Here is a 54,791-nt window from a genome sequence, read left to right on the forward strand (position 1 = left end):
TTCGCAATAGGCCTCGGGCACAATCGCCGGACGGGCCGCCTGCCCGCCGCGGTTCTGAACGCTGATGCCGACCGTGGTCAGGAGTCCGAGATTGCGGAAGCGCCGGCCGAGCGTGATCGCGTCGTTGACGGAGCCGCCGCTGGAATCGAGCACCACGGTGGCGCCGCCAAGCTGGCGGCCGCGCGAGAACTCCTCGAAATCCCTGGGTGTGTCAGCGGTGATGATGCCGACTGCGCTGACCCAGCCGCGGCAGTTCGGCTCGCAGGCAACCCAGTTGAACTTCATCGGCAGCTTGCGCTCTTCGAGGGCAGCACCGGCCCGGGCCGACGACCCGAATGTCGCGACGGCGCCAGCCAGCACGACTCCACATGCGGCGGTCCCCACCAACAACCAGCCGCGAAGATTGAGCGACTTCAGAAGTTTCAAACTGGTCCCTTCCCCAAGCCCCATTTGCGCGATTATCCCCGCTTCGCGCTCGATGAGTCGATCATACGGACGTATGTTTCCACGAGTGTCACAAAAATGGTATCCGGAGGAATACAGCTCGTCCACGTACTTGCTGCACTGCTCCCTAAAAACATGCAAAATATGGCGCGCGCGCAACAAGGTCTTGTTCCCTGCGCAGGAACCGCGCAAGTGACGTCAAGGTTTGAAGCAGAGCGCACATGAAGCATCCAGACTCCGGTGTCGGTTCCACAATCGCTGCGTCACTGCGGCGGCAGCCTCGTAATCTCGGCCGCGGACTGATCTGGCTGTATCGTCACACGCTCTCGCCGCTGGTCGGCTACAACTGCCGGCACTTGCCGACCTGCTCCGTATACGGCGACGAGGCGATCGAACGGTTCGGGCTCTGGGCCGGCGGCTGGATGACACTGGCGCGCCTGCTCCGCTGCAACCCGTTCGGCACTTCGGGAATCGACAACGTGCCCCTCACCGCACCGCAGGGCGCGCGCTGGTACTTTCCCTGGCGTTACGCCCGCTGGCGCGGCGTCAACGCTTCCTGAGCATGCTGACCAGAAGCGCCGCGGTGCTTCCCGCATCGCTGCCTTGGATGGAACCGGAACTTTCCCGTCGCGTTGTTTTGATGCTCCCGCGGGAGGAAAGAACAATGCGCTGGAAAATCAGCCCTCATTTTCACTTCAAGCTTGGTCCTCATCCTGGTTCCAAAGGGCATCACGACCCCAGAACCATCGACATGCTCGCCATCATCGCACTGCTGGCGCTCGCGGCCGGCTCCGGCTGGTATCTGGCGACGAGCCTTGCCACGCCGCCGAGCTCGACGGCGTTCATCGTGCCTAGTCAGAGCGTGCACTGGTAGCTAGCGAAACCAGAAAAAGCGTCCGGGCGGCGGCGGGATCGGCTCGGGCGGACGCAGCCGCTTCGGACGCGCCGGCTTTGGCGGCGGTTCGGCGGATGACGTGGTCTCCGCCGCCGGCGCCATCTCGCTTCCCGGCACCTTCACCGCCAGCAGCAAGTTCGACTCGTGCATGCGCCAGCGGTAACCGACACCAAAATCGATCGGCTGCGCGCGCGTGAACAGTTCGGCGTAACGCTCCTGATAACGGCCGGGGAATTCGTCGATCGGGCCGAGATAGCGCCCGAACGGGAAGAACCGCCATTGCCGCGCATTGTAGTTTCCAAGCGGAATTCCGGAATCGTCCTGGACGATGGTCGCGCTGTTGGCGAGCAGCCAGTCGCGCGCGACGGTGAAGTTGCCGGAATGCATCAAATAGGACGCGCTCTTGATCAGGCTGTTGCCGGGGCCGAGCATCCCGCAGAACTTCAGGAAGCCGGCTGCGCGTGCACCGGAATTGGAAAGATCGGTCGAGAAATAATACAGCGTGCGGACCTCGCCGTCGCTGCCAACGAAGGTGATGCGAGCGCCGCGCGTGGCGTTCCGTCCCGGATTGTCGTTGCCGACGTGCATCCCGCCCTTGTCATCGAGCGCGACCATCTCGACGTTGCGGATGGTCTTGCCGGAGCGCGCGAGGAAGACATAGAGGATCGGCAACGTGCCGTTGACCTGGTTGGCGTGCAGGTCGACCTTCATGTGCTTGGTGATGAAGAAGGAGAAGCTCAGGATCGAGCTGAGCGAACGCTCGACATTGTAGAGCGCGGCACCGACCGAGCCGCGCGGCAGCCGCGTCAGGTCAGGCACCGCGCCGACCGGCTCCAGCGCGCCGAGCACGTAGGTGCTGGCCTTGGAATAGAACGCATCGGCGTAGAGGAAATCCGGGCCGCTGAACAAGTAGAACATGGTCGGCCGGGGCGCGGCCAGGTTGACCTCGGCCCAATTGCGGATCTTCGAGAGCTGCCGCTGCTCGAGCTGGGCGAAGGCGCCGTCGAAGAATTTTGCGTGGCGCTGCCAGCCCGGGTCCCTGGTGAGCGGCACCAGCGGCGAGTCCGCCGAAGGCTGCATGCCCGCGAGGAAGCGCGCGGTATCATCGAAGGTGACCTCGGTGGCACGCGCAGACGAGACGGCCGCAGCCAGAAGGGCAAGCGCGACAGCCGCAATTCTCATGGGTCGGAACATGTCTATTCGCGATTGTGTGACGTGCCAGCGGCGACCGGCCGCCTGCGGAAAACAGCATAGATCAACAGGCCCGAGAGCATGAGCAGCATTCCCGACAACGACTGCACCGGCCGCTCGGTCAACAGGTAGTACATCATGAACCCGGTCACGAGCAGGAAAACGAGCGGCGTGAACGGGTATCCCCAGGCGCGATAGGGTCGCGGCAGGCCCGGATCGGTGATGCGCAGCTTGATGACGCCGGCGACCGTGAAGAACGAGCAGAACAGCAGCGCGAACTGGATGAAGTCGAGCACCGCCTCGAAGCTGCGCGTGAACAGCAGCAGATTGGCGACGGCAAGCTGAAACAGGATGGCATAGGCCGGCGCTCCGCTCGCCGATCGCTTCGAGAACACGCGCAGGGCCGGAATGTCCTCGCCCATCGTCATCATCACGCGCGGGCCGATCCACATCATCGCGCTGATCGAGGAGATCAGGCCGACGCAGATCATCGCGCCGACGATCCGGCCGCCGAGACTGCCGAAGATCGCGCTGCCGGCAACGCTGGCAACATCGATCTGGCCGGCCAGCGCGCCGACCGGCGTCGCGTAGAGAAACACCGCATTCAGCGCGACGTACAGGACGAGCACGATCAGCGTGCCCGCGAGCAGCGCGCGCGGCAGGCTCTGCTGCGGCGTGTTCATCTCGCCGATGATGTAGGTCGCAGCATTCCAGCCCGAGAACGAGTACATCACGAAGACCAGTCCGATCGCGAAGGGCGCACTGACGATGTGCGCCAAGTCGCCCGGCTGCGGCGTGAAGGCGATCGGCTGCGGCACACCGATGACGAAGCCGGCGACCAGGAAGGCGACGATCAGCACGACCTTCAAGATGGTCGAGATCAATTGGAAGGTCGAGGAGTGCCTGACGCCGGTCAGTTGCACGATCGAGACCAGCCACACCACGGCGATGGCGAGCGGGATCGGCGGCAGCCCGGGATGGACCGATTTCGCGTATTCGCCGAACGCCATCGCCGCAAGCGCGACGGGCGCGGCGAAGCCGACTGTCGCCGAGACCCAGCCGGCGAGAAAGCCGAAGGCGGGATGGTAGGCGCGACCGAGGAAATTGTACTCCCCGCTCGAGCGCGGAAACATCGCGCCGAGCTCGCTGTAGGAGAACACCCCGCACAGCGCGACGATGCCGCCGATGGTCCAGAGCGAGAGGATCGAGAAGCCGGACGGGATGTCCTTGACCTGGAAGCCGAGGCTGGTGAAGACGCCGACCCCGATCATGTCGGCCACGACGATGGCGGTTGCGACCAGAACGGAGACCCCCGACCCGCTTCCGGTCAGCCGGCCAGTCCAGGGCGCAGATCCCGCATCTGATGCCGTCATCGGGGTCCTCAAACCTGAGGCGTCACCGCCTCGTGGGAAGCATCGTGCCGTTCGGTCCAGTCAATTCAAGCAGGGTTAACAAGGGTTAAATGAGGCATGCGAAATCGGTACTGCCGCACCTTTTGCGCATGGTCCTGGGCAATAAACCACCGCAGACACCGGAGAATCCCGTTTCGCGCCCCCACAATCAGGACACGATTGCATGGTCCCTTCGAGCGTTCCGGATGTGGGGAAGTTTCTCCGGACACTTAACGTCGCCTAAACGCCAGTCGGCTCAATTGTCTTAAATGCTTGCCGATGGACGTGTGACTTGGGTCGTGACTTGGGGTCATGGGTGGATGGTCGGGGCCGTTCCGAAACTGAGAGCTGACACTCGTGCCGATCGGACGCTGTCCGTTGCGCACGGTCGCGCGCTCCGGATCGCGCTGATCTCGGCCTTGGTGCCGCTGTCGCTGGCGCTGGTTCAATGCGGCCGGGCGCCCAACCCGGCGGCGCTCGCGGCGAACTCGCAGGCCAACGTCCAGGTGGTCGCCAAGACCAATCCGCGAGCCGCCAATCCGCAAGTTGCAAGCGCCGACACGTTCGAGGATCGCTTCCCGGCCCCGCAATTCGGGGAGCGCTTCCCGTCGGCGAGCGAGAGTTTTCTGCAACGGCAGATGTCGGACTTCTCGCCCAAACGCGCCGTGCAGCAGCAGCCTCAGTCGGAGCAGGCGCCCTACAAGTTGGCCTCGCTCGCGCCGCAGGTCCCCTACCAGCGTCCGCCGCGCGAGGACCTGACGACGCTCGTCAGCATGAAATCGTCGGCCTTCCCCTATTTCGGCAACAACCCTGCCTCGGACGCGCCGTTCCTCAACATCTCCAAGGGCGACCGCCGCGGCCACCGCAGCTATTCCGGTCGCGTCTACTGGCAGGACGAGACCTACAGTGACAGCCGTGTGCTGATGCACGTGCCCGAGCATTTCGACGTACGCAAGCCGGGCGTGATCGTGGTGTTCTTCCACGGCAATGGCGCAACGCTGGAGCGCGACGTACGCGATCGCCAACTCGTGCCGCGGCAGGTCACCGATTCCGGCGCCAATGCCATCCTGCTGGCGCCGCAGATGGCGGTCGATGCCGCCGATTCAAGCGCCGGCAAATTCTGGCAGCCCGGCGGCTTCAAGCGCTTCATGGAAGAGTCCGCCAACCATCTGGCTCAGGTCACCGGCGATCCCAACAACGCACGCGCCTTCGCCAACATGCCGATCGTGATCGTCGGCTACAGCGGCGGCTTCCTGCCGACGGCCTGGAGCCTCGAGGTCGGCGGCATCAGTGACCGCGTCCGCGGCGTCGTGCTGCTCGATGCCGTGTATGGCGAGATGGACAAGTTCGCCTCCTGGATCGAGAGCCACCGCTCCGGGTTCTTCGTCAGCTCCTACACCCGCTACACCGCGCGGCGCGACCGCGAGCTGATGAGCATGCTGCGGCAAAAGGGCATCAGCGTCTCCGAGGACATGGACGGGCCCTTGCGTCCCGGCAGCGTGGTGTTCGTCGAAACCGGCGACGGCATCACACATCGTGATTATGTGACGCGCGCCTGGACGCGGGACCCGCTCAAGGACGTGCTGGTGAAGATGTCGGCGACGCCGTCGCTTGCGCTGACGCGCGTGGCATCCACCAATCCACCTGCATCAAGCCGCTAACCGATATTGCGCGCGCCGGCATTTGGCCGCGCTGCCTGCAATTGTCTCAGGCTTTGATCAAAATGTGATGTTGATTGGCCGATATCCCCGGGGCCGACCGGATTGCTTCCGCCGGCAAGGATCATAATTTGCCGGCGAAGTTGGTGTTGAAATTCCGCAGGGACAAGCAGTGCGTCAGGGATTGTACAAGGTCGACTTCCACACGGTTCACGGAACCGGTTGCGGCGTCGTCTATGTGACTGAGGGCAAGATGCGCGGCGGCAATTCCGCCTTTGCCTTCATCGGCACCTATGCGGGCGAAGGCGACAGCATCAAGGTCAAGATCTCGACCGAGCGCTACAATGATGATCCGTCCTTCAAGCCGCTGTTCGGGAACGACCGGATCACCCTGACGCTCGCCGGCCGTGAGGACGGCGACACGGCGGAGTTCGAAGGCACCGCGCTGCAAGTGCCCGGCGTTGCCTTCAGGGCCGTGCTGAGCCGGATCAGCGACTAGCCGTCCGGCTTCCAGACCTCAGCTCTTGATCTTCAGGTTTTGGGCAGCTTCGGAATGCTCTCGGCAAAGCCGTTGAAGCAGGCCAGCCGCTCGTCCTCTTCCTTGAAGAAACGGCAATCGGCGTAGCCCTTGGCCTTCGCCGGCTTCGGCTTCGGCGTCGGCGGGATAATGGCGTCGTAGCAGTTGAGGCGGTCCTTGGTGCCGTCATCGAGATCGAGGCAGGCCTGGAGCCGCGCCGCGATCGATTGCGGCTTGCCCTTCGGCGCTGCGGCCGGCTTGGCCGCCGCCTCTTTGGTCCCCTTGGGCTTAACCTGCACCAGCGGCTTGTCCCCCACCATCGGTGGCTTGTCGGCTTGCGCAAACGCGGAGGCTGAATAGAGCACCGCGGCAACCGCCAGAATCATCCTCATCTCAGTCAACTCTCTTTGGTCCCCATGCCTCGCCTTCTAGCGCTCCCGCGCGCGGTTTGCCAAGCACCTTGCGCACACGAAAACACGGGATTCAGGCTGTGGCGGCCACAGCCGGCCGCGGCCGGGTCAGGACCACCAGGACCAAAGCCAGCACGACAAAGCCGACCGCGACGAAGCCGAGCGGATGCAGGAGCTCGCGGGCGAACAGCAGTCCGCCGATGGCGGAGCCGACAGCCTGGCCGATATAGAGGACAGAGGTGTTGAGCGCGACGGTTGCCGATGCAAGCTGCGGCGCCGCCGCGACCAGCCGCACCTGCTGCATCGAATTGGTCGAGGCAAAGCCGAGGCCCCAGATCGCGACCGCGATCGCCATCAACACCAGGCTCCCCGCACCGAATGCCCAGGTGGTGATGCCCGCAAGCAGCAGGCAGGTGAACAGCAGCGAGGTCCGAAAAGGTCCCCAGGTGTCGACGATGCGGGTCGCGATGACAACGCCGAGGAAACCGCAAACACCGTAGATGCCGAACACCATGCCGATCGCATCGGGGCTGGCGTCGGTGAGCTTCTTGAGCAGCGGGCCCATGAAGGTGAACACCACGAACTGCCCGGACATCTGCAGCATCGTGATCGCAAGCAGCAGCAGAATCGCCCTGCTTCGCCCGACCGCGCTCCAGGTCTTCAGGTCAACAGGCGCGCCCGTCAGGCCCGCCGGCAGCCGCAGCAGCAACAACAGGAAGCTGATGCAGCCGAGCGCGCCGATCCCGCCATAGGCGGCGCGCCAGCCATAGCGGCTGGCGATGAAGGTGATCAGCGGGAGGCCGACGGCGGCAGCTAACGACCAGCCGAGAAAGATATAGGCGATCGTGCTGCCCCGCCGCTCCACCGGCACGATCAGCGCCGCCGTGCCGGCGGCCTGCGGCGTGTAGAGCGCGCCGACCGCGAGCATCACCAGTCGGATGACGAGCAGGCTCGTGTAGTCAGGGGCAAATGCCGAGGCGAGATTGCCAAGGGCGAGCACCGCGAGCGTCGTCGTCAGCAGCGTCCGCCGCTCGATGCGGCTGGTCAACCACGCGGTCAGCGGCGAGCCGATGCACAGCGTGATCGCGCCGAAGGTGATCAGCAGCCCGGCTGCATGGATACTGATGCCGAGCCCCGTCGACAATTCCGGCAGCATGCCCGCCGGCGCCAGCACCGAGCAGCCGGTGACGAGATTGCCGAGCATCAGGGCAGTTGGCGTGAAACGAAAGGCGGCGGGGGACAGGGATTTCATGCACGTGCATGTAGTGGATGTGCACGCCGATTGAAAGCGCCGCACAACTCCAAATCCGGCCCGCGGGACACGAAGCCACTTGTCTTCCAGAGGTTTGTTGGGGATATTATTGCTATTTTTAATTGCACATTTGAGGAAACATCGATGCCGAGCAAACCCGAAGGCGTCCGCCGTTACATCGTCATGAGCAAGGATGGATATCTTGCGGCGCCGCTCGATACCGCGAACCTGCAACCGAGTGCCGGCACGGTAATGCTTGCCACGCGGGCGCGCGCCGTCGCGCCGGCCCCGCAAATGCGGGTGCTGGATTCGCTTCACGAGAACGGCCCCAAGCTGGTCGAAATGGCTCCCGAGGGAGAGCTCAGCCTTCGTCTCAGCTCACCGGACCTGAAGATCATCCCGGAAGTCTTTTATCACCGGCAGTGGGAGCGCTTCCGCGTTCATCAGCGTCCTCCCCGGCCCGCGGCCAAGAAGGCAGCCGCGAAGAAAACCACCGCCAAAAAGGCGGCCGGCAAGAAAAACGCGAAAAAGGCCGCCGCGGGCCGGGTCAGATTGGCCACCGTGGCAGGCGTCTCGGCAACCAGCTTCACCGTCTCGGTCGTGGCTCGGTCAGGCGGCGCTCCGGTCGAAGGCGCTCACATCGTCGCTTTCACGGACTTCGCAGCGCGTCAGGGGGCCGAGGCGACAACGGGCGCCAACGGCAGCGCCACGCTGAACCTGCTCCCGCCGAGCCAGCCTCTCGAACGCGTCTATGTCTATGCGCCGGCCGGCTACTGGGGATTTTTTGCCATCAACACAACCGGCGCGAACCTTGCGCAGATCAAGTTGACGTCCATCGACGTGCGCGATCAAACGTTGCTGCTCACCCAGCTCTATGCCGGGCTCCCCGTGAATGCCGGCGCTGACGTCACCGTCGGAATCATCGACAGCGGCGTCGACGGCACGCACCCCGACCTGACCAACGTGACGGGCGGCCTGAATTGCGTGAGCGACGAGGTTCGTGCCAATCCCGCGGCCGCGCAGAATTGGCGACCGGCGTTGACCGAGGGCGAGCACGGCACGCACGTCGCGGGCATCGTCGGCGGTCGTGGACCGGCGAGCGGATTCCGCGGCGTTGCTCCGGGGGTCAAGCTTCGGAGCTACCGCGTATTCCCGGATCACCCGCGACCGCCGCCGAACAACGGCGCCAGCAACTTCGACATCGCCAAGGCGATCGACACGGCCGTCGCAGACAAGTGCGATATCATCAACATGAGCCTTGGTGGCGGTCCCAAGGATGACCTTACGCGCGCGGCAATCGACCGTGCGATCGCGGCCGGCGTCGTGGTGGTCGCAGCCGCTGGCAATGACGATCGAAGCCCGGTCTCGTTTCCCGCCGCGTACGTCGAGTGCGTCGCAGTGTCGGCCATGGGGCGGGTCGGCACCTTTCCGAAGACCTCGATCGGGAGCAGCAATGTCGCCGCTCCGAAAGGCAGTCCGCACACAGGGGATTTCGTCGCTGATTTCAGCAATTTCGGCCCCGAGATCGATACCACCGGAGCCGGCGTCGAGATCGTCTCCACGCTGCCTGGAACCGGCCACGGCTCGATGAGCGGAACGTCGATGGCGTGCCCGGCCGTCGCGGGGTTTGCGGCCTATCTCCTTGCCAAGGATCCGGCATTGAAGCAAAAAAGCGGTTCCAACCGTTCTCGCGCCCTCAAGGACGCCCTATATGCTGCTTGCAAGCCGGAGAATTTCGGCCGCGACTATGAAGGGTTCGGACTACCCCTTCCATAGGGCAGCGCTCGGAAGGCCCGGCTCATTGACGGATGGCAGACGATGAGCGAACGCACCGTGGTCTTTCGTGCCGATCCCAAATCCGAGGCGTGCGAGAGCGTGGTGAAGCGCTTGCGCGCCGAGGGCTTGGAGATCGTAGAACAACAACCGAACATGTTACTGGTCGCCGGCGCGCCGCGGGCGATCAGCAAGGCTCTTGGCGACGCCGAGGGCTGGAAGCTGACGGAGGAGACGTCAACGCCTCCGCCGAAGACGCGCGAAAAGGTCCTGAAGCCGCCATCCCGATAGATCCGCCCCGCCTGTTCCGGGGCCAGGCCTGATCGAACAGGCCGGATCGAGCGGTGCGGCATATTTCAGCGCAACCGGGGCTCCAGCGTCCCGGATGATGGGCCACGCTGCCTTTTCTTGGAAAAGCCGGATTGCGCAGGCCGAATCGCCTGATATATCGCTCGTTCCCGCTTACCTGCGCTCGTTCGCAGGAGTGAGCTTCAGGAGAAATGCAATGTCCGAACAGCCCAAATCCGAATCCGGTTTCCAATACAGCCTCAGCAATCTCAAGCCCGTGTCCCCCGCCGCCAAAGTCACCCTCACCTTCCCCGACGGCGCCCAGCGCCAATATGACAAGAGCATCACCGGCCTCGATATCGCCAAGGGCATTTCGCCGTCGCTGGCCAAGCGCACGGTTGCAATGGCGCTCGACGGCGTGGTCGCCGACCTCGACGATCCCATCGAAGCCGATGCCAAGATCGAGCTGATCAACCGCGACGATCCGCGCGCGCTCGAGCTGATCCGCCATGACTGCGCGCACGTGCTCGCCGAAGCCGTGCAGACGCTGTGGCCGGGCACGCAAGTCACCATCGGCCCCGTGATCGAGAACGGCTTCTACTACGACTTCTTCCGCAACGAGCCGTTCACGCCGGAAGACTTTGCCGCGATCGAGAAGAAGATGCGCGAGATCATCGCGCGCGACAAACCCTTCACCAAGGAAGTCTGGGATCGCGAAAAGACCAAGCAGGTGTTTCGCGACAAGGGCGAGGCCTTCAAGGTCGAACTCGTGGATGCCATTCCCGGCAACGAGCCGATCAAGATCTACTACCAGGGCGACTGGTTCGATCTCTGCCGCGGCCCGCACATGACCTCGACCGGCAAGGTCGGCAACGCCTTCAAATTGATGAAGGTGGCTGGCGCCTATTGGCGCGGCGACAGCAACAACCCGATGCTGACCCGCATCTACGGCACGGCCTTCGCCAAGCAGGAGGACCTCGACGCTTACCTCAAGCAAATCGAGGAAGCCGAGAAGCGCGACCATCGCAAGCTCGGGCGCGAGCTCGACCTCTTCCATTTCCAGGAGGAAGGTCCGGGCGTCGTGTTCTGGCACCCGAAGGGCTGGACCATCTTCCAGCAGCTGATCGCCTATATGCGCCGGCGCCTCGCCGCCGACTACAGCGAGGTCAACGCGCCGCAAATCCTCGACAAGGTGCTGTGGGAGACCTCGGGCCATTGGGGCTGGTACCGCGAGAACATGTTCGCGGCGCAGTCGGCCGGCGACGAGGCCGAGGACAAGCGCTGGTTTGCGCTGAAGCCGATGAACTGCCCCGGCCACGTGCAGATCTTCAAGCATGGCCTGAAGAGCTATCGCGACCTGCCGCTGCGCCTTGCCGAGTTCGGCGTGGTGCATCGCTACGAGCCATCAGGCGCCATGCACGGGCTGATGCGCGTGCGCGGCTTTACCCAGGATGACGCGCATGTCTTCTGCATGGAGGATCAGCTCGCCGACGAGTGCCTGAAGATCAACGATCTGATCCTGTCGACCTACGCCGATTTCGGCTTCACCGGCGACCTCACGGTGAAGCTCTCGACGCGGCCGGAGAAGCGCGTCGGCACCGATGCGATGTGGGATCACGCCGAACGCGTGATGGCCACCGTGCTGCGCGAGATCCAGACGCAGAACAATCACATCAAGACCGAGATCAATCCCGGCGAAGGCGCCTTCTACGGGCCGAAGTTCGAATATGTTCTGCGCGACGCCATCGGCCGCGACTGGCAGTGCGGCACCACGCAGGTCGACTTCAACCTGCCGGAGCGGTTCGGCGCGTTCTACATCGACCATGACAGCGGCAAGAAGCCGCCGGTCATGGTGCACCGCGCCATCTGCGGCTCGATGGAGCGCTTCATCGGCATCCTGATCGAGCACTATGCCGGCAACTTCCCGCTCTGGCTGTCGCCGGTGCAGGTGGTGGTCACCACCATCACCTCGGAGGCCGACGAGTATGCCAAGCAGGTGCTGGAGCAGGTCCGCCGCGCCGGGCTTCGGGCCGAGATCGATCTGCGCAACGAGAAGATCAACTACAAGGTCCGCGAGCATTCGCTGGCCAAGATCCCGGCGCTGCTCGTGGTCGGCAAGAAGGAGGCCGAGACGCAGTCGGTCTCCGTCCGCCGGCTCGGCAGCGACGGCCAGAAGGTGATGACGACGGTGGAGGCGCTCGCCGCCCTCGTCGACGAGGCCACCCCGCCGGACGTCCGGCGGGCGCGCGAGGCGGCCTGAGTCCTGAAATCGATCTAAACTCGCTTTCGGTTGCGGGCGTGCATGCTTATCTCGGCATGGCACGCCCGACGACCAGCCGAAGAGGACATCGCAGTGCCCGACGCCATCGAACTCCTGAAGACCCGCCGCTCGGTCAAGCCGCGCGAGATGACGGGGCCCGGCCCCTCCCCGGCCGAGCTCGAAACCATCCTCACCATCGGTGCACGCGTGCCCGACCACGGCAAGCTCGCGCCCTGGCGCTTCATCATTTTCGAGGGTGACGCTCGAGAGCGTGCCGGCGAGGTCATCGCGAAGGTCTTCGCCCGCAAGAATCCGGACGCGCCGGCGGCGAACGTCGAGATTGAGCGCAGACGCCTCACCGACGCCCCGCTGGTGATCGGCATCGTCAGCTTCACCAAGCCGCATCCGAAGGTGCCGGCGTTCGAGCAGGAATTGTCGGCCGGTGCCAGCGTCATGAACATCGTCACGGCCGCGACCGCCCTCGGCTACGGCGCCTGCTGGCTGACCGGCTGGTTCTCGTTCGATCGCGACGTGCTGGACGGCCTCGGCCTCAAGCCGGACGAAAAGCTCGCCGGCCTCGTCCATATCGGCACGCCGACCAAGCCGAGCGAAGACCGTCCGCGGCCGTTCCTTTCGGAAATCGTGACGCGATTTTAATCGAAGGCTTGTTGACGCCTCCGACGTCTTGCGGCTTTGTTCCCGGTGAGGGAGGAAGCCTGGATGAAACGCCGCGAATTTCTGGTCGGGGCCGCGCTCTTGGCCGGCACCATGGCGCGAGGCCGCGCCGCCGACATCCCTGCTCCGTCGGCCGACGGCCTCGACCGCATCACCGCATTCTTCGACAACGAGGTGACGCTCGGCCGGCTGCCGGGTGCGGTGATCCTGGTCCAGCAGCACGGCAAGCCGGTCTATCTGAAGACCTTTGGCGTGCGCGACACGAGGACGGGCCTTGCGATGACGCCCGACACGATCTTCGCCATCCACTCGATGACGAAGCCGATCACGTGCCTCGGCGCGATGATGCTGATCGACGAGGGCAAACTCGCGCTCACCGACCCCGTGTCGAAATACATCCCGCTCTTTGCCAGCACCAAGGTGGGCATCGAGCCAGAAGGCACATCGACTGTCGAACTCGAGCCGCCGATCCGTCCTGTCAACATTGAGGATTTGCTGCGGCAAACTTCGGGCATCAGCTACGAATACATCGGCGCCCCATGGGTTATGCAGGTCTACAAGGCCGCCAATATCTTCGAAGGCCCCTTCAACAACAGGCAATTCGCCGACCGCATCGCCAGGCTGCCGCTGACACGCCAGCCCGGGACGCTGTGGCGCTACGGCCATTCCACCGACGTGCTCGGCAGTGTCATCGAGATCATCTCTGGCCAGACGCTGTATCAATTCCTCAAGCAACGCATCCTCGATCCGCTCGGCATGAGCAGCACCAAATTCGTGCTGAAGACTCCGGAGGAGCACGCACGGATGGCACGGCCGTTGCCGAACGACCCGGTCCTGCTCGCCGGCGAGCAGGACCGCCTCGCCCATCCCGAATGGGAATCCGGCGGCGGCGGCCTGCTCTCGACCATCACCGACTATCAGCGCTTCTCGCAGATGCTGCTCAACGGCGGTGAGTTCGAGGGCAGGCGCTACCTGAGCCCCGCCGCCTTCAAGGCCATGACGACGGATCACGTCGGACCAGGCTCCGGCGTCGGACGCGACTACTTCTACTTTCCGGGCGACGGCTTCGGCTATGGCTACGGCATTGGCGTGCGTACCGATCCCGGCAACGCAAAGCCGCCCCCGGCCGGCTCGATCGGCGAGTTGAAATGGGACAGCGGCAGCGGCACCTATTTCGGTGTCGATCCCAAGCTCGATATGGTCTACCTCCTGATGCAGCAGACCCAGAACGAGCGCAGCCGCATCACGCCCGCCTTCAAGGAGCTGGTCTACGGCTGCTATCCGGAGGGGCTACGCCGCCCGTGAGGCGCGCTGGCCGAAATCGGCCAGCAGCTTTGCGATCTCGGCGGCGGGCCGCGCTGCACTGAACAAGAAGCCTTGCACCTCGTTGCAGCCTTCGGCGCGCAGCCAGTCGAGCTGATCCTCGGTCTCGACGCCCTCCGCGGTCGTCGTGATGTTGAGACTGCGGCCGAGGCCGGAGATCGCTCGGACGATCGCGCCGCAATCGGGCCGCCGCGCCAGGTCCTTGACGAAGGAACGGTCGATCTTGATCTTGTCGAACGGAAAGCTGCGGAGATAGCTGAGGCTGGAATATCCGGTGCCGAAATCATCCATGGAGATGCTGACGCCGAGCTCGCGCAGCTGATGCAGGATGGCGAGATTGGCATCGGTCTCGGCCAGGAAAATCGACTCGGTGATCTCGAGCTCGAGCCGCTTCGGCGACAGGCCGGACTGCGCAAGCGCGGAAATCACGACCTGCACCAGGTTGCGGCTGCGGAATTGCGCCGGCGACAGATTGACCGCGACCTTGACGTCGACGGGCCATTTCACCGCTTCGGCGCAGGCCTCGCGCAGCACCCACTCGCCGAGCTGCGTGATCAGGCCGATGTCTTCGGCGACCGGAATGAACTCTGCCGGCGAGATCATGCCCTTGTCGGGATGACGCCAGCGCAGCAGCGACTCGAAGCCGGCGATGCGGTCGGAAGCGATCGACACCAACGGCTGGTAGTGCAGCTCGAACTCGCCATTGGCAAACGCGCGGCGCAGGTCGAGCTCCATGTCGCGGCGCTTCTGCGCCTGCAGATCCATCTCGCGCTCGAAGAAATGATGCACGCCGCCGCCGTCCGACTTGGCCCGGTACAGCGCCATGTCGGCATTGCGCATCAGCTCTTCCGACGTCGTGCCATCGCCGGGCGACAGCGCGATGCCGATGCTGGCACCGATCACCATCTCCTGGCCGTCGAGGTCGTAGGGCGCCTTCAGCATGTCGATCAGCAGGGCCGCGCAGGCGCTGGCCTCGTTCGGCGAGACCTCGGCCGCCAGGATCACCGCGAACTCGTCGCCGCCAAGCCGGGCCGCGAGATTGGCGCCGCGGACCGCGGTATTGAGGCGTTCGGCTACTTGCTTCAGCAGGCGGTCACCCACCGGATGCCCGAAGGAATCATTGATGTTCTTGAACAGGTCGAGGTCGATATAGAGTACGCCGACCCGTTTTCCCCCGGCCTGGTCGAGCGCCTGCTTCAAGCGCTGCTGGAAATGTTCGCGGTTCGGCAGGTCGGTGAGCCCGTCATGGTGCGCCATGTGAGCGATCCGCGCCTCGGCCTTGCGCCGCTCGGTGATGTCGACGACCGCGACCAGATAGCCGTCGCGATCGTCGAAGACGACGCGGCGACCGAAGGTGAGCACCTCGATCTCGCTGCCGTCGGCGCGCAGATGGCGCCAGTTGCGCGAGGAGTGATAGGTGTCGCCGATGCGTTCGAGCGCCTCGGCGTGGCTGTCCCACTCGTCCTCGGGCCAGATCTCGTGCAGCTTCATGCGCAGGAAGGTGGCGCGGCTGTAGCCGTAATGCTGGACCGCGGCATCGTTGACGCTGAGGAATTCCTTGGTCTGTGCCTCGAACACCCACATCGGCATCGGGTTGTTGTCGAACAGCAGGCGGAACGAGGCGTCGCGCCGCTTCAATGCGGTGACATCGGAGATCGTCAGCGAGACCACGTCGGCGAAGGCGGTGGCACTGAGGCGAAGGTAACGTCCGTCGTTTTCGATCTCGAGCTGCTCGCCGCGGCCGCCCGAGACCGCCTTGAGCAGGAAATCCATGACTTCGGGCAAGGCCAGGAGCGTATTCCCCTCGCCGATCCGCCGCCACAACAGGCCCGCGCTCGCGACCTTCAGCAGCGCACCGGCGCTCTTGTTGTGGTGCACGATCTGGAGGTCGAACGGCTTGCCCGCGGCATCGCGCAGCGTCGCCAGCGAAATCACGGCGTCATCGGTCGAAGAGAAGATTGCGTCCAGGAGATTGTATTGCGCACCCCGCTCGTTGATGTAGGCGCCAACCAGCGTGGCCCCCCAGCGCGAGGCGGTCGGCAGCGCCAGCAGATCGTAGGTCCTGACCATGCCGTCGCGCACGCAATGCGCGCTGGCCTGGTGCGGCCGTCCGTTTTCGAGCGCGCTCGCCACGGCTTCCGACAGCGCCGTGGCGCAATCGGGCGAGAGCTCGGCGACCGGGATGTCCCAGCGCTCCTCGCCGAGCCATTTCTGCACGTAACGCCCGCTGCGCGACAGCTCGAGCGCGCCATCGTTCTTCAGCAGCGCGATATGGTCGGCGAGCCGTCCAAGACTGCCGAGCATCACGTCCTCATAGCGCGGCAGCCGGTCACCCGGCTTCAACGCGGCACGCCATTTGCGTTGAAGCACCGGGATGTCGTCAAACATTTCGGTGGCCGGTTTTCCCGACGCTTTCTTCGCGGCACTCATTGCAGTCCCCAACGCACTTTCCCCGCGTATCCAATGCAGAGGCGATTAATGGCGTGTAAAAAGGACGCAGGCGTGGTTCCAATTCAGCGATTATGACAGTTTTAAGTCAGGCGTTGGTTAGTGCGCGTTAGAGACTATGACGATTGTGCAAAGGCGTCCGTCCCTCTCGTGTCCCGGACGCGCTGCAACGCGCTTGGCGTTGCGGCGCAGAGCCGCCCAGCACGGCGCGGGTTGATCGAGTGTTGAGCTATTTTGCCCGATGGGCAACGCGATATCTCGTAGCCCGGATGAGCAAAGCGACATCCGGGGTTCCACGGCACGCCGGTCCCGGGTATCGCTTCGCTCACCCGGGCTACGAGACCATCACGCCAGCTTCTCGATCACGACATCGAGTAGCGCGCTCAGGCGTGCAAGCCGCCTGAGATCGCGGTGATAGCCGACATAGGTGTCGCGGCCGGGCGGCATCGCACCGATGTCGAGCGCGACGAGGCGGCGGTCGCTGTCGCCGAGCGGACGCGGCAGCACGGCGAACCCGCCGCCGCTCGCACAGAGTTCGGCCTGTGCCTGTCTGTTGTTGCTGCGCGAAGCGATCTCCGCATGCGGCAGCGTGCGCTTCAGCCATACGGCATCGGGCATGTCGGCGAATTCGGCATTCATGGCCACGACGCGGATGCCGCTGCCGTCGCCGGCCCGCGGCGGCTTGCTGCCCTTCCTGCCATAGAGCGCGTAGGGAATGTGCAGCAGCTTGCGGGAGATCACCTCGGGCTCGTTGAACGGCTTGATACGGAAGACGAGATCGGCCTCGCGGCGCGGCAGGCTGTAGAGGCGCGCATCGGTCAGGAGCTCGACGGTCACCTTGGGATGGCGCTTGCCGAACGCGGCGATCACCGGAGACAGCATCACCGTCCCGAACCAGTCCGACGACGACAGGCGCAATACACCGTCGAGCTGCGTCTCCGCGCCGGAGGCGTGACGCTGAAGCGCAAGCGCCTCTTCCTCGATCCGCTCCGCGTGGCGCAGCACGGCGGTGCCCTCATCGGTCAGCACGAAACCATCGGCGGTGCGCTGGAACAGCGTCTGTCCCAACGCCGTCTCGAGCGCGCGAAGCCGCCGTCCCATCGTCGGCTGGGTCTGGCCGATCTTTCGCGCGGCAGCCCCGAGCGTGCCTTCGCGCGCAATTGCCAGGAAGATGCGCAGATCGCTCCAGTCCATCCACCCTCTTCATACATAAATGCACGATCATCGTACACTCTTGTTCCTTCCCATGCAAAAATTCATGAGCATATTGGAGGCCGACGACGGAGCAAGACGATCATGACGAGGCCATCGACGATGCGCGCAGCCATCCTGGAGACCCACAACGCGCCATTGCGGCTTTCAACCATCGCCACACCCGACATCAGCCCGCGCGAGGTGCTGGTGCGGGTGCGCGCCAGCGGGGTCAATCCGCTCGACACCAAGATCCACGCGGGTGCTGCGGCGCATGCGCGCCATCCGCTGCCCGCGATCCCCGGGATCGACCTTGCCGGCGTGGTCGAACAGACCGGGCGCGACGTGACGCGGTTCAAACCGGGCGACGAAGTCTATGGCATGACCGGCGGCGTCGGCGGCGTGCAGGGATCGCTGGCCGAATTCGCAGCCGTCGATGCCGACCTGCTGGCGCCCAAGCCCGCCAATCTCAGCATGCGCGAGGCAGCCGCCCTGCCCCTGATCTTCATCACGGCCTGGGAGGGCCTGATCGATCGCGCCGCGCTGAAGGCCGGCCAGAAGGTTTTGATTCATGGCGGTGCGGGCGGCGTCGGCCATGTCGCGATCCAGATCGCGCGCGCCCTCGGGGCAGAGGTGTTCGCGACCGGCTCGGCAGCGCAGCGCGCCACCATCGAAGGCTTTGGCGCTGTATTCATCGACCGCGGCACTGCGGTCGAAGCGTACGTTGCAGAGCATACCGGCGGGCGCGGCTTCGACGTCGTCTACGACACTGTCGGCGGCAAGGTGCTCGATGCATCCTTCGAAGCCGTGCGCCGTTTTGGCCATGTCGTGAGCGCGCTTGGCTGGGGTACGCATGCGCTTGCGCCGCTCTCGTTCCGCGCCGCCAGCTATTCCGGTGTGTTCACGCTGCTGCCGCTGCTGTCAGGCGAAGGCCGCGCGCATCACGGTGAGATCATGACCGAGGCGACGCGCCTCGTTGAGGCCGGCAAGCTGGTGCCGCTGGTCGATAACAGGCGCTTCACGCTTGGGAGTGTGGGCGATGCCTATGCACTGATCAGGGATCACGCCACAAAGGGCAAGCTGGTGGTGGATATCTGAGATCGAAGCTGTAGCCCGGATGAGCGAAGCGACATCCGGGATTCCGCAAGAGCTGTCCCGGGTATCGCCTCGCTCACCCGGGCTACGAAACTGGTCGTCGATGTCTGAGCTTGGCCTGGTAGCCCGGAGCGCGAACGCGGCTAGTCCTCGCTGGACGCCGCGGAGCGATTGCGCAGATAGGCCTGCGACAACAGGAAGAACAATGCGCGCTCGCCATGATATTTCGCGGACGGCCGGGTGCGCTCGAAGCCGCCGGCGAATATCTTGCCGGACTGGTCGCACACCTGCCATCGCCAGCCAAACCGCTTACGCCTGGTGAGGATCACTTCGAACATGCCGACGGGCTTGGTCCCCTGCTCTTGCCGGTCTCGCAAAGCGCGTACGCCTGCTCCGGCCTCCCCCGTTAGACGGATGTCCGACATATAACGCAGCAGGATGGAAAGAGAATAAAATTGATTATCGGAAATGCGTATCTTGCACCGGCTGTGACGAAGTCGCGACGCTTGTGGAATAAGCACGCGCCGCCGGTGTTTCTTATTGCTTCGAATGCTGCCTGGTAGCGCTCGCAAAGGTATTCAAGTCAGAACACAAGTCGGGCACGCCCGGTAAGCGAACGCTCACCGGGCGTTCACGACACCGCTCAGCGGCCGACTCGCGCCTGGAGATGCGCGGGATAGCGGTCGCCCTGCACGGCCACCTTGGCCAGCCCCCCTGCAATTGCAGTCAGATCCGCATCCGACAGCGTCACTGCGGCCGCGCCGAGATTTTCCTCGAGCCGATGCAGCTTGGTGGTGCCGGGGATCGGCACGATCCACGGCTTCTGCGCGAGCAGCCAGGCCAGCGTGATCTGTGCTGGCGTCACCTTCTTCACTGCTGCGATCTCGCCGAGCAGTTCGACAAGCGTCTGGTTTGATTTGCGTGCGCTGGATGAGAAGCGCGGTACGGTGCGCGCCGTTCGCGGGCAATCACCTCTATTACCCGAGCCGGCGACAGCCGACGCCGGCCTTCGCCGTGCTGGTGGAGGCGCTGCGGTATCGGAAGTGAGAAGGCTTGCGGGCGCTAGCGCGCGACGACTTCCACTTCGCCGTCGACGCCGTTGACGACGTTGAAGCCGCGCTCGTAGACCTTGCCCTCGTTCTTGGCGATGGCGCGGTATTCGCCTTCGGAGAGCACGACGCGCGGGAAGGCGCCGATCGATTCCTTGATGACGTCGCCGCCCGGCGTCAGCACCGACCAGGCGGTGTTGGCGAGCGCCTCCCCGCCCCTGTCGCTGACGAGCTTGAGCGTGATCACGGCGGCGCGGTGGGTGATGGTGACGTCGGTGAGCTTGCCGGCCTGGACGCGGATGTCCGAGCGCACCACCGAATTGGCGTCGCCATAGTTGGAGATGATGTAGTAGGTGCCCTCCGGGATCAGCACGACGTCGCCGGCGGCGACGTTCGGCACCAGCGAGGCACGCTCGCCGGACTCGAACTGGCTGCCCTTGTAGATCGCGAACGAGATCTGGTTCTGCGGAATGCGGCTGGTTCCGACGCGGCCCTCGATGCGCAGGCCGCCAGCCGGCAGCACGAAGGATTCGCGGTCGGTCTCGGCCTTGAGGCTGACGGTGCGCACCGCACTGACGAGGCCGAAGGCGACGTGCACGACGTAATTGCCAGGCGGCAGCACGATGTTCGGCGTGGCGTTGCGGTCCTCGCGGATCAGCTTGAAGGTGCCGTTCTCGTCGGGACGGTCGGCGAACACGCGCCAGACCAAGCCGCTGCTGATCGCGGGAGAATCCTTGCCGTATTTTGCGGTCAGCGATAGCACGCCCTGGCCCGGCACGGCCGCGTTGAGCGGCGGGGCCGCCGGCACGGTCGAGACCGCGGGCGGCGGCATGCTGGGTGTATTCGGCTGCATCAGGGTCGGCGGCAGGCTCGGTGGCCCGGCGCCCGGGCCTGAGGGGGGCGCCAGGCTGACGGCGCCGCCGGGATCGGGCACCGAGGCGGGCGGCACCGGCGGCGGACGATCGGAAAAAAGCTGCGCCTGCGCAGCGTTTTGGCCAAGGGTATAGAGGCAGGCAGCAACGATCAGCGTCGGCAGCAGCGATACGCTGCGCCGCCATCCGATGATGCCGTCACCCCCGAGAGTCATGCCACCTGCTTTTCACCGAAAACGCGGCAAATTCAAGCCTCCGACCCCCCAGGAAATACGGCCCCGATAGGTTCTTTGGAACCCGCTTCACGCCCGCATGATTAAAGCAGAGGCAGCCGGAGCTCGCCACACTCCTGCCCCCTGCGTCCCGAACGGTATAAACCATGCTTTGCCCCTGTTCTGGCGGAGTGGAAGTACGGCGCCTACTCTGGTGTGAGGGCTGGCCCGGAGTAGGAGGGTTTCGGTGCTTGATATCTTGAAGGGTCGGGGCGTGAACGGCTCCAATGGCGAGAAGGTCGGTCTTGGCAGCGTCCGACGGCCGGTTATTGGCCTTGCACTCGGCGGTGGCGCGGCGCGCGGCTTTGCCCATATCGGCATCCTCAGGACCCTGGCTGCCAATGGCATCGTACCCGACGTCGTGGTCGGCACCTCGATCGGCGCCGTGGTCGGCGGCCTTCATGCGGCCGGCCGGCTCGATACGCTCGAGGACTGGGGGCGCAGCCTGCAAGGCATGCGCAACATCCTCGGCTATCTCGACATCCGCCTCAACGGCTCCGGCTTGATCGGCGGCGAAAAGCTCGCCACCCGGCTCGAGGAGGCAGTCGGCCAGACCCTGATCGAAGACCTTCCGATCAAGTTCGCCGCCGTCGCGACTGAAGTCCGCACCGGCCACGAGATCTGGCTGACGCGCGGCCGCGTGGTCGAGGCGATGCGCGCCTCCTACGCCCTGCCCGGCATCTTCTCGCCCGTCCTGATCGGTGACCGCTGGCTGGTCGACGGCGCGCTGGTGAATCCCGTGCCGGTCTCGGCCGCGCGCGCGCTCGGCGCCGAAATCGTCATCGCTGCAAATCTTTCCAGCGACATCTTCACCCATTCCACGACGATCTATGCGCACGGCACGGTCCCCGAACCGGACGCGCCCGTGGTCGCGGCGGCACCGGCAAAGCGGCGCTTTCCGCGATTGTTCTCGCCCGAGAAAACCATGAAGCGCGAGTTCTTCGGCGGGGCCGGACGGCCCGGCATCTCCTCGGTGATGGTCGACGCCTTCAACATCATGCAGGACCGCATCACCCGCGCCCGCCTTGCCGGCGATCCACCCGATCTCCTGATCACGCCGCGGGTCGGCCAGTTCGGCTGGTTCGACTTCCACCGCTCCGAGGATCTGATCGCGCACGGTACGCGCGCCGCCGAGCGCGCGCTGGAATCGATCCAGGAGGCAATCCATGTGCTGGCGCCGGCGCCCGCGGGCACCGCGCCGACAGCGAACGAGTGACGCCGGTCAGGCGGTCTTGATGTAGTCGCGCAGGGCTTCCTGCTCGTTCTCGTATTCCTGGACGCGGCGCTTGACGATGTCGCCGATCGAGATCAGGCCGACCACCTTGCCGTTGTCGACGACGGGCAGATGGCGGAACTTGCCGGTGGTCATCGTCTCCATGAGCTCGGCGACCGTGTCGGTCTCCTTGCAGGTCACGACCTTGCGGGTCATGACCTGAGAGACTGGCTCCTCCAACGCGCCGGCGCCGCGCTCGCCGATCACGCGCACGATGTCGCGCTCGGACAGGATGCCTTCGAGGCGGCTCTGGTTCATCACCAGCACTGCGCCGATCTTCTTCTCGCCGAGCAGCTTGACCGCAGCAGCCAGTTTGGCGTCGGGCTCGACGCTCATGATCTGGTGGCCCTTGGCGTTGAGAATGGAACGTACCGTCATTGTCGCCTCCTGAATCGGATCCGTCCGCTCTTCGCGGTCCGGACTTGTTCTTCGAGTCTTCAACTAACAGTTTAGGCGCCGGTTTCGCGCTCGGGCGCTTTGCGAAGCATTGCCGCTAGCGGCTTGTCGCTTCGGAACATTCTTCTCGGGAATGATGGATGAATTCGGGCGGCGTCGCAAGCGCCGCTTCAAATTCGGTCTGAAACGTCCTGTGATGACGCATCCGCAGCATCGTTTCGCACGCGCGGCACGGGATCGAACAGCGCGAACAGCAGAAGGCCTGCGAAGAAGCCGCCGATATGGGCCTGCCAGGCGACGCTCGTGGTTTCGGAGTCCACGCCGATGGCGCCGACGCCGAAGATGATGTTGACGCCGAACCAGACCGCGAGGAAGCCGACCACGCGCCCGTCGCGCAGCGCGCGCGACAGCGGCAGCGCCGGAACCCGCGCGGCGGTATCGGCGTCCGATCGGTTGAACGACAGGAAGCTGCCGCGAACAAACGCAAAGCGGATCGCCGCCGCCATCGCGCCGGACACCGAGGCCGAGGCGCCGATCATCGGCGCCACCGCGTGCTCATGGGTGACGAGATGGGCGAGCGCGCCGGCGGCCGCCGTCACCGCCAGAAAGAGGAAGAACCTGATCGCGCCAAAGCGCCGGGCCAGCGCGCTGCCGAACGGCAGCAGCCACAGCACGTTGAAGCCAAGATGGGTCAGATTGGCGTGCAGCAGCGAATAGGTGACGAAAGTCCAGACCTTGGCGCCGGCCCCACCGGGGATCTGCAAATTGAGCAGCGAGGAATCGTAGCGCTTCGGGATGAAGCCGAAGACGTCGACGGTCCAGTTCTCGATCTCCGGCGGCAGCAGCATCCGCAGATGGATCACCGCCAGCAGGATGATGTAGGCGGTCAGCGCGACCGGCAGCGTCAGGATCGGCTCGCGCGGAGGCTCCCCGACAACAGCCGGCATGTCCGGTCGAGGATCTTGCGGCGGAGAATCTTGCGGGGAATCCAAGGCAGCTTCGCTTTCAGGCGCGATCGGAGCGACGGGCTTAACGACAGGTCTTGGAGATAGTCGCCTTTGCCGGCCTAGCGCAAGTGCACAAAAGGAAAAGGCAGGGCCCTGGGAAAGCCCTGCCTGTCCGTGTCGGTCTTCCGGTACCCAGAGGAATAAGGTGTATCCCCACCCCTCCCCGCGGCCCGTGACCAAACTGTTTGACGCCCGTGTACAGGCCCCGCCGAGAACCTGGATGAAAGCGGCGAGGCTTGCGACCGCGATCACCATACCAGCGGGGCTTGGGACGGAAAGCCCATAGTTAATTTAACGTTAACGACGCAAAGACGGCCTCCAGGGGTGCGAAAACGCCTCCACGGCATGGACGCTGCAAATCCCCTCCTGCACAACAACGAAAGGGATCGCGGGTGCACTGAAGCGGGACAGGTTTGTCCCGTGAAGTAGCGCCCCGGGGTAAGCGTTCAGTCATGAAACATCCGTCGAGCCGCGCATTCTTCGCTTATTGGGACAAGAAGCGCGGCACTGCGCGGGCCCCTGATCGGGCCGATATCGATCCGGCCGCGGTCCGCGGCCTGCTCGGCGACATCTTCGTGCTGTCCTGCGAACAAAACCTCGGCTTCCCGTTCCGCGTCGCCGGCACGCGCGTCTGCGCGCTCGCGGGGCTCGACCTCAAGGACCAGAGCTTCGCGGCGATGTTCACCGAGGCCAGCCGCAGCGAGATCGAGGAGATCACCACCATCGTCGCCGACGAGACGTTAGGTGCGATCGCCGGCATCACCGCCGCGCGCGAAGACGGCAGCAAGGCGCATCTCGAGTTGCTGCTGCTGCCCTTCAACGCCCGCCCGCATACGCCGGTGAGTGTCACGGGCGTGCTCGCACCGTTCGACGACGAATGCGGCGCGTTGTCTGCATTCGCCCTCACCTCCTGGCGCTATCTGCACCAGCCGGAGAAGCTGCTGCCGCGCGCGATCCGCAAATTGCAGATCGCACGCGGGCTGATGGTGTATGAGGGGCTGAGGTAATTTTCGCTCCGATGTGGGCGAACGGCGCGACCTGGATGCAGCCTCTCACCGGATGACACAGCCATGTCCGACATGATCGATTTCGGTACGCTTCAGCTCCGCTTCCTGCACAGCAAGGATGACACCGGCGGCAGCGTCGACATCTTCGAAATGACGTTGCAGCCGAATGCGCGCATGCCGATTCCGCACTATCACGACCGCTGGGACGAAACCATCTACGGGCTGTCCGGCGTATCGACCTGGACGATCGACGGCAAGCAGAACGATCTCGGCCCCGGAGAATCGGTCTTCATCAAGCGCGGCATCGTGCACGGCTTCACCAACCGTTCGACGGGACCGGCAACATGCCTGTGCATCCTGAGCCCCGGGGTGCTGGGCCCGCAATATTTCACGGAGATGGCCGCACTCCTGTCGGCCGGCGCGCCACCCGATCCCGCGAAGATGAAAGAGACGATGCTGCGCTACGGACTGGTACCGGCTGCGTGAGCAAGGCTTGCAGCGCCGGCTGATCGCGTAGCCATCTGCCCGCTGCAAATCGCACGCGGGCTGATGGTGCATGAGGGGTTGAGGAAGAGCACCGCTCGTGCCGTGCGCGCAGCGCGTGCAAACGGCCCGATCATTCTCGCCCGATCAGATCTCGGATCAGCGCGCCGGCGCGCTGACTTGCGATCCACCAGTGGAACCTTAACTGCTATCGTGCGTTTTCCTGTCTGCCGGGCAAGTGTCTGCACGGCAACGCGGCTCGGCCGGAGACGATGCATTCGCTCGCCGCCGGGCCTCCGTCGAGGGACCATTCCCCGTGATGGAGCACGCGACCAGAGTTGGTAATCGCCTGTTAGCTGCGTTACCGCCGGCCGACTTCGCCTTGCTCGCACCGCATCTGCGGAAAGTGCCTCTTCCACACGACGCAGTCCTGGTCCGGTCGGGCGACCGGATCGAACACCTTTACTTTCCCTGCAGCGGCGCGGTCGCCTTCATCATGGAGTTGCCGAACGGACAGACGGCCGCAACCGCCGTCATCGGCAACGATGGTGCCGTCGGCCTCATGACGGCGCTCGGCCCCCTCCGCTCACCCATGACGGCGGTCGTCCGCGTCGCCGGCACCGCATTGCAAGTCTCGCCCGCGCGGTTTCAGACGGCGCTCGAACGCAGTCCCGCCATCAGAAGGTTGGTTCAGATTCTCACCAGGGCGCTGATGACCCAAGTCCAGCACGTCGCGGCCTGCAACGCGCTGCACTCCGTCGAAGCCCGCCTGGCCCGCTGGCTGCTTCACATTCACGATCGGACGGAGGGCAGCAGTGATGCCCTGCCCCTGACGCAGGAGACGCTGTCGGAACTGCTCGGCGTCCGGCGCACCACCGTCACGCACATCGTGAGCGCACTTCGCGCGTCAAGGGCCCTGAAATCCAGCCGGCGCGGCCAACTCGAAATCGACAGGCAGCGGCTCGAGATCGTCGCATGCGAGTGCTACAAGGTGATGAGCCGCCGGATCGATCGGATCGTTTCGCAGGATGCCGTCAGGCTGCTTCACGCCGCGCCGGCCCGCAACGGCTGCCCGCCCCCGGACTTCCCGTTCGCCAAGACCGATTCATAGACCCAGGCCTCCTTGGCAAACCACTCGTGCGTCGCCGCGCACATCCCGCAATATGTGCGCGAAAAGAACACTGCACTGCATCGAAATCGTTCGCGATCCATCTCGATCCCGGTCGAAATGGCGCGGCCCGTTTCCGGGCATTTGATCATCACCATACCCATCTGATTTCCTCCAGCTTGGCATCAGCTCGCGGCAAGGTCTGGCCGCCACCGGCTGGACGGCGTCTCTTCTGACGAAGACGCTCGTCCAGCCGATCCACGCGGCCGTTAGCCTCGATTCAAGCAGCCCTATGCAGAACCCGGTTGAAGCTCTTCTTGATCGGCTCGGCCGTTTCGGTCGCGACCTTCTGGGCAAGGTCCCAAAGCTCCCGATTCTGGCCAGAAGCCACTTCAAAGGTCTTGCGGCTGTGGGTGGTGGAGAGGTTCACGACATCGGCAAACGATCTCGCATTCGCCAGCTGGGACAGGAATTCCAGCGTGGAGCTGGTATTGACGTTCGATATTTCAATGACCTTGGTGCCGTAATCGGCGGCACGCGTGGCACTGGTCGACCAGGCTTCGCGGAGAGCTTCGCTGATCTCCTCGGAAGCCACCTTCATCTGCTCGAAATTCGCCTTGGCCCGCGCGGCGCGTTGCTCGGCGAGATCGCCGAAGATCGCCTGGATGTTGAAAAATGGCATACCGAACTTGAGCTTTGCATCACCATTCGGCGGAGTGGCATTCGTCTCCGCTTTCACATTGGCATCGTTCATCGTCATTCATCCTTTCACGCGAAACCAGATAATGGATTGAAGACTCCCCGAAGCTCCCTGGTGCGGGCCGCACCGGGAAACCAGTGCCCCTACTCTCAAAACGGAGGGATGCTGTTGCCGATGTGATGCTCTCGCCCCCGCCGGAGCCAACTATGACCAACTAAAGTCGGGCCTTCGGTTCGCTTTCGGACTCTCGACTTGAATAAATTCGACTCAAGCGACGAAGCGACACAGGCGGCGTATTTACGTCTTTCAAGTTGCCGCAATGACCTCTACCAACTTGAGATCAGCTTCGGAGACGCCGGTATCCGTAGCTTCCTCCGGTTGCGCGGCCAGGACTTGCCCGTTTCCAGATAGCGCCCCTGTTGCTGGTTGGCTGCAGTTGATGGACCGCTTGCAGCGCACCGCCTTGAACGATACTTCGTATCGCCACAAAGCGCTGCGCTGCGTCCGGGGCACGAGACCGGTGGCGTCTCGTCGAATGTCAGACGCCACCTCGCGTTCCCGCGGCGGATTGTCCGCTCACGGCATCGCCAGATGCCAGGCGCCGTTCAAAAAGCCGTCGCCGGTGATGTCGCCGGGCTTCTGGTCCTTGGCGAAGGTGTAGAGCGGCTTGCCCTTGTAGGCCCACTGCCTGGATCCGTCGTCGCGCGTGATGACGGTGTAGCCGTCGGCCGCGGCATCGCTCGCCTCGGCCTTCAGCACGGGCCAGTTTGTCGCACACGGTCCGTTGCAGGCCGACTTGCCGTCCGCATCCTTGTCGAAGGTGTAGAGCGTCATGCCCTTGGCGTCGGTGAGCACGTTGCCCTTGTCGGTCTTGCCGGTCTTGGTCGGCGGCGCGGCGTAGGCGGCGGGAACGATCGCGAGCGATAGCGCGAGCGAGAGCGCAAGGCGGATCGAGGACGTCATGGTATCTCCTGTCATGCAATTGGCTTGCATGGGGTAGGACGCCGCGCGACGCTTCGTATTCCTCGGACGGCGGCAAAGATATTTTTCGCTGCGCGCAGCGTCGCGGCGGAATAAACTGGAATGATTGAGACCGACCAACAGATTGACATGAGCAAGCCGCATTGGCGTTCCGCGCGCGCCTCCGACCTGATGGCGATCAGCGCGATAGCAGCGCGGATCCATCCTGATCTTCCTGAGAGCCCCGACGTGTTCGCGGAGAAGATGCGGCTCTATCCCGATGGCTGCCGCGTGCTCATCGCCGACGACGAGATCGCCGGCTACGGACTGGCGCATCCCTGGAAGCAGCACCGGATTCCGCCGCTCAACCGCTTCCTCGAACGGTTGCCCGATGATGCGGATTGTCTCTACGTGCACGACGTTGCCGTGCTGCCTGATTTCCGCGGCGGCGTTGCGCGCGCTTATGTTGCAACGACCGAGGAGCTGGCGCGCGCCTCACGCATCGCAACGCTCGCGCTGGTCTCGGTCTACGCCACGCGGCCGTTGTGGGAACGTCTCGGCTTCCAGCCCGTCACGGCGGACGCGGAACTGCGCGCAAAGCTCGCATCCTACGGCGAAGGCGCGACCTACATGCTCCGCGACCTCGCTGCGACGTAACGCCCCCTGCCCTGCGCCCCGGCTCACGCGGGCGTGAAGCGTGGCACTCGAACCGGTTTTAGCCAGCCTCCGTCGAAGAACTGTGCGGACCGTTCTGGTCTCGCCAAACGAGACTGGAGAATTTCCATGAAACTCACATTGTCGAAAGTTGCTTTGATTGCATTCGTTGCGACGACGGCGTTCAGCGCAACCAGTGCCAACGCTGCGCAGTTCCGGACCTACGGCTGCGATTCCGCTTTCTTCGAGGGCTGCGGCCTTCTGATCGAGATGCCGACCCCGGTTGGCAGAAGCCGCGTCAACCTCACTCACGACACCTCACCCACCTACATGAAGCAGACCGATCCCCGCTACAGCTCGGCGATGCGTGATGCCGGCGGTGGTGGCGGCGGTGGTGGTGGTGGTGGCGGCGGTGGCCGCTGATCCCGCACCTGATTTTTCCGATGATGTCGCCGGTGCGATCCGGCGGCATCATTGTTGTCGACGTTGATCGCCGGCAGTTCAGCCGCGATGCTTTTTCTTCTTCGGCTTCTTTCCCGGCGCGCCCTTCACCGGCCACGGCGTGACCGAAGGCTCGGCGTGGCCCGGCTTGTTCTTGTGCTTCTTTTTCTTTCCGAACGCCGGGGCATCGTCGAATTTCGGCGCGCGCTCGCCGTGAGGCTTGCCGCGTGGCTTGAATCCACCCGCGTCGCGCGTGCGATCGCCCTGACGTTCACGATGGTCGCTGTCGCGGGCCTCGCGCCGAGGTGCCTCGAACCGCTCTTCTGACGGCGCCTGCCGCTGCGGCGCATCCGCCATCGGCTCGATGCGAATGCTGTCTTCCTTGTCCGGTCGCTTGATCTTGACGGCGAAGGAGTCCGCGACCCGCTCGGAGATCTCGAACTCGGTAGTCGTGTCCATGATCTTGATGGCGCCGATGTCGCGCTTGTCGATCCCGCCGCGGCGGCAGATCATCGGCAGCAGCCAGCGCGCCTCCGCATTCTTGCGCCGTCCGATCGCGGCGCGAAACCAGACGCTCGCCTCCGCCATGCCGTGTTTCGAGGACGCTTTGCCGGACTTCGGTCGCACCTTCCCGGGACGATCGTCGCCGCCCTCGCCCTGAAACCTGTCACGGCCGCGATCGTCGCGCGGCCGGCTGCTTCGCTCACCGGGATCGATGATGTCCTCGGGCGACGGCAGCCGCGCGCGATAGAGCCGCGCGAGCGCGGCGGCGATGTCCTCAGCCGACCGTTCGGCCAGCAATGCCTGCGCCAGCGCCAGATCGTCGGCGGTGGTCTCCTCGGTGAACAGCACGTCCTTCATGCGGTCGTGATCGAGCTTGCGGATTTCCTCCGCCTGCGGCGCCGTGCCCCAGACAGCGTCGATGCCCGAGAGATTGAGCAGCAGCTCCGCGCGCCGCCGCCGGGCGGGCGGCACCAGGAGGACGCTTGTCCCCTTGCGGCCGGCACGCCCGGTGCGGCCCGAGCGATGCTGCATGACCTCGGCGTCGTTGGGCAGGTCGGCATGAATGACGAGATCGAGGCTCGGCAAATCGATGCCGCGGGCGGCAACGTCGGTCGCGACGCAAACGCGGGCGCGTCCGTCCCGCAGCGACTGCAGCGCCATGGTGCGCTCGTTCTGGGTCAATTCACCCGACAAGGCGACGACAGAGAAGCCGCGCTCCAGCAGCGCCGCCTGCAAATGCCTGACGTGATCGCGTGTGCTGCAGAACACCAGCGCGCTCGGCGCCTCATAGAAGCGCAGCACGTTGACGACCGCGTGCTCGGCATCGGCGGGCGCGATCCGGATCGCGCGGTACTCGATGTCGGCGTGACCGCCCTCGTCGCCGGCGACCTCGATCCGGAACGCCTGCTGCTGGTACTGCTTGGCCAGCGCGACGATGCCGCGCGGAAAGGTCGCCGAGAACAGCAGGGTGCGACGCGTGTCCGGCGTGGTCTCGAGGATGAACTCCATGTCCTCGCGAAAACCGAGATTGAGCATCTCGTCGGCCTCGTCGAGGACGACCACCTTCAATTCCGAGATGTCGAGACGGCCGCGGCGCAAATGATCGCACAACCGGCCGGGCGTACCGACGACGATGTGAGCGCCGGCCGCAAGCTCGCGCTGCTCGCGGCGCGGATCCATGCCGCCGACACAGGAGACGACGCGGCCGCCCGCATGTCCGTAAAGCCAGGCGAGCTCGCGCTGGACCTGCAAGGCAAGCTCCCGGGTCGGCGCGACGATCAGGGCAAGCGGCGCTGCGGCCTGCTCGAACCGCTCGGCGTCACCGAACAGATCCTTGGCCATGGCCAGACCATAAGCGAGCGTCTTGCCGGAGCCGGTCTGGGCCGAAACCAGCAGGTCGCGGCCGGCGGCATCGTCCGCGAGCACGGCGAGCTGAACAGGGGTCGGAGAATCGTAGTTGCGCTCGGCCAAAGCTCGGGCGAGCGGCGGGGTCAGGGCCGGGAAAGACACGAGATGGAAAACCTTGGTTAATTCAGGCGCGGAACGGTGAACCGGCAGACCTGAGCTGCATGCGCGGCAAACGGCCCGGCCGCACGCTGGATTGATCAGGGCGCTCTTTACGCCAAGTGCTCTGAAATCACCATACCTGTGATGCATGGCTTGGCGAAAAGAGCCGCGCCTCAGAGGTTGCAGCGGATTTTTTTGGCCACCTCGATTAACCTGAAGCGCAATTGGACGAAGTTCAGGCCGAGGGTCGTGGGAGCACAACGATGCGATTGGCAGTCATTTCCGATATCCACGGCAACCTTGCTGCCTTGGAGGCCGTGCTGGCCGACATCAAGGTGCGTGGCGTCGATAGCACGGTCAATCTGGGTGATTGCGTCACCAGCCCTTTGTGGCCGCGAGAGACGTTCGAGGCACTCCAATCGCTATCGTTACCAACCGTGCGCGGAAACCATGACCGCTGGATTGAGGAATTTCCAGAAGACAGGCTTTCGTCGGCAGGCCGGTTTGCGCGTCACGCATTGACTCCGGAGCAACGTCTCGCACTCCACAGCTTGCCTGCCCAGCTGCGGCTGGAGGACGGGATTTTGGCCTGCCATGGCACGCCCGATGACGATACGACGTGCCTGCTGGAAGAATCGCTCGACGACGGCCGCTTTGTGCCAGCGGGCCGCGACGTGCTGGCAACGCGCCTCAAGAGCGAGCCAACGGCGCGTGTCGTCCTGTGTGGTCACAGCCACCGCCAGGCGGCTGTTCATGGACCGGGCGAGTGTCTGGTTCTCAATCCGGGGAGTGTTGGTTGCCCCGTGTTCGCGGACATTCCTTTTGCCGCAAAGCTGGAATACCGCTCGCCTCACGCCCGCTATGCGATCATCACGAAACGAATGAGGGGCTGGCAGGTCGAGATGCTGGCCCTGGAATACGATTGGAAAGCCGCATCGGCGCAGGCGCTCGCCAACGGCCGTCCGGATTGGGCGCAGGCCATGTTATCCGGACATGTCAAATAGCCGGCCTTGCCGCGCCGGCCATTCGATCCCAAATCGTGCTCACGACAGAGCAACGGGGGAAACATGGCCGACAGCATATCACTTGCCGACAAGCTCGCGACCTTCGAGGACCATTGGTCGCCGCGCACAGTCACGACCTTCAACGATTGCGACGTGATGGTGGTGAAGGTGAAGGGCGAATTCACCTGGCACAAGCACGACGACACCGACGATTTCTTTCTCGTCCTGAAGGGCCGCCTAGACATCGAGTTGCGGGACCGCACCGTGACGCTCGGTCCGGGCGAGGTCTACGTCGTTCCCAAGGGTGTCGAGCATCGCCCGGTGGCACGCGAAGAGGTTCACCTCATGCTGATCGAGCCGACCGGCACGCCGAATACTGGCGACAAGGCCACTGCCGCAGCGCGAAAGCTCGCGTAGAGGCAACGCGCATAGCCCGGATCTAATCCCTCGACGTAGCCAGCCTGCTGAAGCTGCCGACCAGCTTGGCTCTCGCCCGCGCAACAGCGTCCTTCGCCGCGCGGGTCAGAGCGCGGATGGCGCGCCAGGCCTCGGTCGCCTGTAGCCATGCCTTCATCTCGGTGAACTTGCCGTACGCCCAGGCGAAAGCCGGAATCTTCATCAGCTTGTCGCGCGTGAGATGGAACAGGCGCTCGACCAGCACGAGCTTGAGCAGTTCGCCGATGATGAAGGTCACAGCGCCGCCTACGATCTGACCGGTTGCGGCGAGGTATGCTGCCACCGGCTTGATCGGCTCCAGAATGATGACGGGTACGGAAAACAGGGCGAGCGAGGGATAAGGCGAAAGCGACCTGATCCAGGCGCGCAAGCGCCTGAATTCGAAATGCCGGCCGATCCAGCGGGCTACCGGCCTCGCCACGGTCATGAAGACCGCATCCACCAGGAAGTAGATGGCGGCCAGGATGTAAGTGACGGGTTTCAGGATTCGCTTCACGATACCTCTCCCGCCAACTGTAAGCCGAAACCAGGGGCCTAAGTTTCACCTCGGCGTGAATAAGTCGCGGATTCCCGGTGGAACTTTTTGGGCATCGCCGGTCACCGCGTTTCAGATCTCCGCGTAGACCTCCAGAAGATTGCCGTCGGGATCGCGGAAGAACAGCGTCCGATGCCCGAACGACTGGTCCGTCGGCGCTGAGAGCAGCGCCACGCCCTGCCGCACGAGTTCGTCGGCGCAGGCATCGACCTCGGCCGCGGACACCCTGAAGGCCAGTTGCAGCGAGGCGCTGCCCGCCGGCGTCGGCGCGTCAGCCGCGGTCCGGCTCGGTCGTGCCAGCGCCAGCGTGTTGCTGCCCAGGCTGTACTCGATCCAGTTCGGCGAGAGCTCGCGCTGCAGCGGAAAGGCAAGCACGTCCTCGTAGAAGCGGCGCATCGCCACCATGTCGCGCACGAAGATGACGGTGTAGTCGATCGCGCGAATAGCGTGGAAGGGCGAGCGGGCGCGGGGGTTGGGTCCGGGTGTTTGTTGGTTTGTCATCTCGTCCTTCATTCCAAACCCGGACCCGTAGCCCGCATGAGCGAAGCGACATGCGGGAACGCTTCATCCACAAACACCCGGATATCGCTGCGCTCATCCGGGCTACAAGACCGGAGCCTTACCGCAGCAAGCCGCCACTATAGCGCAGCTCGTAGAGCGGTGCGCCATCATGCCGGGAGATCGTCTCGATGCCGTTGAAGCGATCGAGGCCTCCTTCGACCTCGTTGCGGTAGACCATGCCCGCCTGCTCGAACAGGCGCGGCCCCCGGTAAGGCTCCGCGGCGCTCACGCCCAGCAGGGCGCGGCGCAGGAATTTGTAGACCTCGAGCTGCGTGGGCCGATCCGTGATCTCCGCGCGGGCGCCGCCGCTGTAGCTCATCGACCAGACGGCGCGGTCATCTCGTGACACCGTCTCCTGCCCGACGAAAAATCCCATCCCGAAGTAGATGTCGCGATAGGCATAAGGGGGCGCGCGATGCTCGAGCTGTTTTGAGCCAGCGAGCAGCGGCGCGGGCACCGTCGCGTCGTCGTCCAGTCCCGCATAGGTGCGCCGCTTGGCTTCGACCAGAAACGCCGCAAGGTCGTGGGGGATGGATGGCATCAACTATTCCACCAATTCCGGCCACGGCACGATGGTCGACTTCACCGTCTTCATCGCCATCGCATCCCTCACCGCCTGCGCGACGCCCGCTTCCGTGAACGGATAGATCGTCTGCATCTTCAGCCAGGGGTACTTGCCCGCCGTGCGGTAGAGCATATCGACGCCGAGCGGCAGGTCGTTGCCGGTGAAGCCCCAGGATCCCAGCACGTTGAGATCCTTGGTGCAGATGCGGTGCCAGGAGGTCTCGATGGAGCCCGCGTCGGTGAACTGGCCCATCTCGACATAGGTGCCGCCGTCGCGCAGCATCTCGATGCCTTCGGGGCCAGCGGTCGGATGGCCCGAGCAATCCATGACCAGGTCAGCACCGAAGCCGCCGACAATCTCGCGCACACGCGCGATGCGCTCCTGCGGCGATTTGATCTCCTCGATGTTCACGGTCGCCTCCGCGCCGAACTCGCGCGCGAGCTTCAGCCGCGGCTCCTCCGGCGCGCCGACGCAGATCACGCGCCCTGCCCCCATCTCCCTTGCGGCCGCGACGGCCAGGATGCCGATCGGGCCCGAGCCCTGGATCACCACCGTGTCGCCCCAGCTGAAGCCGCCGGCGCGGCTCGCGCGGTTGAAGGCGCGAATGCAGGACGTCAGCGGCTCAGACAACGCGCCAAGCCGCAGCGACATGTCGTCGGGCAGCTTGTAGATCTTGGTGCCGGGCAGCATGTCGAGATCGACATAGACATATTCGGCCCAGCCACCCCACATGTGCGGCGCCTTGTCGAAGCCGAGATAGCGGCCGTAATAGACCGGCGTCAGGCACTTGTTGGCGGTCTGAGGGTAATGAATGCAGTAATAGCAGTGGCCGCAGGGCATCAGCGGAGGGATCATCACTTTCGAGCCGACCTTGAGCGGCTTGCTCATGAAGTCCTCGGTAAACTCCTCGCCGCACTCGACGATGATTCCGCCGAGCTCATGGCCGAGCGTGAACGGCCAGGGCAGCGGCTTCGGCCAATGCCCCTTGAGGATATGCAGATCGGTGCCGCAGACGCCGCAGGCACCGACCTTGATCAGCGCGGCCTTGCGGCCGACCTTCGGCCACGGCACTGTGCGGATGACGGGCTCGCTGCCCGGCCCTGCGTGGGTGCAGACGCGAATCTGTTCCATGGCTGTTTCCTCAGGCCCGCTTGTTATGATTTGTGGTGCGGGGTGAGGCGAAGCGTATGTGAGATGCGCGGTCGTGCCAAGGTGCTGTCTTGTAGCCCGGATGGAGCGGAGCGTAATCCGGGAGAAGTCTTCCCGCGGCGAGAGCCCCCGGATTTCGCTGCGCTCATCCGGGCTACGGACTCGACGCACAATCAGCCCCGGTCCCGCAATTCAGAAAATCAATCCCGCCCATCGAAATAATTGGTTTCTCTATTCGAGGCGAGCCGGCTAGTCCTCACCCCGCCACAGAGTCGGAGGGGGCTTCGCAATGGACATGGTCGCACTCGGTATATTCCTGACTGCGGCCGTCGGATTGCTGGGATCGCCGGGGCCGGCGATCGCGGCGCTCATCGCGGTCGGTCGCGCCCGGGGCTTCGTTGGCGGGCTGCCGTATTTTCTCGGACTTCAACTGGGTCTGGCCATCGCCGCAGGCGTCACCGCCGCGGGACTGTTCTCGCTGCTGACGACATTTCCGTCGGCCCTGCGCGTCATGACGATCCCCGCCACGGTTTACCTCGTCTATCTCGCCTGGAAGATTGCGTCGTCCCCGGTCGGTGACACCGCCAAGGGAAGCAACGGCGCGCACGCCTCCCCGGCGGCCGGATTTCTCCTGGGTATGACGAATCCGAAGGCCTATCTGGCATTTGCGTCCCTGCTCGCGTCATACACCCTGATCAAGGAAAGCGCGCAGCACGACACCCTCGCGAAATGGTTCCTGCTGGTCGTGGTGATGATCGTGGTGGACATCGTCTGGCTCTATGTCGGGGTCTTCCTGCGAGGACTGATGCTGTCGCCAAACGGCGAACGCGTGCTCAACGTTACACTCGGATTGATGGTGCTGGTCGCGGCCGGACTGGCGTTCGTCTAATCGCGCTCCCTCTTTGGCGGTCGGCTCAAATGACAAACTGGATTCACGGCAATATCCACGCCAACGGCATCGACATCCATTATCTCCGAACCGGCAGAGACAAGCCGCCGTTGATTGCTCTGCATGGATTGACCGGAAGCGGCGCCTGCTGGACGCCGTTGGCGCGCGCGCTTGAAGATCGCTACGACGTGATCATGCCCGACGCGAGAGGACATGGCGCGTCGAGCGCGCCATCAGGCGGATATCTGTATGGTGACTTCGCGAGCGACGTCATCGGCCTCATCGAAGCGCTCGGGCTTGTCGCGCCAGTGCTGCTCGGCCATTCCATGGGCGGCATGACGGCGGCAGTGGTTGCTAGCGAGGTGGACACGGCCATTCGTGGTGTCATCCTGGCTGACCCGACGTTCCTGAGCCCCGAGCGCCAGCGCGAAGTCTACGAGAGCGACGTTGCCGAGCAGCATCGCCGGCTGCTCGGTCGTAACAAAGATGAGGTGCTGACCGAGACGAAGGCGCGGCAACCGCACCGTTCGCCCGAGCTACTCGAGCTGATCGTCGATGCGAGGCTGCGGACCGGCATCAGCGCTTTCGAAGTTCTCACACCGCCTAATCCGGATTATCGCGCGTTGATGAGCGCCGTGTCCGTCCCAACTCTCCTTGTCATCGGAGACCATGGCGTCGTTTCCGTCGAGACCGCGCGAGAGCTGCAACGGCTCAATCAACACGTCCGCTATGAGCTGATACCGGACGCAGGCCATGGACTTCCATATGACCGGCCGGAAGAGTTTGCAGCCGTGGTCAGGTCGTTTCTTGAAACAGTGGTTGGGTGACGTGCCGCTTCGTAGCCCGCATAAGCGAAGCGACATGCGGGAAAACTCCGTCCACAAAGACCCCGGATATCGCTTCGCTCATCCGGGCTACGGGAGCCCTCGCCCACACCCAATTGTCTTGAGCCGCCCGCAGCGACCGTGTAAGGCCGCAAGGGTCCTACCCAGGTGATCCCTTGAACCCCCTCCCCCAAAATCCCGTGGCCGCGTCCGGATCGTTCGCGGCGATGAAGTCCGTGCCGTACCGCCTCCAGTTCGTGGCTTACGTGCTGGCGATGATGGCCGACAATATCGAACATGTGATCAGCTACTGGGTGGTGTTCCAGAAATTCCATTCGCCGGCGCTGGCGGGTTTTGCCGTGCTGTCGCACTGGCTGCCGTTCCTGCTGTTCTCCGTCGCCGTCGGCGGGCTCGCCGACCGGTTCGATCCGCGCCGCATCATCCAGTGCGGCATGCTGCTGTTCATCGTGGCATCAATCGGCTGGGGCTACTTCTTCATTACCGACACGATCCAGATGTGGCACGCGATGCTGCTGCTGGTGATCCACGGCTGCGCCGGCGTGCTGTGGCAGACGCCGAACCAGCTGCTGCTCTACGACCTCGTCGGTCCGGCCGACCTGCCGAGCGCCGTGCGGCTGAACGCGATGGCGCGCTATCTCGGCATCCTGGTCGGCCCCGCCGTCGGCGGAATCATCATGCTGACGCTCGGCACCTCGCACGGCATCATCTTCAACACGCTGTTCTATCTGCCGATGCTGCTCTGGCTGTTCCGGGCGCCGGTCCGCGACAAGAGTGTCGCCGTGCGGCGCTTCGCCGTACGCGGTTTTGCCGACATCATGCTGACGATGCGTGCCATCGGCACGCAGCCGGTGCTGACCGCGATGACATGGCTCGCCGGCCTCACCTCCTTCATGATCGGCAATGCCTATCACGCGCAGATGCCGGGTTTTGCCGGCGATCTCGGCCATGGCGATCCCGGCGTGTCCTACAGCGTGCTGCTCGCGGCCGATGCGGCCGGCGCACTGCTCGCCGGCATCGCGCTGGAATCCTGGGGACGGCTCAAGGGCACGCCGCGCACCGCGATCACGCTCGCGATGCTCTGGAGCGTGGCGCTGCTCGGCTTCGCCGTGGTGCGGATCTATCCGGTTGCGATCGTGCTGTTGTTCTTTGCCGGCTTCTTCGAACTGTCCTTCAACACCATGGCGCAGGCACTGGTGCAGTTGAACGCGCCGTCCGACATTCGCGGCCGGGTCGTCGGCCTCTACAACATGGCCGGGCTCGGGATGCGGGCCTTCAGCGGCATCACCGTCGGCTTGTTCGGCGCGGCGATCGGCATTCACTGGTCCCTCGGGCTTTCGGCCGCGGTGCTGCTGGCGCTGCTGTGTGTTCTCTATGGGCGCGCGACGAGGAAGGCAGCCGGTTGACTCCGGCCTCTCCCGACCGCACCCTCGGCTGAGGGCCTGGGGAGATGAGCCGTTGCGCAATCGCTGGGGCATTCTTGCGATCCTGTTCCTGGTTCGCCTCACCATCGCGTTCCAATTCCAAAGCGTGGCCGCGGTCGCGCCGCTGCTGCAACAGAGCTTTGGCGTCGGCATCGCCGATATCGGCATCCTGATCGGGCTCTACTTCACCCCCGGTATCGTCCTGGCGCTGCCAGGCGGCGCAATCGGCCGATTTCTCGGCGACAAGCCGACGACGATCGCCGCGCTGCTGCTGATGACGGCAGGCAGCCTCGTCATGGCCTCGACCGACATCTGGGGCTGGCAGATGGCAGGCCGGCTTACCTCCGGCGCTGGCGGCGTGCTGCTGACGGTGCAGCTCACCAAGATGGCCACCGACTGGTTCGCAGGAAAGGAGATCGCGACCGCGATGGCGATCTTCGTCAATTCCTGGCCGGCCGGCGTTGGGATCTCTCTACTGCTATTGCCGGCGCTCGGCACTACCTATGGCGCAAGCAGCGTATTCCTTGCCGCAGCCGCGCTAACCGCGACCGGCATTGTGCTGATCGCATTCTACCAGCCCCCGGCGGCAGCAACGGCCGGCCCGGCCGGCTCGGGCCGGCTCGATCCCCTGGCACTGCTGGCGGTGATCGTCGCGGGCGCGATCTGGGGCCTCTATAATGTCGGCTTCGCCATGATCTTCTCGTTCGGCCCGTCCCTGCTCGCCGAGCGCGGCTGGAGCATCGCCGCCGCAGGCTCGGCGATCAGCGTCGTGATGTGGCTCTCGGTGATCTCGGTGCCCGCGGGCGGCTATCTCGCCGATCGCTTCAAGCGACCCTTTATACTGGCGATCGCGGCCAGCCTCGTCGTCGCCCTGCTGCTGGCCTGGCTGCCGAGGTCGGACGCCGTCATCACGATCCTCGTCCTGATTGGCCTGATCGGCGGCCACCCGGCCGGCCCGATCATGAGCCTGGCCGCCCGGGTGCTCGCGCCGGAGACGCGGGCGATCGGGATGGGCGTGTTCTACACTGTCTTCTATGCCGCGATGATGCTGGGGCCGGCGGTGGCGGGCCGGCTCGCCAAATCGGCCGGGACCGCCGCGGTCGCGCTCGACCTCGGCGCGCTGACGGTGCTGGCCTGCCCGCCCCTGATGTGGCTTTTCGAGCGCATTGTGTCTGTCCGTGACCGGCGCGCCCAATCCTAACGCGGCGTTAACCCTGTGCACCTTAGGGTCGTCGCGGACTCCGCCAGGCGGGGAGTCGGGTTGTGAAAATGGCGTTGGCGAACAAAAAATTTCTTCCGGCCGCCGAGGAACGTCGGCGTTTCCAGCGGGTGAAGGTGCACCTGCTCGGCCGTTACATGCTGCCGGATCGCCGTGAATTCCCCTGCCAGGTGATCAACATGTCGCCGGGCGGGCTCGCGCTGCTCGCTCCGGGCATCGGCAATGTCGGCGACCGCGTGGTCGCCTATCTCGACCATATCGGCCGCGTCGAGGGCAAGATCACCCGCATCATCGACAATGGTTTCGCCATGACGGTCGGTGCGACGCCGCGCAAGCGCGACAAGCTCGCGGCCCAGCTGACCTGGCTCGCCAACCGCGACATCCTCAATTTGCCGGAGGACCGCCGCCACGACCGTATCGTGCCGCGCAACCCGATCGCGGTGCTGACGCTCGAGGACGGCACCAAGATGACCTGCCGCATCATCGATCTGTCGCTATCAGGCGCGGCCATCGCCGCGGAGAACCGGCCGCCGCTGAAATCGACGGTTCTGCTCGGCCGGGTCCAGGGCCGCGTGGTCCGAAACCTCGAAGACGGCTTCGCGCTGGAGTTCATGCACGAGCAGCCGATCGAGACACTCGAAGAGAGCGTTACCGCGCGGTAAAGCGCGACGGCGTCAAAACCACTGTATTTCCAGCCCTGAAGGCGGCCTCCGCGATGCGGATGCCGCCTTTTTCATGCGTTTTGGTCGGTCGCGCGCGGGTTAACGCGAGAGCTCTTTGCGCGTGGAAACGGCGGTTCCGCCAGTGTTTCCGCGTTAATCGATAAAGTTTGAATCAATTGCAGTATTCTCAGATTTTACTCAAATTTTCCTCAAGTATAGATCGAATTCGCTGCGCCTTTTACTTGCATTCGTCTCGACTTGACTTGGCCGACTTAGCGGCAACTCAAAAGCTCCGTGCGAAACGTGGTCTCAACAAGAAACGGGGGCCGCAATGTTTGATTTCAGGGGACAGGGGAAGGGACTGGCGCTGGCCGCCATGCTCTTCGGGATCAGCGCGGCAGCGCAGGCCGGCGAAGGCCGTCTGCTCTACGCGAGCCTCGGCGACACCACGCGTGCGCCGATCGGCTGGGTCGAGTTCTGTGCGGATAATGCCGCCCAGTGCCAGGGCGCGCCGACGCAACCGCGCGACATCGTGATGTCGCAGGCCGCATGGCGCGACCTCGCCAAGGTCAACCGCTGGGTCAACGAGACCGTCAAGCCTTTGACCGACCAGGAGCACTGGGGCGTGATCGAGAAGTGGTCGCTGCCGACCGATGGTTACGGCGACTGTGAAGACTACGTGCTGCTGAAGCGCAAGATGCTGATCGATGCCGGATGGCCGCGCGAGGCCCTGCTCATCACCGTCGTGCGTGACAAGAAGGGCGAAGGACACGCGGTGCTGACGGTGAAGACCGACAAGGGCGAGTTCGTTCTCGACAATCAGAACGAGAACGTCGTTGCCTGGACGGAGACCGGCTACCGCTTCGTCAAGCGCCAGTCACAGAGCGATCCCAATATCTGGGTCTCGCTCGGCGACACCAAGCCGGCGGTCTCCACCGCCAGCGCCAAGAACTAGCAGGAAAACGAGTTACGCGACCCGGTCACATCCCCACCCCTCCCCGTCCCAGACCGGTTCGCGCGCGGCCAGCCATCCCCCAATGGCTGGCCGCAACTTTTTTGGGGCTTCGAGAGGCGATCAATCCTGCTGAGCTTGCCGCGACCAGGGCACGCGCGCGGCGGTGAAATCGCGCCACGTGCCTTGCAGGGCGGGCTGCACGCCGACCGATGCGCGGGCCTGCCAGCCAGCGATCGCGGCCGCGGCGATGGCGCTGTCGGGCTCGGCACCGAGCCCGTCGAGCAGCGATGCCGTGACGGCCATGTCGTTGAAGGCGCCAAGCTCCTCCTGCAGACCGGCGAGCCTGCGCGAGAATTTTCTGGCGGACTTGCGATCCTCGAACAACGGCAGCAGGAACTCGCTGAGATAGCGCAGCCGCTTGGTCGCAAGACGCACCCGGTGCAGTTGCTCGGCGGGAAGCGACTTGAAGCGGCGGCCACGCTTGAGCACCTTGGCATATTGCTCCGACAGGATCCGCTGCGCGAAGTTGACGGCGGGATCGGCGAGCTGGCCGAGATCTTCGGCGGCAACGTCGTTGCGCCAGCCGCGCGTCTCGATCCAGTTTCCGAGGCCGAGCAGAAACACGGCGCAGCGGCGATCGTCGAGCGCATCATGCGCCTTGCGATAGGCGTCCGACTGGCGCTCGCCCGCAGCCCGGCCCAGCGCATCGAAGCCGGCGATCGACGGGCAGGCCTTCGCGATCGTCGGCAAGGTCTCGAGCTGGAACACATCCCAGTCGCGCGCGGCCGACAGGTCTTGCGCCAGCCATTTTGCTTCCGAGCGCAGCGCGTCGAGATTGCTGAGCGCGCCGACCGACCGCATCAGGTCGAGCGCCGATCGCAGCCGGCGCAGCGAGACGCGAAGCTGATGCACGCCTTCCGGATTGCGGCCGTCCTCGGCCGCCGGCAGCGACTGAAGCAAATGCAGGAAGCACGACCGCAGGATCGTCGAAAAGGCCTCATCCAGCGTGACCGATGCATCGAGGCGAAGTTTTCGCGGGCGGCCCGCCGCCGGCGGCGTGTCGGCGGCAAGATCAAAGCCGCGCGCCGACTTGGTACGGATGGACGGCTTCACCGCCCCCTGCTCGGCGAGCCGCAACGCGACTTCGTAGATCGTGCCGGCGCTGCCGCTCTTCAGCTCAAGCTCGATCTCGCTGACCGGCATCGCCCGATCGCCGGCCGTCAGCTGGCCTTGATCGAAGGCGATTTCGACCGAGCCGGACGGCAGGTCGATCACCCGCGCATGACGATGGATATCGGCGGTGAAGACGGCTTCGAGCGGCTGCACTGCAAGGCGACTGCGAAGCTTCTCCGGAATGAAAGGCATGGCCAGAGCGAGATCGGGCGCGAGCGACGGCACGCTCGCCTCCCATTCGCCGCGGCGCAGCGGATCGTCCACAGCGTCAGTCTTCACGGTCTGCACGAAGCGCGCGCCGCTTTGGCGGACGCGCAGGCTCAGACCGTTGCGACGAAGCAGGCGTTCGGGGGTGTCGTAATAGACCGACTTGAGGTGCTTGCGCGTGCCCTTGTTGCGCGCGTTCGCCGCGATGACCGGCGCAGCGTTGAAATGCGCCATGCGATCGCCATCGACGAGAAGCTTGAGCTCGATTTCACCGACGGGACGCGCGGCAGCGTTCGACTGGGGTGGCTCCGGTGCGGGCATCACCTCTTGCGATGGCGTCTGATCCATCACAGCACCCTCGATCGCAGGTTCCGCGCGGGGCTCGGCCGGTTCACGCGGCCTGAGGAAGCCGGCGACGATTTGCGTTCTCTTACTATCCTTTGGGACAGGATTCCCGTCCGGCGCGCTCATCGTTTTGCGAGCCGGTGTAGCGTCTGATTTTAGCATTTCCGGTGACATGACAGTTCTATGACAGAGCAGCAGCATATAGCCGGTCAGGCCCGCGAGGAATAGTCACGTTACGTCGCAGCACATCATGGTCCACATGCACATGGCGCACGCCGGACATCGAAGAGGACTGTCATAATTCGCTTGGCGTCACGAATTAAATTGCCGCGACGTACAGTAAGTGATCGAATTGATAGCGAATCTCGCATTGTTCGAAACCGAGATGAACGCGTCAGCGAGCTTGACTCATGCTAGCCGAAAAATTCTTTCTGGTTTTGGAGACGCTTAGAAGTCACGCGGACGATGACAGCCCCGAAATTGTGACAAGCCGCATCGTGACGAACCCTGCGCAGCCGGCTGCGGTTCCAGAGGCCGAGTCCGGTTCACGGCGCAAAAATCCAGTTGCGGGCGAACGGGACTAGAAGCGATCCAGGGATGGCGCCGGTGCGTCAGTGCGCGAGAGTGTTCTTGTAGACCTTGCCGTCCTTCATGATCACCAGAAAATTTTTAGCGGGATCCTCGACCAGCTTGATGTTGTCGAGCGGATTGCCGTCGACCAGAAGGAGATCGGCGAGCGCGCCCTCCGCTACCACGCCGAGCTTGCCGGGATAGGGATTGCGCAGGCCGGAGAGGTTCAGCAGTTCGGCATTCGTCGATGTCGCCATGGCCAGCGCTTCGGCCGGCGTGTACCAGCGCGTCAGCGCGGCCAGCATTGAGCCCTGCTTGTCCGCCAGCGCCTTCGAGAACAGGACGTCGGTGCCGAACGCGGTCTTGATGCCGTACTTTTTCGCCAGCCCATAGACCCGGTCGGTGCCGGCAACCACCTGCCGCATCTTGTCCTGCTCTGCGGGGCCGAGCGCAGCAGCTCCGGCGAGATCAAGAAATGGTTGCGTGCTGAGCCAGATCCCCTTCTCCGCCATCAGCCGGGCGCTCGCCTCGTCCATGAGATGGCCATGCTCGATACATCTGACGCCGGCTGCGACCGAGCGCTGGATCGCGACCGGCGTGTAGGCGTGGGTCGCGACATAGGTGCCCCAATTGTCGGCGGCTTCGACCGCCGCGCGCAACTCGGGCTCGGTGAAGGTGGAGACATCGAGCGGACTGAACGGCGAAGCGACGCCGCCGCCCGCCGTGAGCTTGACCTGCGAAGCGCCGCGCATCAATTGCTCGCGCGCGCGAACCCGGACTTCGTCCGGACTGTCGGCGACCATGCTGCCGCCGATCTGCTCCATGCGGCTGAGCATTCCCCCGATCGTGCGCGGCAGATCAGAGAGCTGACGGAAGTCGCCATGGCCGCTGGTGATCGTGATCATCGCGCCGGAGGGATAAATGCGGGGACCGGCGACGAGATCCTCGTCAATGGCCTGCTTCAACCCGAAGGAAGGTCCGCCCATGTCGCGCACGGTGGTGAAGCCGCGCATCAGCGTCGCAGTCGCCTCGGCCGCCGCGAGCAGATTGTTGTAGCCGACATCGCCTGCGAGCGCAGCCATCGGTGTGGGGCGCACCAGCATCGCGTGCCAATGCGCGTCGATCAGCCCCGGCATCAGCACGCGGCCACCGCCGTCGATCACTTGCGCGGTGGCGGTCATGTCGCCAGCCGAGATCTTCTCGATGATCTTGTTCCGGACAAGAACGCTGGACGGCGCGGAGAGCGACGCGGTCTTGCCGTCGAATATCCTGATGTTGCGGAACAGCACAGCAGAGTCCTGCTGCGCCAATGCCGGTGAAAAGAGACCGAAGACCGCTCCGGCGATACCAAGCAACGTGGCGGCTCGCACGAGCGCCATTGGAGTCCCCCAACTCGACATGTTCAGTCTCCGCTGCACTTATGCCGGTTTGGCCACAGGTAGCCAGGCGAAGGTCAGCCACCCGATGCCGTGGGACAGAAGGTCGATGCCAAGCAGCAATCCCAGCACCCAGAGTCCCGTCATCGGAAAGCCCGTGAGGATGATGAGACCCGCTACAACGCCGAACAGGCCGGACGCGACCATGATGCCGCCGCCCTGCTGCCAGCGGCCGATGCCGATCAGCATACGCACGACACCGGAGACCAGCAGCGCGATGCCCAGCACATAGGTGAGCAGGAGGGCGCCGGTCAGCGGCTGGCTGACGAGAATGATGCCGAAGGCGATGTAGAGGGCGCCGAGTATGATCTGCCAGACCAAGCCGCCCCAGCCTTTGGTCCAGAACGCGTGGAAGATCTCGAAGGCGCCCGCGGCGATCGCCATCCAGCCGATGAACAACGCGCTGACCACCGTGAAGAGCGCGATGTCGCCCAGCACCATCAGTCCCGCGAACACCATGAACAGGCCCAGCAGCACGCACACCCAGCGCCGCGGTTGCGGCAGGCCGGTCGCGCCCATCGGCGAACTATGGTCGTAAGTCGTCATGATATCCTCCTCATTTTATCTCCAGCGCCAGCCGCAGCTCTCCTTCACGAAGTCCGCGCCCTTTTCTTCAATTCAGGTTTTCGCAGCTGGCTCATCGCTGGGAATCTCACCCGGCAGATAGCCGGGAAGCCGTCCCGCCGGGATGATCGCGATCAGCGCGAGACCCGCCATGATGAGCAGCCCGATCTTGAGCGCGCGCAGCCGCGCCTCGGTGTTGACCCGCACGGCCTCCGCGACCTGCTGCGGCGATCCGCTGGTGCCTTCCAGCACGCTGCGCAGTCGGTCGTTGCTGACGAAGGTGATGTTGTCGAGATCGACCTGGGCCTGAAGCTCCGGCGTCAGCACAGGGCTCGCCGTGATCTTGCCGAGCGCGATGGTGCTGAGCAGGCCGACCATGAGCGCGCCCGCCACCGCGGTTCCGACCGCCGAGGCCAGGTTCTGCGTCGTGCCGCGCAAGGAGCCGACGTCGCCGGCGAGCGTCTTCGGCGACGACGTCACCAGGACGTTGAACAGCAGTGTCACCAGCGAACCCTGGCCGATCCCGAACAGGACGAGCCCGAACAGCACGGGAACCTCGCTCCAGTCGTTACGCACGACGAAAGCAAGCCAGACCAAGCCGACTGTGCAGAACGCGAAGCCGTAGCGGCCGATCTGGCGCGGTGTCAGCCGCTCGTAGACATTGACGATCAGCATTGCCGAGAAGAAGACCGTGAGGTTGAACGGCATCATTGCAATCGCAGTCGCAAGCGGCGTCCGTCCCTGCACGATCTGGATGTAGAGAGGCACGGTGAAGTTCAAGGCAGCTTCGAGCGCGACCACCGCGAACAGCGCATAGACCGCGCAGCGTTCCTCAGGCGAGTCGATCACCGCGAGTGCCAGGAGCGGCGTCTTGCCTGCGGCCTGGCGCCGGTGCGTCCACATCAGGAACGCCTGACCCAGCACCACGCCGAGCACGATCATGACCGGCGCGGGTGAAAGACCGAGCAGATCGAACGGCGCGTTCGCCGTCGCAACCGCCAGACCCCATCCATTGAGATTGTTGAAGCCGAAACTGATGAGGATGATCGCACTCGCTGCGAGCACGACGCCAACCAGGTCGATCTCCACATCCGGCCGGCCGCGGTCGGGCTTGAGGCGGAAGCTCATCAGGAAAACGATGGCGGAGGCCGCGATCAGGACGCCGAAGGCCGGCCGCCAGCCGATGTAGGTTCCCAGCACGCCGCCGATGACGAAGGCCAAAACGCCCGCGGCTGCGCGTGCCGAACCGAGCGCGCCCAGTGCGGTCGCCTGCTGCCGGCCGGCATAGTTCTCGGCGATCAGCGCCACGAGCGATGGCACGATCACCGCGCCGGCAGCGCCGCAGAGTGCCTGCGCCGAAATCATGACCGTGGCCGAGGGGCTGAACGTCATCATGAGCTGCGACACGAAGAACAGCACCACGGCGCCGCGGAACACCTGCAACGCGCCAAAACGCTGGGCGAGCTTGGCGCCGAGCATCACGAAGCCCGCGACCAGCATCGAGTAAGCGACAATTCCGGTCGCGACCGTGGTCGGCGCCACGCCGAAGCTCGCAACCATGCCGCCCATCGCCACCGGCAAGGAGGCCACATTGAATGACATGATCATCTGGCCGAGTGCGATTGCGATCATGGGAACCCATGACGCGCGCTCCTCCTGGTGAATACCGCCGATCGACATTGTTTGCGTGACCATGACGTCCTCCGGCTTGATCGGTGTTGCGATCGGCTAGGCCGCCCGGCCCACCGACCTCTCGGGCATTCATTGCTCCGGTTGCGACACGAACAGATCCATCCCCAGCCGCTGCGACAGGAACTTTGCGGCAAGCTGCCCCCGCACGCTGTTGCCGGCGGCATCGAGCGGCGGCGCGAAGGTGCCGAAGCCGCCCTTGCCCGGCGACACCGCGACGATGCCGCCGCCGATCCCGCTCTTCCCGGGCAGCCCGATGTCGTAGAGCCAGTCGCCCGAAGTCTCGTAGAGGCCGGCCGTGATCATGACGGCGAGCGCGTAGTGGCAAACCGACGCATCGACCACGCGCTGCTTCGTCACCGGATTGACGCCGCCGTCGGCCAGCGTCGCACCCATCACGGCGAGATCGCGGGCGCTCACATTGAGCGAGCATTGCCGCGTGTAGAGATCGGTCGCCTCCTTTGCATCGCAATAGATGCGGTCGTAGCTCTCCAGCAGCCGCGCGATGCTGCGATTGCGAAAATTGGTCTCCGAGGCCGATGCGTAGACCTCTTCGTTGAGCGGCAGCTTGCGGCCGGCAAAGCGCGACAGCCCGTCATGGATAAATGCCCATCTGTCCGCGGCGGTGGCGCCCGGCGCGAGGCTGGTCGTGGCGATCGCACCGGCATTCACCATCGGATTAGTACGGCCGCTGCCCTGCTCGATCGCGGCGAGCGAGTTGAACGGGAGCCCGGTGGCGTTCGCGCCGAGCTTTGCGCGTGCCTCCTCCGGCCCGATGGTCTCGCAAACCAGTGCGAACAGGAACGGTTTTGACACGCTCATGATGGAGAATTCGTAGTCGACCTCGCCGGCGCCATAGACCTGCCCGCTGGTTGCGACGACACAGACGCCGAACAGCTCGCTCGGCACACGCGCGAGCGCGGGATAGACCTGCGAGTTGCTTCCGTCGCGATTTGATTGAAACCGTCGCTGCGCTTCGTTCACCAGCGACTGCACGGTCTCCGGGCCGGGCAAGTGGCCGGTCGAGACGTAAGCCGTCTCTCGTTCGTCAGCCAGAGGTCGCGCCATGGCACCACTCCGCAGAACGGATTCAACGCATGTCGGCTCCGTTCTAGAACTCGACGCTTGCGCGTCAGTTGATGCTGGCGCCCAGGCGGAGTCAATTTGCAACCATAGGGAGATTCTGCAGCCCAGCCATACGACTTCAGGAGAGTTCGGAGGGCTGCGACAAATCGTCAGGAATTTTCAGCAATCACGTAAGTGTTGCTGTCCCGCTTGCATCGAACTCAAATCAAAAGGCGGACATCGCTTCGAAGCTAACGTCAACGACAGATTGCAACGACTCTCAACAAGAGTACGATCTCGGCCGTTCTGCGACACGGGAGCATGGGGCGCGTGGCAGCATCGAAGCAGACTGACACAAGTGAACGAGGCGCAACATGGTGGCACAGACGAGTGACGGACACATTCTGCTGACCAAGAAGCTCGGCGGGCTCCTTGCAATCATCTTCGGATGCCTGCTGACCGCCGTCGGCGTGACATACGAATCCACCGGCACGACGATTTTGGGCGTGCTGTTTCTTGCGCTCGGCGCCGTTCTGCTGGTGCTGAAGATCGTCAGGCGAAACCAGGGACCGCCGCTGGCCTGACCGGCACGCGCGTCTCGCTCACGCACCGAGCACGTCGGCGAGCCGCAACTCGTCGGCGGCGGGATCCTTCAGGAACAGCTCGGCCTCGATCTCGTTCAGATGCGACAGCATCTGCGCGCGCGCGGCTTCTCTGTCGCGCTTGCGGATCGCGGCGACGATGCCGGCGTGGTGGTCGGTGCCGCAGGCCGGCGTGTCGTGACGGCGATAGAGCAGGATGATGAGCGAGGAGCGTGCGATCAGCTCCTTCAGGAAACCGAGATAGATGCTGTGACCGCTCATCTCGGCGACGAGACGATGAAACTCGCCCGAGAGCCGGACCGAGGCCCGCGCGTCGCCGCGCAGCTCCGCCTCGCGCTCCTCGGAGAGATGCTGGCCGAGACGGCCGAGCCACGCCGGCGACACCGCATCGATGGCGCGATCGACGATGGTTGGCTCGATCAGGCGGCGCGCCTCGAACACCTCGCGGGCGTCGGCGGGCGTCGGACGCGCGACGAAGGCGCCGCGGTTCTTCTCGATGTTGACGATGCCTTCATGCGCAAGCTGCTGGAGCGCCGTGCGGACCAGGGTGCGGCTGGCGCCGTAGATCTCGCCGATCTCGTCCTCGCCGAGCTTCGTGCCGGGCAGCAGGCGATGCTCGAGGATCGCGGCGGTCACGCCCTCCCTGATACGGCTGACGCGATCGCTCGCATCTGGCGCATCGGATTTCGGACGGGACTTGGCGGCCATGGGTGCGAGGGCTCGATCGGCGACGTTCGGCTTGGAATGTTAGTCGAGGAGCTGTATCCAATCACAGACGAAACTTTATACAATCTGCGCACATTTTGTGTGCATATGACCGCGAACGCGGCGAGCGTCCAGAATGCGCCGGATTCGCTCTAACAATCTGACACCGCTGCACAGTTTGGGAATTTTGCCGGCCAAGGGCGGTTGGCACGGACCTTGCGGAGAGACGGGAGCATCGCCCCTCCCTCGGACACGCCATGGCCACTCCCGCCGCTATCGAACTGGTCGCCGTCAGCAAGCGCTACGACACGACGCTGGCGGTCGATAACGTCAACCTGAAGATCCCGGCCGGCACCTATTGCTGCCTGCTCGGCCCCTCCGGCTGCGGCAAGACCTCGACCCTGCGGATGATCGCGGGCCACGAGGCGGTCAGCGAAGGCGACATCATCCTCGGTGCGCAGAACGTGACCGAGCTCGAACCCGCCAAGCGCGGCACGGCGATGATGTTCCAGTCCTACGCGCTGTTTCCGCATCTGACCGTGCTCGACAACGTGGCGTTTGCCCTCAAGATGCGCGGCGTCGACCGGGCCATCAGGCACAAGCGCGCCGGCGAATTGCTGGAGCTGGTGGCGATGACACCCTATGCGGGCCGTCTCCCGGCGCAGCTCTCGGGCGGCCAGCAGCAGCGCGTGGCGCTGGCTCGCGCACTGATCACCGAGCCGCAGATCCTGCTGCTCGACGAGCCGCTCTCCGCGCTCGATCCGTTCCTGCGGGTGAAGATGCGCGGCGAGTTGAAGCGGCTTCAGCGCGAGCTCGGCATCAGCTTCATCCAGGTCACCCACGGCCAGGAAGAAGCGATGGCGCTCGCCGACCACATCGTGGTGATGAACCAGGGCAGGATCGAGCAGCAAGGCACCGCGCGCGACATCTTCCACCACCCCCGCACCGAATTCGTGGCGCGCTTCATCGGCGGCCACAACGTCCTCACCGACGCCGGAAACCGCATCGCCGTGCGCGCCGATCAGCTCGGCATCGTACCGTTCGCCGAGGGCGCGTTCGGCGCGCCGGCGCTGCTGACCCAGACCGAGTACCAGGGCTCCTACATCGCCGTCTCGCTCACGCTCGACGACGGCACCGCCCTGTTCTCCCACCTTCCCGAGGCCGCCTTCGACGTCCACCCGTTCCGTCCGGGCGATCGCGTGCTGGCCACCTGGGATCCCGCCAAGGCGCAACGTCTGCAATAGCGCCGATCGATCAGTGGAATGCGCAACAGAGGAGTGACTGATATGACCGAGACGACCAAGAAGGGCCTCAGCCGCCGCACCCTGCTCAAGGGCAGCGCTGGTATCGCGGGCCTCGCCGCCGGCTCCGGCGCCATCACCGGCTTTCCCTATGTGAAGTCGGCAGAGACCAAGGTGCTGCGCTATCTCGGCACCGCGGTGAACGAGGGCGACGACATCTCCAAGCAGTGCCTGAAGGACACCGGCATCAAGATCGAATACATCACCGCGACCACCGACGACGTGACCAAGCGCGTGATGACCCAGCCCAACTCCTTCGACGTGCTGGACACCGAATATTTCTCGCTGAAGAAGATCGTGCCGTCGGGCAACATCCTTGCCCTCGACGCCAGGAAGATCAAGGAATTCGACAACATCACGCCGGTCTTCACCAAGGGTGAGACGCCCGGCGGCAAGAAGATCGGCGGCCAGGGCACGGCACCCTGGAAGGTGCTCTACCTCGAAGGCAAGGATTCCAAGAAGTTCGCGACCTCGGCGACCGAATTCGTCACGCTGATCCCGACCGTCTACAACGCCGACACGCTCGGCATCCGCCCCGACCTGATCAAGCGGCCGATCAGCTCGTGGTCCGAGCTGCTCAATCCTGAGTTCAAGGGCAAGGCCTCGATCCTCAACATCCCCTCGATCGGCATCATGGATGCCGCCATGGTCGTGGAAGCCACCGGCAAGTACAAATATGCCGACAAGGGCAACATGACCAAGGAAGAGATCGATCTCACCATGAAGGTGATGACCGAAGCCAAGAAGGCCGGTCAGTTCCGCGCCTTCTGGAAGGACTTCAACGAGAGCGTCAACCTGATGGCTTCAGGTGAGACTGTGATCCAGTCGATGTGGTCGCCGGCGGTGACGAAGGTGCGCTCGATGGGCATCCCCTGCACCTTCCAGCCGCTGAAGGAAGGCTATCGCTCCTGGGCCTCGGGCTTCTGCGTCTCCAAGGGCGTCTCGGGTGCCAAGCTCGAATGGGCCTACGAGTTCGTCAACTGGTTCCTGTCCGGCTATGCGGGCGCCTATCTCAACCGCCAGGGCTACTACTCCGCCGTGCTCTCCACCGCGAAGGCGCACATGGAGCCGTACGAGTGGGCGTACTGGATGGAAGGCAAGCCGGCCGAGAAGGACATCAAGGCGCCCGACGGCTCGCTGCTCGAGAAGGCCGGTGCGGTGCGCGACGGCGGCTCCTACGAGGACCGCATGGGCGGTGTCGCCTGCTGGAACGCCGTGATGGACGAGAACGACTACATGGTCCGCAAGTGGAACGAGTTCATCGCGGCGTAATTTGATGGACACGTCAGAGGACATCCTGCAACAGGCGTCCCCGGGCTTGATCCCGGGGTCGGGCACAGCGCGCGCCGCGAAAGTGACGCGCCTGTCGCCCTCTTTCATCTCCTGGCTTCAGGCCGGGCCGATGATGCTGGTGTTTCTCGCCTTCTTCCTGATCCCGCTGGTGTTCGTCGTCATCGTCTCGTTCTGGGACTACAATGAATACCAGTTGCTGCCGGCCTTCTCCGGCCGTGGCTACACCGACACGTTCGAAGGCTGCATCGCGCAGCTCCCCGAGCTCTGCACCATCGCCAAGACCTATCTGAAGACGCTGAAGCTGTGCTTCCTGGTCTGGGTCATCACGCTCTTCATCGGCTTCTGGGTCGCCTACTTCCTGGCCTTCCACGTCAAGTCCAAGACCTGGCAGATGGGGCTGTCGCTGCTCTGCACGATCCCGTTCTGGACCTCCAACGTGATCCGCATGATCGCGTGGATTCCCCTCCTCGGCCGCAACGGATTGGTGAACTCCGGCCTCGTCAAAGCGGGGCTGATCAACCACCCGATCGAATGGCTGCTGTTCTCCGAATTCTCCGTGGTGCTGGCGCTGGTCCACCTCTTCACCTTCTTCATGGTGGTGCCGATCTTCAACTCGATGATACGCATCGACAAGGCGCTGATCGAGGCGGCCTATGACGCCGGCGCCACCGGTTTCCAGACGCTGGTCAATGTCATCATTCCGCTCGCCAAGCCGGGCATCGTGATCGGCTCGATCTTCGTCATCACCATCGTGATGGGCGACTTCATCACCATCGGCGTGATGGGCGGCCAGCAGATCGCCGCTGCCGGCAAGATCATCGAGACGCGGGTGAACGCGCTGCAATTCCCCGCGGCAGCGGCCAACGCCGTGATCCTGCTCGCGATCACCTTCCTGATCATCACCATGATGTCGCGCATCGTCGACATCAAGAAGGAGCTCTAGAGCATGAAGGAAGGACGCCCGCGCTCGTTCTACGTGCTCGCGACCTTCTTCGCGGCCTATGTACTGTTCCTCTATGGCCCGATGATCGCGATCTACGTGCTGTCGTTCCAGGGGCCGCAGGGCGGCCTCACCTTCCCGATGAACGGCGTGTCGACCTTCTGGATCGCAAAACTGTTCCAGGGCACCGGCATCGTCGATCTTGGCGCGGCCTTCCGCCGCTCGCTGCTGCTCGGCATCATCGTGATGATCGTCACCGTCGTGCTGTCGGTCGCCGCCGGCATGGCCTTCCGCCGCAAGTTCACGGCGCAGGGCATCCTGTTCTATTCGGCGATCGCGAGCCTGATCGTGCCCTCGATCATCACCTCGCTCGGCATCTCGCTTGAATTCCGCATCATCGACGACCTGATCAAGGCGCATTGGAACGAGAACTTCGAGACCTCGATGGGCCTGCTCACGTCAGGCTTGGGTGCACACCTCACCTGGACGCTGCCGTTCGGCCTGCTCATCATGTTCGCGATCTTCAACCGCTTCGATCCCAGGCTCGAGGAAGCCGCGCGCGATCTCGGCGCGACGCCGTGGCAGGCTTTCCGCCATGTCGTGCTGCCGATCATCCTGCCCTCGGTCATCGGCATCGGCCTGTTCGGCTTCACGCTGTCCTGGGACGAGCTTGCCCGCTCCAGCCAGGCGATCGGGGCGGTGAATACATTGCCGCTCGATCTCCAGGGCCTCACCACCACCGTGACGAACCCCGACATCTATGCGCTCGGCACCGTGATCTCGGCGGTCTCGTTCACGGTGATCACGCTTGCGCTCGGCACCATCCACGTGCTCAACAAGCGGCAGGCGGCCAAGGGCTCGGACGCCGGCCAAGGACTCGTCTGATCCGATGCGACTTCACGTCGTCAATCCCAACACAACCGCGTCGATGACGGCGAAGATCGCTGCCGCCGCGCGAGCGGTTGCGCTCCCCGACACCGTGATCGATGCACGTCAGCCCAGCATGGGCCCGGTCTCGATCGAGGGATTTTACGACGAGGCCTTCGCCGTCCCCGGTATGCTCGGCTGCATCCGCGACGCCGACCGCGACGGCGCTGACGCGCACATCATCGCCTGCTTCGACGACACCGGCCTGGATGCCGCGCGCGCCGCTGCGAAAGCGCCGGTGATCGGCATCGGCGAAGCCGGCTTCCACATGGCGAGTCTGATCGCGGCGCGCTTTGCCGTGGTCACGACGCTCGGTGTCTCCATCGTGCCGATCGAACATAATTTGCGGAAATACGGTCTCGCCGAGCGCTGCGCCCGCGTCCGCGCCGCCGAGGTGCCGGTGCTCGCGCTCGAGGAGCGCAACACTGATGCGCTCAACAAGATCTCCGCCGAGATCACGGCCGCAATCCGCGACGACCGTGCCGAGGCCATCGTGCTCGGCTGCGCCGGCATGGCTGACCTCGCCGCCGAGCTTTCCGCCACACACGGCCTGCCCGTGGTCGACGGCGTCGCCGCAGCGGTCACGCTGGCAGAATCAACCGTGCGGCTGGGGCTGAAGACGTCCCGACTCGGGCCCTACGCGGCGCCGCGCGCGAAGACCTATTCCGGG

General features: G+C 64.5%; 54 protein-coding genes and 2 pseudogenes (2 of these 56 cut by a window edge). 31 read left to right on the top strand and 25 right to left on the bottom strand.

Annotated features, from left to right (window positions below):
• Positions 1–426, bottom strand: partial view of a hypothetical protein gene (locus tag NLM15_RS27860; protein WP_254120706.1) — the 5' end (the start) only. 477 nt of this gene lie to the left of the window's left edge; only the first 426 of its 903 coding nucleotides appear in the window; its start codon is at positions 424–426; its stop codon lies beyond the left edge, outside the window.
• A gap of 239 nt (positions 427–665) precedes the next feature.
• Between NLM15_RS27860 and yidD the strand changes: the two genes are divergently transcribed.
• On the top strand, positions 666–1,004 hold the full coding sequence (gene yidD, locus NLM15_RS27865; protein ID WP_254120708.1) for a membrane protein insertion efficiency factor YidD: 339 nt from the start codon (positions 666–668) through the stop codon (positions 1,002–1,004).
• A gap of 104 nt (positions 1,005–1,108) precedes the next feature.
• Complete coding sequence (locus NLM15_RS27870; RefSeq protein ID WP_254120710.1) at positions 1,109–1,318, top strand: hypothetical protein; 210 nt, start codon at positions 1,109–1,111, stop codon at positions 1,316–1,318.
• On the opposite strand, the gene NLM15_RS27875 is transcribed toward NLM15_RS27870, so the two are convergent.
• Positions 1,319–2,521 carry a hypothetical protein gene (locus tag NLM15_RS27875; protein WP_254120712.1) on the bottom strand — a complete coding sequence of 401 codons (1,203 nt, stop codon included), beginning with the start codon at positions 2,519–2,521 and terminating at the stop codon, positions 1,319–1,321.
• Positions 2,522–2,535: 14 nt separating this feature from the next.
• Complete coding sequence (locus NLM15_RS27880) at positions 2,536–3,903, bottom strand: APC family permease (RefSeq protein WP_254120714.1); 1,368 nt, start codon at positions 3,901–3,903, stop codon at positions 2,536–2,538.
• A gap of 338 nt (positions 3,904–4,241) precedes the next feature.
• Here NLM15_RS27880 and NLM15_RS27885 point away from each other — a divergent pair, with 338 nt between their 5' ends.
• Both NLM15_RS27885 and NLM15_RS27890 read left to right on the top strand, forming a co-directional pair.
• On the top strand, positions 4,242–5,582 hold the full coding sequence (locus NLM15_RS27885) for an alpha/beta hydrolase (RefSeq protein WP_254120715.1): 1,341 nt from the start codon (positions 4,242–4,244) through the stop codon (positions 5,580–5,582).
• Positions 5,583–5,751: 169 nt separating this feature from the next.
• On the top strand, positions 5,752–6,078 hold the full coding sequence (locus NLM15_RS27890; RefSeq protein WP_254120716.1) for a GrlR family regulatory protein: 327 nt from the start codon (positions 5,752–5,754) through the stop codon (positions 6,076–6,078).
• Positions 6,079–6,110: 32 nt separating this feature from the next.
• Here NLM15_RS27890 and NLM15_RS27895 read toward each other — a convergent pair whose 3' ends face one another.
• Both NLM15_RS27895 and NLM15_RS27900 read right to left on the bottom strand, forming a co-directional pair.
• On the bottom strand, positions 6,111–6,488 hold the full coding sequence (locus NLM15_RS27895; RefSeq protein ID WP_254120718.1) for a hypothetical protein: 378 nt from the start codon (positions 6,486–6,488) through the stop codon (positions 6,111–6,113).
• 91 nt (positions 6,489–6,579) lie between these two features.
• Positions 6,580–7,758, bottom strand: coding sequence for an MFS transporter (locus NLM15_RS27900; RefSeq protein ID WP_254120719.1), 1,179 nt, complete (start codon positions 7,756–7,758; stop codon positions 6,580–6,582).
• A 30-nt stretch (positions 7,759–7,788) separates the two neighbouring features.
• Between NLM15_RS27900 and NLM15_RS27905 the strand changes: the two genes are divergently transcribed.
• The 5 genes from NLM15_RS27905 to NLM15_RS27925 all read left to right on the top strand — a co-directional run bounded on the left by NLM15_RS27905 (position 7,789) and on the right by NLM15_RS27925 (position 14,059).
• Positions 7,789–9,534, top strand: coding sequence for a S8 family serine peptidase (locus NLM15_RS27905; RefSeq protein WP_254120721.1), 1,746 nt, complete (start codon positions 7,789–7,791; stop codon positions 9,532–9,534).
• Between the two features lie 42 nt (positions 9,535–9,576).
• Entirely contained in the window at positions 9,577–9,822 is a 246-nt protein-coding gene (locus tag NLM15_RS27910) for a hypothetical protein (protein ID WP_254120723.1), read from the top strand.
• Between the two features lie 214 nt (positions 9,823–10,036).
• Positions 10,037–12,079: a threonine--tRNA ligase gene (gene thrS, locus NLM15_RS27915; protein WP_254120731.1), complete on the top strand. Its 2,043-nt coding sequence runs from the start codon at positions 10,037–10,039 to the stop codon at positions 12,077–12,079.
• A 93-nt stretch (positions 12,080–12,172) separates the two neighbouring features.
• The gene (locus NLM15_RS27920; RefSeq protein WP_254120740.1) at positions 12,173–12,736 is read left to right on the top strand and encodes a nitroreductase family protein; all 564 of its coding nucleotides are present in this window, start codon (positions 12,173–12,175) and stop codon (positions 12,734–12,736) included.
• Between the two features lie 63 nt (positions 12,737–12,799).
• A complete protein-coding gene (locus NLM15_RS27925) occupies positions 12,800–14,059 on the top strand; it encodes a serine hydrolase (RefSeq protein ID WP_254120742.1) in 1,260 nt (419 codons plus the stop codon).
• On the opposite strand, the gene NLM15_RS27930 is transcribed toward NLM15_RS27925, so the two are convergent.
• Together NLM15_RS27930 and NLM15_RS27935 are read right to left on the bottom strand one after the other, a co-directional pair.
• On the bottom strand, positions 14,045–16,507 hold the full coding sequence (locus tag NLM15_RS27930; RefSeq protein WP_254120744.1) for a bifunctional diguanylate cyclase/phosphodiesterase: 2,463 nt from the start codon (positions 16,505–16,507) through the stop codon (positions 14,045–14,047). The two genes, NLM15_RS27925 and NLM15_RS27930, sit on opposite strands and share 15 nt — an antisense overlap.
• 363 nt (positions 16,508–16,870) lie before the next feature.
• A complete protein-coding gene (locus NLM15_RS27935) occupies positions 16,871–17,719 on the bottom strand; it encodes a LysR family transcriptional regulator (protein WP_254120748.1) in 849 nt (282 codons plus the stop codon).
• 102 nt (positions 17,720–17,821) lie between these two features.
• Between NLM15_RS27935 and NLM15_RS27940 the strand changes: the two genes are divergently transcribed.
• Positions 17,822–18,814 (top strand): zinc-dependent alcohol dehydrogenase family protein, encoded by a 993-nt coding sequence (locus NLM15_RS27940; RefSeq protein ID WP_305887437.1) that lies wholly within the window; start codon positions 17,822–17,824, stop codon positions 18,812–18,814.
• Between the two features lie 140 nt (positions 18,815–18,954).
• Here NLM15_RS27940 and NLM15_RS27945 read toward each other — a convergent pair whose 3' ends face one another.
• Both NLM15_RS27945 and NLM15_RS27950 read right to left on the bottom strand, forming a co-directional pair.
• Entirely contained in the window at positions 18,955–19,188 is a 234-nt protein-coding gene (locus NLM15_RS27945) for a hypothetical protein (RefSeq protein WP_254120750.1), read from the bottom strand.
• 266 nt (positions 19,189–19,454) lie between these two features.
• Positions 19,455–19,757: pseudogene (locus NLM15_RS27950) on the bottom strand (aldo/keto reductase); the annotation flags it as partial.
• A 2-nt stretch (positions 19,758–19,759) separates the two neighbouring features.
• Here NLM15_RS27950 and NLM15_RS27955 point away from each other — a divergent pair.
• Positions 19,760–19,858: pseudogene (locus NLM15_RS27955) on the top strand (LysR family transcriptional regulator); the annotation flags it as partial.
• A gap of 15 nt (positions 19,859–19,873) precedes the next feature.
• On the opposite strand, the gene NLM15_RS27960 reads toward NLM15_RS27955, so the two are convergent.
• Positions 19,874–20,947 (bottom strand): hypothetical protein, encoded by a 1,074-nt coding sequence (locus NLM15_RS27960; RefSeq protein ID WP_254120752.1) that lies wholly within the window; start codon positions 20,945–20,947, stop codon positions 19,874–19,876.
• A gap of 244 nt (positions 20,948–21,191) precedes the next feature.
• On the opposite strand from NLM15_RS27960, the gene NLM15_RS27965 reads away from it, so the two are divergent.
• Positions 21,192–22,220, top strand: coding sequence for a patatin-like phospholipase family protein (locus NLM15_RS27965; RefSeq protein ID WP_254120754.1), 1,029 nt, complete (start codon positions 21,192–21,194; stop codon positions 22,218–22,220).
• A gap of 6 nt (positions 22,221–22,226) precedes the next feature.
• Here NLM15_RS27965 and NLM15_RS27970 read toward each other — a convergent pair whose 3' ends face one another.
• Both NLM15_RS27970 and NLM15_RS27975 read right to left on the bottom strand, forming a co-directional pair.
• Positions 22,227–22,655: a CBS domain-containing protein gene (locus NLM15_RS27970; protein ID WP_254120756.1), complete on the bottom strand. Its 429-nt coding sequence runs from the start codon at positions 22,653–22,655 to the stop codon at positions 22,227–22,229.
• Positions 22,656–22,843: 188 nt separating this feature from the next.
• The gene (locus NLM15_RS27975) at positions 22,844–23,665 is read right to left on the bottom strand and encodes a rhomboid family intramembrane serine protease (protein WP_375166865.1); all 822 of its coding nucleotides are present in this window, start codon (positions 23,663–23,665) and stop codon (positions 22,844–22,846) included.
• Positions 23,666–24,132: 467 nt separating this feature from the next.
• On the opposite strand from NLM15_RS27975, the gene NLM15_RS27980 reads away from it, so the two are divergent.
• The 3 genes from NLM15_RS27980 to NLM15_RS27990 all read left to right on the top strand — a co-directional run bounded on the left by NLM15_RS27980 (position 24,133) and on the right by NLM15_RS27990 (position 26,281).
• On the top strand, positions 24,133–24,687 hold the full coding sequence (locus NLM15_RS27980) for a PAS domain-containing protein (protein ID WP_254120760.1): 555 nt from the start codon (positions 24,133–24,135) through the stop codon (positions 24,685–24,687).
• A gap of 63 nt (positions 24,688–24,750) precedes the next feature.
• Complete coding sequence (locus NLM15_RS27985; RefSeq protein ID WP_254120762.1) at positions 24,751–25,173, top strand: cupin domain-containing protein; 423 nt, start codon at positions 24,751–24,753, stop codon at positions 25,171–25,173.
• A gap of 313 nt (positions 25,174–25,486) precedes the next feature.
• Positions 25,487–26,281 carry a Crp/Fnr family transcriptional regulator gene (locus tag NLM15_RS27990; RefSeq protein WP_254120764.1) on the top strand — a complete coding sequence of 265 codons (795 nt, stop codon included), beginning with the start codon at positions 25,487–25,489 and terminating at the stop codon, positions 26,279–26,281.
• A 277-nt stretch (positions 26,282–26,558) separates the two neighbouring features.
• Here the strand turns inward: NLM15_RS27990 and NLM15_RS28000 are convergent, their stop codons facing one another.
• Positions 26,559–27,032 (bottom strand): phasin, encoded by a 474-nt coding sequence (locus NLM15_RS28000; protein WP_254120768.1) that lies wholly within the window; start codon positions 27,030–27,032, stop codon positions 26,559–26,561.
• A gap of 522 nt (positions 27,033–27,554) precedes the next feature.
• On the bottom strand, positions 27,555–27,941 hold the full coding sequence (locus NLM15_RS28005) for a hypothetical protein (RefSeq protein WP_254120770.1): 387 nt from the start codon (positions 27,939–27,941) through the stop codon (positions 27,555–27,557).
• A gap of 147 nt (positions 27,942–28,088) precedes the next feature.
• On the opposite strand from NLM15_RS28005, the gene NLM15_RS28010 reads away from it, so the two are divergent.
• Positions 28,089–28,595: a GNAT family N-acetyltransferase gene (locus NLM15_RS28010; protein WP_254120772.1), complete on the top strand. Its 507-nt coding sequence runs from the start codon at positions 28,089–28,091 to the stop codon at positions 28,593–28,595.
• A 126-nt stretch (positions 28,596–28,721) separates the two neighbouring features.
• A complete protein-coding gene (locus NLM15_RS28015; protein ID WP_254120773.1) occupies positions 28,722–29,015 on the top strand; it encodes a hypothetical protein in 294 nt (97 codons plus the stop codon).
• A 78-nt stretch (positions 29,016–29,093) separates the two neighbouring features.
• Here NLM15_RS28015 and NLM15_RS28020 read toward each other — a convergent pair whose 3' ends face one another.
• The gene (locus NLM15_RS28020) at positions 29,094–31,046 is read right to left on the bottom strand and encodes a DEAD/DEAH box helicase (RefSeq protein WP_254120774.1); all 1,953 of its coding nucleotides are present in this window, start codon (positions 31,044–31,046) and stop codon (positions 29,094–29,096) included.
• 260 nt (positions 31,047–31,306) lie between these two features.
• On the opposite strand from NLM15_RS28020, the gene NLM15_RS28025 reads away from it, so the two are divergent.
• Together NLM15_RS28025 and NLM15_RS28030 are read left to right on the top strand one after the other, a co-directional pair.
• On the top strand, positions 31,307–32,047 hold the full coding sequence (locus NLM15_RS28025) for a metallophosphoesterase (RefSeq protein WP_254120776.1): 741 nt from the start codon (positions 31,307–31,309) through the stop codon (positions 32,045–32,047).
• Positions 32,048–32,110: 63 nt separating this feature from the next.
• Positions 32,111–32,464 carry a cupin domain-containing protein gene (locus NLM15_RS28030; RefSeq protein ID WP_254120778.1) on the top strand — a complete coding sequence of 118 codons (354 nt, stop codon included), beginning with the start codon at positions 32,111–32,113 and terminating at the stop codon, positions 32,462–32,464.
• Between the two features lie 22 nt (positions 32,465–32,486).
• On the opposite strand, the gene NLM15_RS28035 is transcribed toward NLM15_RS28030, so the two are convergent.
• The 4 genes from NLM15_RS28035 to NLM15_RS28050 form a co-directional block, all read right to left on the bottom strand.
• Complete coding sequence (locus tag NLM15_RS28035) at positions 32,487–32,999, bottom strand: hypothetical protein (protein ID WP_254120779.1); 513 nt, start codon at positions 32,997–32,999, stop codon at positions 32,487–32,489.
• A gap of 111 nt (positions 33,000–33,110) precedes the next feature.
• A complete protein-coding gene (locus NLM15_RS28040) occupies positions 33,111–33,539 on the bottom strand; it encodes a VOC family protein (RefSeq protein ID WP_254120781.1) in 429 nt (142 codons plus the stop codon).
• A gap of 118 nt (positions 33,540–33,657) precedes the next feature.
• Positions 33,658–34,140 (bottom strand): DUF5680 domain-containing protein, encoded by a 483-nt coding sequence (locus NLM15_RS28045; protein WP_254120783.1) that lies wholly within the window; start codon positions 34,138–34,140, stop codon positions 33,658–33,660.
• Positions 34,141–34,143: 3 nt separating this feature from the next.
• Positions 34,144–35,295: a zinc-binding dehydrogenase gene (locus NLM15_RS28050; protein WP_254120784.1), complete on the bottom strand. Its 1,152-nt coding sequence runs from the start codon at positions 35,293–35,295 to the stop codon at positions 34,144–34,146.
• Positions 35,296–35,602: 307 nt separating this feature from the next.
• Here NLM15_RS28050 and NLM15_RS28055 point away from each other — a divergent pair, with 307 nt between their 5' ends.
• The 6 genes from NLM15_RS28055 (at position 35,603) to NLM15_RS28080 (ending at position 41,304) form a co-directional block, all read left to right on the top strand.
• A complete protein-coding gene (locus NLM15_RS28055) occupies positions 35,603–36,202 on the top strand; it encodes a LysE family translocator (protein ID WP_254120786.1) in 600 nt (199 codons plus the stop codon).
• A 29-nt stretch (positions 36,203–36,231) separates the two neighbouring features.
• A complete protein-coding gene (locus tag NLM15_RS28060; RefSeq protein ID WP_254120788.1) occupies positions 36,232–37,029 on the top strand; it encodes an alpha/beta fold hydrolase in 798 nt (265 codons plus the stop codon).
• 173 nt (positions 37,030–37,202) lie between these two features.
• Positions 37,203–38,450: an MFS transporter gene (locus NLM15_RS28065; protein WP_256565504.1), complete on the top strand. Its 1,248-nt coding sequence runs from the start codon at positions 37,203–37,205 to the stop codon at positions 38,448–38,450.
• 52 nt (positions 38,451–38,502) lie between these two features.
• A complete protein-coding gene (locus tag NLM15_RS28070; RefSeq protein WP_254120789.1) occupies positions 38,503–39,669 on the top strand; it encodes a CynX/NimT family MFS transporter in 1,167 nt (388 codons plus the stop codon).
• Positions 39,670–39,737: 68 nt separating this feature from the next.
• A complete protein-coding gene (locus NLM15_RS28075; RefSeq protein WP_057744308.1) occupies positions 39,738–40,349 on the top strand; it encodes a PilZ domain-containing protein in 612 nt (203 codons plus the stop codon).
• 331 nt (positions 40,350–40,680) lie between these two features.
• Positions 40,681–41,304 (top strand): transglutaminase-like cysteine peptidase, encoded by a 624-nt coding sequence (locus tag NLM15_RS28080; RefSeq protein WP_254120791.1) that lies wholly within the window; start codon positions 40,681–40,683, stop codon positions 41,302–41,304.
• Positions 41,305–41,424: 120 nt separating this feature from the next.
• Here NLM15_RS28080 and NLM15_RS28085 read toward each other — a convergent pair whose 3' ends face one another.
• From NLM15_RS28085 to glsA, 5 genes are all read right to left on the bottom strand, one after another.
• Positions 41,425–43,191: a CYTH and CHAD domain-containing protein gene (locus NLM15_RS28085; protein WP_254124454.1), complete on the bottom strand. Its 1,767-nt coding sequence runs from the start codon at positions 43,189–43,191 to the stop codon at positions 41,425–41,427.
• A gap of 449 nt (positions 43,192–43,640) precedes the next feature.
• Positions 43,641–44,978: an amidohydrolase family protein gene (locus NLM15_RS28090; protein WP_254120793.1), complete on the bottom strand. Its 1,338-nt coding sequence runs from the start codon at positions 44,976–44,978 to the stop codon at positions 43,641–43,643.
• Positions 44,979–45,017: 39 nt separating this feature from the next.
• Entirely contained in the window at positions 45,018–45,581 is a 564-nt protein-coding gene (locus tag NLM15_RS28095) for an HdeD family acid-resistance protein (RefSeq protein ID WP_254120795.1), read from the bottom strand.
• 72 nt (positions 45,582–45,653) lie between these two features.
• A complete protein-coding gene (locus NLM15_RS28100; RefSeq protein ID WP_254120797.1) occupies positions 45,654–47,294 on the bottom strand; it encodes an MFS transporter in 1,641 nt (546 codons plus the stop codon).
• A 66-nt stretch (positions 47,295–47,360) separates the two neighbouring features.
• The gene (glsA, locus tag NLM15_RS28105; RefSeq protein WP_254120800.1) at positions 47,361–48,356 is read right to left on the bottom strand and encodes a glutaminase A; all 996 of its coding nucleotides are present in this window, start codon (positions 48,354–48,356) and stop codon (positions 47,361–47,363) included.
• 371 nt (positions 48,357–48,727) lie between these two features.
• On the opposite strand from glsA, the gene NLM15_RS28110 reads away from it, so the two are divergent.
• Positions 48,728–48,937: a hypothetical protein gene (locus NLM15_RS28110; RefSeq protein ID WP_254120802.1), complete on the top strand. Its 210-nt coding sequence runs from the start codon at positions 48,728–48,730 to the stop codon at positions 48,935–48,937.
• An 18-nt stretch (positions 48,938–48,955) separates the two neighbouring features.
• Here NLM15_RS28110 and NLM15_RS28115 read toward each other — a convergent pair whose 3' ends face one another.
• Positions 48,956–49,663: a GntR family transcriptional regulator gene (locus NLM15_RS28115; RefSeq protein ID WP_254120804.1), complete on the bottom strand. Its 708-nt coding sequence runs from the start codon at positions 49,661–49,663 to the stop codon at positions 48,956–48,958.
• Between the two features lie 254 nt (positions 49,664–49,917).
• Between NLM15_RS28115 and NLM15_RS28120 the strand changes: the two genes are divergently transcribed.
• The 5 genes in view from NLM15_RS28120 to NLM15_RS28140 are tightly spaced (at most 42 nt apart) and all read left to right on the top strand, a layout consistent with a single transcriptional unit that may run on beyond the window.
• Complete coding sequence (locus NLM15_RS28120) at positions 49,918–50,904, top strand: ABC transporter ATP-binding protein (RefSeq protein ID WP_254120805.1); 987 nt, start codon at positions 49,918–49,920, stop codon at positions 50,902–50,904.
• 42 nt (positions 50,905–50,946) lie between these two features.
• Positions 50,947–52,233 (top strand): PotD/PotF family extracellular solute-binding protein, encoded by a 1,287-nt coding sequence (locus tag NLM15_RS28125; RefSeq protein WP_254120807.1) that lies wholly within the window; start codon positions 50,947–50,949, stop codon positions 52,231–52,233.
• Positions 52,234–52,237: 4 nt separating this feature from the next.
• Positions 52,238–53,197: an ABC transporter permease gene (locus NLM15_RS28130; RefSeq protein ID WP_254120809.1), complete on the top strand. Its 960-nt coding sequence runs from the start codon at positions 52,238–52,240 to the stop codon at positions 53,195–53,197.
• Positions 53,198–53,200: 3 nt separating this feature from the next.
• Positions 53,201–54,079 (top strand): ABC transporter permease, encoded by an 879-nt coding sequence (locus NLM15_RS28135; RefSeq protein ID WP_254120811.1) that lies wholly within the window; start codon positions 53,201–53,203, stop codon positions 54,077–54,079.
• A gap of 4 nt (positions 54,080–54,083) precedes the next feature.
• Positions 54,084–54,791, top strand: the 5' portion of a protein-coding gene (locus NLM15_RS28140) for an aspartate/glutamate racemase family protein (RefSeq protein WP_254120826.1). It continues 24 nt past the right edge of the window; the window shows 708 of its 732 coding nt (coding positions 1–708); its start codon is at positions 54,084–54,086; its stop codon lies off the right edge, out of view.

Source organism: Bradyrhizobium sp. CCGB20 (assembly GCF_024199855.1).
GTDB lineage: Bacteria > Pseudomonadota > Alphaproteobacteria > Rhizobiales > Xanthobacteraceae > Bradyrhizobium.

What these genes read in the sequence shown, in the direction of transcription:
- NLM15_RS28130 (WP_254120809.1), top strand. Translation starts at nt 52,238, where the DNA reads ATGGACACGTCAGAGGACATCCTGCAACAGGCGTCCCCGGGCTTGATC.
- NLM15_RS28095 (WP_254120795.1), bottom strand. Translation starts at nt 45,581, where the DNA reads ATGACGACTTACGACCATAGTTCGCCGATGGGCGCGACCGGCCTGCCG.
- NLM15_RS27980 (WP_254120760.1), top strand. Translation starts at nt 24,133, where the DNA reads ATGAAACATCCGTCGAGCCGCGCATTCTTCGCTTATTGGGACAAGAAG.
- NLM15_RS28135 (WP_254120811.1), top strand. Translation starts at nt 53,201, where the DNA reads ATGAAGGAAGGACGCCCGCGCTCGTTCTACGTGCTCGCGACCTTCTTC.
- NLM15_RS27970 (WP_254120756.1), bottom strand. Translation starts at nt 22,655, where the DNA reads ATGACGGTACGTTCCATTCTCAACGCCAAGGGCCACCAGATCATGAGC.
- NLM15_RS27880 (WP_254120714.1), bottom strand. Translation starts at nt 3,903, where the DNA reads ATGACGGCATCAGATGCGGGATCTGCGCCCTGGACTGGCCGGCTGACC.
- thrS (WP_254120731.1), top strand. Translation starts at nt 10,037, where the DNA reads ATGTCCGAACAGCCCAAATCCGAATCCGGTTTCCAATACAGCCTCAGC.
- NLM15_RS27885 (WP_254120715.1), top strand. Translation starts at nt 4,242, where the DNA reads ATGGTCGGGGCCGTTCCGAAACTGAGAGCTGACACTCGTGCCGATCGG.
- NLM15_RS27870 (WP_254120710.1), top strand. Translation starts at nt 1,109, where the DNA reads ATGCGCTGGAAAATCAGCCCTCATTTTCACTTCAAGCTTGGTCCTCAT.
- NLM15_RS27895 (WP_254120718.1), bottom strand. Translation starts at nt 6,488, where the DNA reads ATGAGGATGATTCTGGCGGTTGCCGCGGTGCTCTATTCAGCCTCCGCG.
- NLM15_RS28010 (WP_254120772.1), top strand. Translation starts at nt 28,089, where the DNA reads ATGAGCAAGCCGCATTGGCGTTCCGCGCGCGCCTCCGACCTGATGGCG.
- NLM15_RS27875 (WP_254120712.1), bottom strand. Translation starts at nt 2,521, where the DNA reads ATGAGAATTGCGGCTGTCGCGCTTGCCCTTCTGGCTGCGGCCGTCTCG.
- NLM15_RS28110 (WP_254120802.1), top strand. Translation starts at nt 48,728, where the DNA reads ATGGTGGCACAGACGAGTGACGGACACATTCTGCTGACCAAGAAGCTC.
- yidD (WP_254120708.1), top strand. Translation starts at nt 666, where the DNA reads ATGAAGCATCCAGACTCCGGTGTCGGTTCCACAATCGCTGCGTCACTG.
- NLM15_RS27940 (WP_305887437.1), top strand. Translation starts at nt 17,822, where the DNA reads ATGACGAGGCCATCGACGATGCGCGCAGCCATCCTGGAGACCCACAAC.
- NLM15_RS28050 (WP_254120784.1), bottom strand. Translation starts at nt 35,295, where the DNA reads ATGGAACAGATTCGCGTCTGCACCCACGCAGGGCCGGGCAGCGAGCCC.
- NLM15_RS28090 (WP_254120793.1), bottom strand. Translation starts at nt 44,978, where the DNA reads ATGGCGCTCGTGCGAGCCGCCACGTTGCTTGGTATCGCCGGAGCGGTC.
- NLM15_RS28015 (WP_254120773.1), top strand. Translation starts at nt 28,722, where the DNA reads ATGAAACTCACATTGTCGAAAGTTGCTTTGATTGCATTCGTTGCGACG.
- NLM15_RS27900 (WP_254120719.1), bottom strand. Translation starts at nt 7,758, where the DNA reads ATGAAATCCCTGTCCCCCGCCGCCTTTCGTTTCACGCCAACTGCCCTG.
- NLM15_RS28030 (WP_254120778.1), top strand. Translation starts at nt 32,111, where the DNA reads ATGGCCGACAGCATATCACTTGCCGACAAGCTCGCGACCTTCGAGGAC.
- NLM15_RS28025 (WP_254120776.1), top strand. Translation starts at nt 31,307, where the DNA reads ATGCGATTGGCAGTCATTTCCGATATCCACGGCAACCTTGCTGCCTTG.
- NLM15_RS28005 (WP_254120770.1), bottom strand. Translation starts at nt 27,941, where the DNA reads ATGACGTCCTCGATCCGCCTTGCGCTCTCGCTCGCGCTATCGCTCGCG.
- NLM15_RS28055 (WP_254120786.1), top strand. Translation starts at nt 35,603, where the DNA reads ATGGACATGGTCGCACTCGGTATATTCCTGACTGCGGCCGTCGGATTG.
- NLM15_RS27985 (WP_254120762.1), top strand. Translation starts at nt 24,751, where the DNA reads ATGTCCGACATGATCGATTTCGGTACGCTTCAGCTCCGCTTCCTGCAC.
- NLM15_RS28060 (WP_254120788.1), top strand. Translation starts at nt 36,232, where the DNA reads ATGACAAACTGGATTCACGGCAATATCCACGCCAACGGCATCGACATC.
- NLM15_RS27935 (WP_254120748.1), bottom strand. Translation starts at nt 17,719, where the DNA reads ATGGACTGGAGCGATCTGCGCATCTTCCTGGCAATTGCGCGCGAAGGC.
- NLM15_RS28080 (WP_254120791.1), top strand. Translation starts at nt 40,681, where the DNA reads ATGTTTGATTTCAGGGGACAGGGGAAGGGACTGGCGCTGGCCGCCATG.
- NLM15_RS28085 (WP_254124454.1), bottom strand. Translation starts at nt 43,191, where the DNA reads ATGCTAAAATCAGACGCTACACCGGCTCGCAAAACGATGAGCGCGCCG.
- NLM15_RS28120 (WP_254120805.1), top strand. Translation starts at nt 49,918, where the DNA reads ATGGCCACTCCCGCCGCTATCGAACTGGTCGCCGTCAGCAAGCGCTAC.
- NLM15_RS28040 (WP_254120781.1), bottom strand. Translation starts at nt 33,539, where the DNA reads ATGACAAACCAACAAACACCCGGACCCAACCCCCGCGCCCGCTCGCCC.
- NLM15_RS28125 (WP_254120807.1), top strand. Translation starts at nt 50,947, where the DNA reads ATGACCGAGACGACCAAGAAGGGCCTCAGCCGCCGCACCCTGCTCAAG.
- NLM15_RS28000 (WP_254120768.1), bottom strand. Translation starts at nt 27,032, where the DNA reads ATGAACGATGCCAATGTGAAAGCGGAGACGAATGCCACTCCGCCGAAT.
- glsA (WP_254120800.1), bottom strand. Translation starts at nt 48,356, where the DNA reads ATGGCGCGACCTCTGGCTGACGAACGAGAGACGGCTTACGTCTCGACC.
- NLM15_RS27910 (WP_254120723.1), top strand. Translation starts at nt 9,577, where the DNA reads ATGAGCGAACGCACCGTGGTCTTTCGTGCCGATCCCAAATCCGAGGCG.
- NLM15_RS28045 (WP_254120783.1), bottom strand. Translation starts at nt 34,140, where the DNA reads ATGCCATCCATCCCCCACGACCTTGCGGCGTTTCTGGTCGAAGCCAAG.
- NLM15_RS28075 (WP_057744308.1), top strand. Translation starts at nt 39,738, where the DNA reads ATGGCGTTGGCGAACAAAAAATTTCTTCCGGCCGCCGAGGAACGTCGG.
- NLM15_RS28100 (WP_254120797.1), bottom strand. Translation starts at nt 47,294, where the DNA reads ATGGTCACGCAAACAATGTCGATCGGCGGTATTCACCAGGAGGAGCGC.
- NLM15_RS27930 (WP_254120744.1), bottom strand. Translation starts at nt 16,507, where the DNA reads ATGAGTGCCGCGAAGAAAGCGTCGGGAAAACCGGCCACCGAAATGTTT.
- NLM15_RS27925 (WP_254120742.1), top strand. Translation starts at nt 12,800, where the DNA reads ATGAAACGCCGCGAATTTCTGGTCGGGGCCGCGCTCTTGGCCGGCACC.
- NLM15_RS28115 (WP_254120804.1), bottom strand. Translation starts at nt 49,663, where the DNA reads ATGGCCGCCAAGTCCCGTCCGAAATCCGATGCGCCAGATGCGAGCGAT.
- NLM15_RS27960 (WP_254120752.1), bottom strand. Translation starts at nt 20,947, where the DNA reads ATGACTCTCGGGGGTGACGGCATCATCGGATGGCGGCGCAGCGTATCG.